This window comes from Variovorax sp. J22P240 (genome assembly GCF_030316855.1).
Classification (GTDB): Bacteria; Pseudomonadota; Gammaproteobacteria; order Burkholderiales; family Burkholderiaceae_C; genus Variovorax.
This window is the reverse complement of the sequence record NZ_JASZYR010000004.1, coordinates 1-55,816: the sequence shown is the minus strand read 5'-3', so window position 1 is coordinate 55,816 and position 55,816 is coordinate 1. Positions and strand designations below refer to the sequence as shown.

Genomic DNA, 55,816 nt, shown 5'->3' with positions numbered 1-55,816 from the left:
ATGTAGACGTGCTTGAGCACCACCTCCATCTCCCCGTTGCCGTCGCGGTCGCCGATCTCCAACTGGCTGGGCGCGAACTGCCTGATCTCCTCGATCAGCCCGGGCTCGAAGCGGTCCAGCGGAAAGCCGACGTCGCTGTATTCCAGCGTGTCGGCCATGCGGCCCACGCGGTCGTGCTGCTTCACGAGCAGGTACTTGCCCTTGATCTGCTCGCGCGTGGTGTCCTTCTGCGGCGGAAAAAAGTCCTTGATGAGCTTGAACACGTACGGAAAGGACGGCAGGTCGAACACCAGCATCACCATGCCCTTGATGCCGGGCGCGATGCGGAACTTGTCGGTCGAGTAATTCAGGTGGTAGAGAAAGTCGCGATAGAAGAGCGTCTTCCCCTGCTTGGCCAGCCCCAGCGCGTTATAGATCTCGGCGCGCGGCTTCTTGGGCATCAGCGAGCGCAGGAACTGCACATAGGCCGACGGCACCTCCATGTCGACCATGAAGTAGGCGCGCGCAAAGCTGAAGAGCATCTGCAGGTCTTCTTCGCCGAACAGCACCGCATCGATGTAGAACTTTCCGTCGCCGTCGTGCAGGATCGGCAGCGAGAACGGCAGCTCGACGAAGCCGTTGATGATCTTGCCGACCACGTAGGCCCCCTTGTTCCGGTAGAACAGGCTCGACAGCACCTGCAGCTGGAAGTTGGCGCGCAGCTTGATCTGGTGAAAGCGCCCCAGGATCGCCGCCGCCACGCGCTCGGCGTCGCGGCGCCGGTTGGTGTAACCCCCCTGCAGCGCGTAGTCCTCGAGCATGCGTTCGATGGTGTCGGCCAGCGTTTCGCTCTCGGGGTAGTAGGCGCGGTAGGTCGGCTTGTCGCGCGGCTCGATGTACTCGGTGCTGATGGCCGGCCGCACGAAGATGAAGTCGTTCTGGAAGTAAGCGCGGTGCAGTATCTTGGTGGTCACCGAGTTGAAGAAGCTCTCGGCCAGCTCGGGCTGGTGGTGGTCGACCAGCAGGCCGATGAAGTGCAGCTTGACCTGGTGCCACACATCCATCGGTTGTTCCCCGGCCTTGAATTCCTTCTCCAGCCGCGCGACTGCTTCGCTCACCCGCAGGTCATAGAACTCGATGCGCTCGCGTTGCGCGCGCTGCTGGCCATGCCAGTCGGCCGTCTCGAAACGATGCTTGGCGCGGGCCGACTCGGCACGAAACAACTGGTAATGCCGGTTGAAGCCGTCCCGCATCGCCTTGGCGATGTCGTAGGCAAGCGGCGAATCGAGGCGCTGGGGGAACATGCTTTCGGATGTTCAGTCGGTTTCCTTGACGGGCTCCGAACTGGACTGCGCCCCTTCCTCCTGCGGCTTGCTCCACTTGTAGCGGATGCGTTGCACGGCCGCGCGGTACACGGCGTCGAGGGGCTTCGAGCCATCGACGGTCATCCCCAGGTCCTGCAGCAGTCCGTCGTGCACGCCGAACGCCCAACCGTGGATCGTGACCTTCTGGTCGCGGCTCCATGCGTCGCACATGACCGTGCTCACGGCCACGTTGACGACCTGCTCCGCCACGTTCAGCTCGCACAGCGCATCGGCGCGGTCACGCTCGGGCAGGGTCTTGAGCATCACGCGGTGCCGGTCGCGCACGTCCTGGATGTGGCGGATCCAGTTGTCGGCGATGCCGATGCGCGCGCCTTCGAGCGCCGCCTGCACGCCCGAGCAGCCGTAGTGCCCGACCACCATGATGTGCTGCACCTTGAGGCGCTCGACCGCGAACTGGATCGCCGACAGCGCATTGAGGTCGGAATGCACCACGATGTTCGCCACGTTGCGGTGCACGAACACCTCGCCGGGCTCCAGGCCGGTGATCTGGTTGGCGGGGACGCGGCTGTCGGAGCAGCCGATCCACATGTAGCGCGGCGTCTGCTGCTTCACCAGACTGGTGAAGAAGCCGGGGCGGTCGCGCTCCATCCGGGCGGACCACGCCCGGTTGTGGGCAAACAGGTCGTCGAGGGTTTCGGGAGTGTTTTCCATTGTCGATGTGGGTAAGTTGATTGGGCAGGTCAGACGCTCAACGTGCCTTGGGCTTGGTGGCACGCGCGAGCGCGGCGCGTGCCTGCTTTTCCTGTTCGCGGATTTCCGCGATGTTGGCCTGGAGTTCAGCCAACTGGGCTTCGAGTTGCTCGCGGTGGGTGCCGAGCACGCCGAGGAAACGCTGCAACTGCACGGCGGTGTCCCTCGGGCTGTCGTACATGTCGAGTATCTCCTTCACCTCCATGAGCTTCAGCCCGAGACGCTTGGCACGCAACGTGAGGGTCAGGCGCGTACGATCGCGCGAGGTGTAGATGCGCTGCAGGCCCGCGCGCCGGGGCGTGAGCAGGCCCACGTCCTCATAGAAGCGGATCGCGCGGGTGGTGAGATCGAACTCCTTGGCGAGTTCGCCGATGGTGAAGGTCTGCGACGGCATGAGATTGCGGATGCGGCAGCGCGTTGGGGGCGCACTGCCTACAATGATGGCTCCTTGCCATGACGTTTACGTTAACGTCAATCGTACATGAACCTCCTCGAACGCGAACTCCACTACCCCCTCGGCGACACTTTGCCGGCTCCCGGCGAGGCGCTCGAAGTGGCGCCCGGCGTGCGCTGGATCCGCATGGCGCTCCCCTTTGCGCTCGACCACATCAATCTCTGGCTGCTGCGCGACACCCTCGACGGCGTCGAGGGCTGGACGGTGGTCGACTGCTGCATCTCGCACGACGCCTCGCGCGCGCAGTGGGAACAGATCTTCGAGACCCAGCTCCAGGGCCTGCCGATCCTGCGCGTGATCGTGACGCACATGCACCCCGACCATATCGGCCTGGCCGACTGGCTGTGCCGGCGCTGGAACGCACCGCTGTGGATAAGCGCCACCGACTACCACGTGGCCCGGGTTCTCACCTCCGCCGGCGACACGCTGGCCGGCGGCGGCGCGGCGGCGGACTTCTTCGCATCGCACGGCCTCACCGACCCTGACTCGATCGCGAAGATCCGCGCACGCACCAACTACTACGTCAACATGGTGCCCTCCGTGCCGGCCAACTTCGTGCGCATGCTCGACGGCGACCGCATCTCCATCGGCGGCCGCGATTGGCGCTGCATCAGCGGCTACGGCCACGCGCCCGAACACATCGCGCTCTACTGCGAAGATCTCAACGCCTTGCTCGGCGGCGACATGATGCTGCCGCGCATCTCGACCAACGTGAGCGTGCATGCGGGCGAGCCTGAAGCCAATTCGCTGCGGCTCTTCCTCGACAGCATCGAGCGCTTCAAGTCGCTGCCAGCCGACACGCTGGGCCTGCCTTCGCACGGCAAGCCTTTCACCGGCATTCACCGCCGCGTGGAGCAACTGCAAGAACATCACCGCGACCGCCTGGCCGAGCTGCTGGAGGCGTGCATCGCCAAGCCGCACAGCGCGGCGGAAGGCCTTCCCATCCTGTTCAAGCGCCAGCTCGATTTGCACCAGATGACCTTCGCCATGGGCGAGACCGTGGCCCACCTGCACCTGCTGTGGTTCTCGGGCCAGTTGCAGCGCCGCCTGGGCACGGACGGCATCTACCGCTTCGGCGCCTTCGCATGAACGTATTGAGTCGGCTGCGCGCGGGCCAGTTGGCCGGGTCGCAACGGCTCGATCTGTCCTGCGGCCTCACGGAGTTTCCGCGCGAGATCTTCGATCTGGCGGACACGCTGGAGGTGCTCAATCTCTCGGGCAATGCGCTGAGCGCCCTGCCCGACGACCTGCACCGGCTGCATCGGCTGCGCGTGCTGTTCTGTTCGGACAACCAGTTCACCGAGCTACCCGAGGCGGTCGGTCGATGCCGGCAGCTCGACATGGTCGGCTTCAAGGCCAACCGCGTTCGCAGCGTTCCGGCTGCTTCGCTGCCGCCGTCCTTGCGCTGGCTGATCCTCACGGACAACCAGATCGAAGCCTTGCCCTCCACGATCGGCCAATGTGCCCGGATGCAAAAGCTGATGCTGGCCGGCAACCGCCTGCGTGCGCTGCCGGAAGAGTTGGCCGCCTGTCGTGCGCTGGAGTTGCTTCGCATCTCGGCCAACGGACTCGACACGCTGCCCGAGTGGCTCCTGTCGATGCCGCGGCTTGCCTGGCTGGCTTTCGCGGGCAATCCCTTCGACGAGACACCGGAAGAGGCAGCCCTCGTTGCACGCCCCACGGTTGCCATCGACTGGAGCCACCTCTCGCTAAAGCACAAGTTGGGCGAAGGCGCCTCCGGCGTGATCTACGAGGCGGATTGGCGGCTTGCCGATGGCGGCATCCGCCCTGTCGCGGTCAAGCTGTTCAAGGGCGCGGTCACCAGCGACGGCTGGCCGCACAGCGAGATGGCGGCCTGCCTTGCGGCCGGCTCGCATTCCAACCTGATCGCCGTGCTCGGCCGGGTCGAGAACCATCCCGAAGGCACGCCGGGCCTGGTGCTGGACCTGGTGGACGCCAGCTTTCGCAATTTCGCGGGGCCGCCGAGCCTGCAGACCTGCACGCGCGATGTCTATGACTCCGGGGCGCGCTGGTCACTGGAGACCGCCTTGCGCATGGCACACGGCATCGCCTCTGCCACGGCCCAGTTGCATTCGCTGGGAATCGTGCATGGAGATCTCTATGCGCACAACATTCTGTGGAATGGGCAAGGCGACTGCCTGCTGGGCGATTTCGGCGCCGCATCGTTCCTGCCGACCGACGACAGCGCCCGTTCGCAGGCGCTGCAGCGCATCGAGGCGCGCGCCTTCGGGTGCCTGCTCGAAGAGTTGCTGATCCATTGCGATCCGGTCGAGGAAGCCGACGAAGCCACACGGAAGATGCTGGCGAAGCTTCAGTTGCGCTGTGTGGACCTGGACACTTCGGCGCGCCCCGCCTTCTCGGAAATCACTTCCCTGTTGAGCGCCTGAAGCCATGCGCACCCTGCCGCTGCCCTTGCGTGATGGCGTCGGGCCGAGTTGCGTCGCCCTGCCGACCGGCGACTGGCCGACGATCATCGAGTTCCTGGTGCAGCGCTTCGCGGCCATCCCGCGATCGACATGGGAAGCCCGCATCGAGGCCGGCGATGTGGTCGACGAGCATGGGGTGCCCGTCACGCTAATCCGACCCTTCGAGCCGAGGCTGCGCGTCTACTACTACCGCGCGCTCGAATCGGAGCCCCGCATTCCGTTCGAGGAAGTCATCCTGCACCGGGACGAGCACCTGCTGGCGGTGGACAAGCCCCATTTCCTGCCCGTCACGCCCGTGGGCAAGTACGTGCAGGAGAGCCTGCTCGTTCGCCTCAGGCGCAGGCCGGGTCTCCAGGATCTCGCGCCCGTGCACCGGATCGACCGAGAGACCGCCGGCATCGTGCTGTTCTCGGTGCAGCCTGCCACGCGAGGCGCCTACAGCGCGCTCTTCGCGGATCGCGAGATCAGCAAGCACTACGAAGCGATCGTGCGATGGCCCGGCAACCAGCCGCTGCCGGCTGTTCATCGCAGCCGGCTCGACGCCGACGATCACTTCATGCGCATGAGGGAAGTCCCCGGCGAACCGAATTCGGAGACGCGCTTCAGGCTGCTCGCGCAGCGCGACGGATGGGCCCGCCTGGACCTGTCGCCCGTCACCGGCCGCAGGCACCAGTTGCGCGTGCACTGCGCGGCGCTGGGCATGCCGATCCTGAACGACGCCATCTATCCCGAACTCCGCCCCGAAGGCAGCGATGACTTCGACCACCCGCTGCAACTGCTGGCCCGGGAGATCGCCTTCCGCGATCCGGTCGACGGCAGCGAACGGCGCTTCACGAGCCCCAGGTCGCTGACGCTGCCGGCCTGAGCCAGCCGGCCGCCCTTGCGGCCCCGCTGGCACCCATGTGACGCCGCTCGACGGCGAGGCGCACTAAGCTCGCGCCGATCACACTCAGGAGACACAGCAAATGGACACCACTCAACTCTTCTCGCTCAAGGGACGCAGCGCGCTCATCACCGGCGGCTCGCGCGGCATCGGCCGCATGATCGCCGAGGGCTTCCTCGCGCAGGGCGCCCGCGTCTACATCTCGGCGCGCAAGGCCGCCGCCTGCGACCAGACCGCCAAGGAACTCTCGGCGTTCGGCCATTGCGTTTCGTTGCCGGCCGATGTGTCGACGGTCGAGGGCGCGCAAGCCCTCGTCGCCGCCTATGCCAAGCACGAAGGCTCGCTCGACATCCTGGTCAACAACGCCGGCGCCGCCTGGGGCGCACCGTACGAGGAGTTCCCCGAAAGCGGCTGGGACAAGGTGGTCGACCTCAACCTGAAGACGCCTTTCTTCCTGACCCAGGCGCTGACGCCGATGCTCAAGAAGGCTGCGACCGACCATCTCGCGAAGGTCATCAACATCGCGTCGATCGATGGCATTTCGGTCAATCCGCAGGAAACCTATTCGTACGCGGCTAGCAAGGCCGGCCTGATCCAGCTCACGCGCCGCATGGCGCTGCGGCTCGCACAGGACCGCATCGCGGTCAGCGCGATCGCGCCGGGCGCCTTCGCGTCCGACATGAACCGGGTGGCGCGCGACCACGGGGATGAGATCAAGGGCGGCATTCCGGCCGGCCGCATCGGCGAGCCGGAGGACATGGCGGGCGCCGCGATCTATCTTGCGTCGCGCGCCGGCGACTACGTGATGGGCTCGACGTTGATCGTTGACGGCGGTGTGACGCACGCGCGCTGAAGCGTGTCGCGCCGGCTCAGTACAGGAGCTTCGGATACCAGTCAGTGCCGCGCCCGCCCGGCGTCAAGTCCAGGATGGACCAGAGTGAAGCGATGTCGGGTGCACCGCGCGGGTCCTGGCCGGGGTCGGCCATCTCGCCCGTCATCTCGCCCGCCCAGAACAGCAGGACCTTGTCACCGTCGCGCTTGAACACGATCAGAGCCGGGTACTCGCTGCCGTCGGGCCGCAGCACGCCGATGTCCTTGGCATAGTCGTCGCCGATGGTCTGCACGAAGTTCAGGTCGCGCCAGCCGCGCTCCTGCGCAAAGGCGTATTGACGCTCCACGGGTGAGCGCCCCAGCACCTTGAGCGCCACGCGCTGCTTGATGTCGGCGGCATTGCCGTTCAACGCACCGAGCAGGTTGGTGCACATCGGACACGGCCGTTCGCGCTGCGGCCCGTACATCCAGAAGTAGGTGACCAACGTGTCCTTGTCGCCGAACAAATCGAGCAGCCCCGCCTCGAAGGCCTGTTCGTCCTTGAAGCGGTAGTTCTTCTCGATCACGGGACCGGGTGGAAGGGCCTGGCGCTGCTCGACGAGCCGTGTCATGTGGCGACGAAACTCGATCTCTTCGGCCAGCAGGGCCTGTCGGGCGGCGGCGTATTCATCCGATGCGCCGGGGAATGGCCTCTTCGCCTTCTTCGCCAGCTCGGCCGCGGGGGTCAGCGTTTGTTGCATGCCTTTGCTCCTTGTTTGCGCCTAGAGTATGGAAAACAACGACGGTTTCCAAGGAGACATTGATGAGAATTCTGCGTCAGACGTTCACTACATGGCTGCTTCTGTGCTGCGCCGCGCTCACCGCATGGGCCGCCGATTCGCCGCCGGCCAAGGAAGGCGACTGGATCGCCAGGGATTTCCGATTCCACACGGGCGATGTCCTGCCTGAAGTGCGGCTGCACTACACCACGCTGGGTTCGCCGTCGAACCCTGCGGTGCTGGTCCTCCACGGCACCGGGGGTTCGGGGACCGGCATGTTGTCGCCTGCCTTCGGAGACGAATTGTTCGGCCCGGGGCAGCCGCTGGACGCCGGCAAGTACTTCATCATCCTTCCCGACGCGCTGGGCCACGGCAAGTCGTCCAAGCCATCGGACGGCATGCGAACCAAGTTCCCGCTCTACAACTACGACGACATGGTGCAGGGTCAATTCCGGCTGCTCACCGAAGGGCTGGGCGTGAAGCACCTGCGACTCGTCATCGGCAACTCGATGGGCGGCATGCAGACCTGGATCTGGGGCGTGCAGCACCCCGAGTTCATGGACGCCCTTGTGCCGATGGCTTCGCAGCCCACCGAGATGTCGAGCCGCAACTGGATGATGCGGCGGATGGTCACTGATGCGATCCGCACCGACCCGGCCTGGAACAACGGCAACTACACCACGCAGCCCCAGGCGGTTCGCGCTGCCAATGCCTACTTCGGCATCGTCTCCAACGGAGGCTCGCAGGCGTACCAGAAGATGGCGCCCACGCGGGCGGCAGCGGACAAGCTGCTGGATGCGCGACTGGCGGCGCCCTTCACGGCTGACGCCAACGACTTCCTCTACCAGTGGGATTCATCGCGCGACTACAACCCCGCGCCGCAACTGGAGCGCATCCGTGCGCCCCTGCTCGCCATCAACTCGGCGGACGACGAACGCAATCCGCCCGAGCTCGGCATCATGGAGCGCGAACTCAAGCGGCTGAAGAATGCGAAGTTCTATCTGATCCCGGCCAGTGAAGACACGCGTGGCCACGGCACCACCGGCAACGCGAAATTCTGGAAGGCACAGATGAAGCAATGGCTGGATGCGGCGCCCAGCCAATAGGAATACAAAACACTTACATTTGCACGCGCGTGGAGGGACCTCGGGACGGGCCTTCCGCGCGCAAACTCATGGCCCCTTCACTCCAAGGAGAAGCGCCATGGGAACCCCCACCGAGATCGCCAAGCAAGGCTATGCAGCGTTCGGCAAGCGCGACATTCCGGCACTGCTGGAGCTCCTCGCGGATGACGTGGAATGGAAATTCCTCGCCAACCCCGACACGGGCACGCCCTACGGCGGCACCTGCAGAGGCAAGCAGCAGGTGGCCGAGTTCTTCGGCAAGCTGGCCCAGGCCGACGAGATCCTGGAGTTCGAACCGCGCGAATTCCTCGAAGGTCCCAATCATGTGACGGTGCTCGGCCGCCTCAAGGGCCGGGCGCTGCCGGACGGCAAGGTGCACGAATCCGAATGGATCCAGGTCTTCACCTGGAAAGAAGGCACCAAGATCAGCCGCTGGGTGGGGACGGGCGACACCGCCTCCAGACTCCACGCGAAGTAGACAATGACTGGATGAACAAACGTCACTTCCTGGGCACGGCGACACTCGCCGGACTGTGGCCCGCAGTCGATGCACTGGCCGCCGACCCAGCCCGCAAGGGCCCGGGCCTTCTCACCCTCAGCGGAGCGATCGGCAAGTCGAACCGGGGTCCGGTGGATCCGGCGCTCGACCAGTTGCTGGTCAAGCACGGCGTCAAGTTCGACAAGGCCTATGTGTTCGACTCCGAAGCATTGCTCCGCCTGCCGTCGGTTCGCATCAAGGCCACGCTCGAGTACGACGCCAAGATGCACTCGCTCGCGGGCCCGCTGCTGACCAGCGTGCTGGAGGCCGCAGGCGTGCCGACGAGCAGCGAAGTGACGATCGCTCTTCGCGCCGTGGACGGCTACGTCGTGCCCTTGAGCATGGCGAACGCACGCGCCTACCGGATGATCGTGGCAACCGAGATCGACGGCACGCCGCTCGCGCTCGGAGGGCTGGGCCCGCAGTGGGCGATCTACGAGGCCGATACGCTCGCCGCGTTCAAGGACAAGCCGCTCAAGGAGCGGTTCGCGTTGTGCCCGTGGGGGCTGTACAGCATCGAAGTCACGCGCGGCTGATCGTTTCTCGCTGAAACCATGGACAAGCCAACCGGCCTCAAGAAAGGCCTCACAAGTTACGGCGACCAGGGCTTCTCCCTGTTCCTGCGCAAGGCCTTCATCAAGGGCGCGGGCTACACCGACTCGGCGCTCGACCGCCCCGTGGTCGGTATCGCCAATACCAGCAGCGCCTACAACCCGTGCCACGGCAACGCTCCCCAGCTCATCGAGGCAGTCAAGCGGGGCGTCATGCTGGCCGGCGGCTTACCGATGGAGTTTCCGACCATCTCCATCCACGAGAGCTTCGCCGCGCCGACCAGCATGTACCTGCGCAACCTCATGTCGATGGACACCGAGGAAATGGTGCGCGCTCAGCCGATGGACGCCGTGGTGCTCATCGGCGGCTGCGACAAGACCGTGCCCGCCCAGCTCATGGGCGCGGCCTCCGCGGGCATCCCCTCCATCCAGCTCATCACCGGATCGATGCTGACCGGCAGCCACCGTAGCGAGCGCGTCGGCGCCTGCACCGACTGCCGCCGCTACTGGGGCAAGTTCCGCGCGAGCGAGATCGACGAGGACGAAGTCGCCGACGTGAACAACCAGCTCGTTGCCAGCGTCGGCACCTGCTCGGTGATGGGCACGGCCAGCACCATGGCCTGCATCGCCGAGGCGCTGGGCATGACGATGCCGGGCGGCGCATCGCCACCGGCGGTCACGGCCGATCGCATCCGCATCGCCGAACAGACCGGCACCCAGGCCGTGCAGATGGCGCGCGATGGCTTGAGCATCGACAAGATCCTGACCCCCGCAGCCTTCGAGAACGCCATGCGCGTGCTGCTGGCGATCGGCGGGTCGACCAATGGCATCGTGCACCTGACCGCCATTGCGGGGCGCATGGGCCTGGAGATCGACCTGGCCGCACTCGACCGCATGGGCCGCGAGACACCGGTGCTGCTGGACCTGAAGCCGTCCGGGCAGCACTACATGGAAGACTTTCATCATGCGGGCGGCATGGCGACCCTGCTGCGCGAACTCAAGCCGCTGCTGCGGCTCGACGCGATGACGGTAACCGGCCGCACGCTGGGCGAGGAAATCGAACGCTCCGGGACGGGCTTCCAACAGGATGTCGTGAGGCCCATCACCGACCCCATCTATCCACAAGGCGGCATCGCCGTGCTGCGCGGCAACCTGGCCCCGGGCGGCGCCATCATCAAGCAGTCGGCCGCCGACCCGCAACTGATGGAGCACGAAGGCCGAGCCGTCGTGTTCGAGAACATCGAGGACCTGCTGACGCGCATCGACAGCGATGACCTGGACGTCACGGCGCTGGACGTGCTGGTGCTGAAGAACATCGGCCCCAAGGGCGCGCCCGGCATGCCCGAGGCGGGCTACATCCCCATCCCGCGCAAGCTCGCGCGTGCGGGCGTGAAGGACATCGTGCGCATTTCGGACGGGCGGATGAGTGGCACCGCTTTCGGGACCATCGTGCTGCACGTCACGCCCGAGTCGGCCATTGGCGGTCCGCTGGCGCATGTGCGCCACGGCGATCGGATTCGCTTGAGCGTGCGGGACCGCGAGATCGCGCTGCTGGTGTCCGATGAGGAGTTGGCGCGACGAGCGGAAGAAGCGCCCGTAGTCGTGCCGACGGCCGAGCGGGGATATCGAAAGCTGTTTCTCGAGACCGTGACGCAGGCGGACAAAGGCGTGGACTTCGACTTCTTGCAGGCGCCGAAGATGGTCGGGAAGGTGCCGGAATAGCTGTGGCAAAGCATCGCAAGTACACATCCTCCACCCCGTGCATCAGGGTGGCGCCCAGTGGTGTCCACGGGCTCGGCGCCTTCGCGACGCGGGACCTGCCCGCTTTCGCATTGCTGGGCCTTTACAACGGCCGACGCTACTCGCAACAGGAAATCGCGGCCAAGGCCTGGGATGACCAGCTGACTTACCTGTTTGCGTTGTCCAACCAAGAAACCATCGACGGCGCCAAGGGCGGCAATGGCACCCGCCATTTGAATCACGCCTGTGACCCGAACTGCGAAGCGGTGGAGGAATACGACGACGCGGGCCGGCTGGTGCTGAAGTTTCAAACGATCGTGCCCGTGGAGGCGGGGGACGAGTTGTTCATCGACTATTGCCTGACAGCGGATGACGGCTCGGCCGCCTCGAACTATCCCTGCCATTGCCGTTGCGCGAACTGCCGCGGGACGATGCTTGCGCCCGTCGAGGCCGACTGAACTCCGCGAGTGGTGCGCCGCCGCGCCGCTGACATCTGCGAGCCGGAGGCGGCTGCACCAATGTGCAATTGCGCGCAACCCCGACCGGCGCCACCCTTGCACCCTGCTCGCAACGGCAAAGGTGGACGCTCCTGTCCGCTGACCCCGTTTGCGCAGCCACTCCAGGAGTCCAATGATGGCAAAGAAGCCCAGCAGTCCCGTGTCGCGCAAGCAAGCCTCTGCAGAGGCGGTCCCCGCGGACAGCACCCCTGAAGTACTCCCCCGCCCCGACTTCCACTTCCCCGGCGACGTCGGGCGCACCTTCCTCGACTCCGATCCGGCACAGTTTCCCCAACCCGTGAAGGCACCGCCGGGCGCGCCCAACATCGTGCTGGTCCTGATCGACGATTGCGGATTCGGCCAGTACGGCACCTTCGGCGGCGGCATTCCCTCGCCCACCATGGACAGACTCGCAGCCGAGGGCTTGCGCTACAACCGGTTCCACACCACCGCGCTGTGCAGCCCCACCCGGGCCGCGCTGATCACCGGCCGCAACCACCATTCCGCGGCTTTCGCGGGCATCACCGAAGCGGCCACCGGGTACGACGGCTACACGTGCGTCCTGCCCCGGAGCTGCGGCACGATCGGCGAGGTGCTGCGGCAGAACGGCTATATGACGGCCTGGATCGGCAAGAACCACAACACGCCGCCCTGGGAGACCAGCGCGACGGGACCCTTCGACCGCTGGGCGAACGGACTGGGCTTCGACTACTTCTACGGCTTCAATGCCGGCGACATGAACCACTGGAACCCCATCCTGTTCCAGAACCGCGACCTGGTACCGGCATCGACGGACCCGGACTACCACCTCACGACCGATCTGGCCGACAAGTCGATCGCCTGGATTCGGAAAGCGAAGAGCATTTCACCCGACCGGCCGTACTTCCTGTACCTCGCGACCGGTGCCACGCATGCACCCCACCACACGCCGAAGGATTGGATCTCGAAGTTCAAGGGCAAGTTCGACGGCGGCTGGGACAAGTACCGCGAGGAGACCCACGCGAGACAGCTCAGGCTCGGCGTCATCCCCAAGGGCACGAAGCTGACCACCAGATCCAAGGGCCTGCCGGCGTGGAGCTCGCTCAATGCCGACCAGAAGCGCATCTACGCGCGGATGATGGAAGTCTTCGCCGGCTTCGCAGCGCACTGCGACCACGAGATGGGTCGTGTCATCGAGGCCTGCAAGCAATTGCCGGACGCCGACAACACGATCTTCATCTACATCGCCGGCGACAACGGCGCAAGCGCAGAGGGCGGCCTCGAGGGCTCGCTGTGCGAAAACCTGTTCTTCAACGGCTTTCCAGAGAAGTGGCAGGACAACCTCAAGGCGATCGACGAGCTCGGCGGGCCCAGGCACTTCAACCACTTCCCGTCGGCATGGGCTCACGCGATGAACACCCCCTTCCAGTGGACCAAGCAGGTCGCCAGCCATTTCGGCGGCACCCGCAACCCCATGATCATCTCGTGGCCCGCGCGCATCAAGGACAAGGGCGGCCTGCGCGACCAGTTCATCCACACCATCGATCTCGTGCCTACCCTCTACGAAGTGTGCGGCGTCACCGCGCCGAGCGAGCTCAACGGCATCAAGCAGAAGCCGATCGAGGGCCTGAGCTTCGCCCACACCTTCGCGAATGCAGGCGCGAAGAGCCAGCGAAAGACGCAGTACTTCGAGCTCGCGTGCAATCGAGGCCTCTATCACGATGGCTGGATGGCATCGTCCCCATCCTTCGTGCCGTGGGACCCCAACCGCCAGGACTGGGACCCCGACAAGGCGCCCTGGGAGCTCTACAACATCGACGAGGATTTTTCGCAGTCCAACGACCTGTCGAAGAAGCATCCGGACCGGCTGCGCCAGCTGCAGGATCTGTGGTGGATCGAAGCGGCGAGGTACAGCGTGCTGCCGCTCGATTGGCGCGCCACCATCCGCCTGAACGCCGAGCTGATGGGAAGACCGAGCCTCATCGCCGGGCGCACGAGCATCACCTACTACCCGGGCACCATCGGTCTGCCCGATGCAGCGTCGCCGCCGATGTGCAACAAGTCATGGAGCATCACGGCCGAACTCAACATTCCCGAAGGCAAGGCCGAGGGAATGATCGTCACGCACGGAGGCCTGGAAGGCGGCTATGGACTCTACTTGCGCGACGGCAAGCCGACCTTCGTCTACAACTACCTCAGCATCGACCGGCCGACCTTCACGGCGAAGAACACGCTGCCCAAGGGCCGGAACAAGCTGGTGGTCGCCTTCAAGTACGACGGCGGCGGCATGGGCAAGGGCGGCACCGTCACCATGAGCGCGAACGGCAGGAAAATCGCCGAGGGCCGGCTGGAGCGCACCATCCCGATCCAGTTCTCGTTGGGCGAGGGGCTGGACGTGGGCATGGACATCGGCTCGCCGATCGACTTCACCTACAAGATGCCTTTCGCGTTCACGGGCACCATCGAGAAGGTGACGGTCGAACTCGGGCAGTTGGCTGTCACGGCGGGCAAGCCGGCTCGCGCGCGATAGGTCATTTCGTCGCGACCCCGCATTGTTTTGCACCCGAGTTCAGGTCCCCATCCCCTCGATATCGAAGAGAAAGGACTGGGACCGAAGCCTTCTCCTGTCGAATCCGGCCTCCCAGGGAAAGCGATCCTTGCCATCGGGCCACACGATCTGCACATAGTCATAGTGGCCGCGCGCGAGTTGGGCAGGGACCAGCAGCTCGACGCGCGCAGCATCCGCAACGCGGGGCATCAAGGGAATCTGCGCGGCGCCGAGGATCATGACGCCTTCGTGAACCGGCTCGCCTGCCTTCACGCGTTGCGCAATGACTTCGAGGACGCTCCTGGCGTGCGCCGGTGCAATCCCGAACATGATGAGGTCCGGATGCGCAAAGCTCTTCTGCAATCCGACCGTGTAGACGTAGGTCACGGCTGCGTTCCTCGTGCCGACGCCCGCCATGGCCCAGCCTTCTTGCGCGATGCGGCGCCTGAGCGTTGCGACAGCTTCGGGTTGGATGAACATCTCTCCCACCATGTCGCTGCGGCCTTAGCGCACGGGCCAGGCATCCTTCTCGTGGATGACGTGCCAGAGGCCTTCGTCAACACCTTCGAACGCCTTGGCATAGCGTGCTGCTTCGCGAGACTCCTGGGTCACGTTGCGGATGACGATGCCGTGGATCTGCCCGGCGTGCGCTCGTGCGACCTCGCCGTAGATCTCGGGATCCGATTCGCCGGAGTCGCCCACCAGCAGGAAGCGGCGTTGCGGAAAGTCGGCCAACAGGCGTTCGATGACCGCGAGTTTGTGGATGCGCGATTCGCCTTCCGACGGAATGAGGGTGCGCCAGGTCGTGCTCTCGCGCAGATGCACGCTACCAGGGGGAAACCCGCCACCCACCAGGAAATCCGCCAGAGGTGGATAGAGCTGGATCGGGCTCGCCGAGAGGTAGTGAAAGCGTGTGTCGGGGCTGGCTGCGAGCGCTCGGTAGTGCGATGCCATGCCCTCGACCGGCGTGAATCGGCGGACGAAGGTGTTGAGCAGCATCTCGCGCTGGTCGCGCACGTTGGTGTGCTTGATGGTGTCGTCGATGTCCGAGATCACGGACAGCCCCTGCGCCGGCACGAGCCGCGCCTCCCCCTTGAAGCGGCGCGGGTCGGTGAGCGCCGTGTAGGCGTGAAAGCGCACGACTTCCTCGGGTCCGCGCGCCACACTGGCATCGACGGTCAGCCTGGCGTCGCTGCGCCCGTTCCTCGCGGTCGGCGGCAGTGCGACGCGCCCCTTGACGCCCTCGATCACGAGCTCGATCACGTTGTCTTCTTCCGACTCGGTTCGAAACAACGCAGCGCGCCGGCTGAAGCGCGCACGCTCGAGCGGCGACAGCTTCTCGAGGTCGAGATCCAGATAGCGCGCCAGCACGCGATGCGCCACGAGCAGCGGTTCTTTCTCGTGAAGCCAGGCGTGAACGTCGAACTCGATCGCGCCAGCGTCGGTGGCGCGTGCGATGCCGGGTATGAACATGACCTCTTCGTCCGCATCGAGCGGTGCGGCCTGAAGCGTCGAAGCCAGCGTGCACAAGCACAGGACGCGGAGCATGTGGCTCCACAGGTCATCGATGATCGGTCGCTTCATGACGACAACTCCGGGCAACGGCGGCGCGCCCTGCGCTACCGAGGCGGATCTCCAAGCAGGAATCCCACGGCGCTGCGCCACCACGCGTCGTTGACGTAGCGGATCCAGTCGTTGTGGTCGGCGGCGCGCACGACTTCGAGCCGCTTGGGACCGGGCAGCGCCTCATACAGCGCCGTTCCGAAGCGCGCAGGAACGATGCGGTCGCGCTCGGCAACCGCCACCAGCACGGGGCGCCCGATCGACGCGAGATGCGCTGCGCTGTCGTAGCGATCCCTCAGCAACCAACTCACCGGCAGCCACGGATAGTGGTAGGCCGCGACGTGTTCGAGCGTGTCCCAAGGCGTGATGAGCATCAGGGCCGCGACATGCTCGGGTTGCCTCGCGCCCGCCGCGGCGGCCACTCCGGCGCCCAGCGATTCGCCGATGAGCAGCAAGGGCGGCCCGTGCAGGCGATGGGCCAGCGCGATGGTCTGCCCGGCGTCCTCGACCAGGCTGCGCTCGCCCAGCGCGCCCTCACGCGGACCGTACGCCGGGTATTCGGCCAGGATCACGCGCAAGCCGAGGCGGGTGAGCACAGCGGCGTAGTAGTCGCGATGTCCCGCATGGCCTGCATTGCCGTGGAACACGAGAGCCGTGCCGCGCGCCGGCCCGGCCGGCTCCGCCACCAGGCCACGAAAGTCGCCCTCTGCCGGCCAGGCGACGAGCCCGGCGGACACCATGTCGGCGGCTTGCGCCCGGGCGGGGTGGTAAAGAAGACTGTCCTGGAACATGGCGGGCGCAGCCAGCGCGATGGCGCAGGCGGTGACGAGCCAAAGCATGATGGCAGCAGGTTTCATCCCCGGCCGGTATGGGAGTTCAATGGCAGGCCATCCTTTGGCGAAGTCGATGCGCTGTCAACCCCGAAACGCGTCAGGGACGCGCCACGGCGGCCACTCCGTACAGAACCAGCGCGGCCACGACCACGGCCGTGAAGCCGATGTGAATCGCGAGCAAGGTGGCCAGCACCGCCGCAGTGACCGAGGCGCAGCCGTTGATGCCCCAGGCCCAGGGAATGAGGCGGGCATCGGCAGCCTCCACCCTGGTCAGGCCCAGCGGAAAGGGCATGCCCATGAAGAACGCCAGCGGTGCGATGAGCGCTGCCGCAATCAGAATCCGCGCCGCATCGGGCAGGCCCATCGCGTGCTGGAAGAGCCAGGGCAGCAGGAGCAGGCAAAGCGCCGCCGACACGGCAATGGCGCCCACCACCGCAGCCACCGGGTACCCCTTCAGCCGGCCCGACACGCGGCTGCCGATGCCAGCGAACAGCAGGAACGCGAACAGCACGACGGCAATCGCATACAGCGGATGACTCAGGAACAGGACGAACTTCTGGATGAACGCGATCTCGACGAACATGAAGCCGAAGCCGATCGCCAGGAAATAGGTCAGCACACGCCCGCGCGATGCGGCGCCCGATGCGCTCGCGCCCTGCCGCGCACCGGATCGCGCGACCCATGCGAGCGGCAGCCCGATCATCAGAAGGCTTGCGAGCGCCGCCTGCACCAGCGTGGCCACCAGCACCGGATAGCCCCATTCGAGCAGCGGCAGACCGCCCTGCTCTTTCAGCGACAGTAGTTCCGCCAGCGAGCGCCACTTGAAGAAGTGAAAGAAGTGCGGCTTGTCGTCGGTGGCCGGTTCGATGTGGAACTTGTAGCGCTCCATGAATTCGCCGCGCCCCGGACCGAGCAGTGCCTGCGCGCCGTCGAACAGGTCGGGGCCCTCGACCACGTTGAAGCGATTCGCCTCATCCCGCCGCATGCCGGGGTAGAAGGCCACGTCGAAGGAGCGGGCGATGCAGAAGCTCTTGATCGCAGCGATGTCCTCGCTGGTGAACGCGCCGTTCTTGACCAGCAGCGTGCTGGTCTTCCAGCTGCGGATCAACGCCAGCCGCGATGCGGGGTCGCCGACGCCCGATCGTTCCAGCGCAACCACCGCGGCGGCAAAGAGCTTGAGCGCATCGCGCGGCGGCAGCGTGACCCAGCGCGTGACCGCCAGCAGGCCGCCGGGCTGCAGGTGGCGCAGGTCGTCCTGCATGGCTTCGACCGTGTAGAGATAGTTCTCCGCGAGCGCGTAGAGGCCGGCCGAGGACGCACTGAAGGAATCCAGCAGCGCCACCTGGACAAGGTCGTAGCGGTCCCGGCTCGCCGCGATGAAGCCCCGCGCCTCTGCCACGTGCACGTGCGCCATCGACCCATAGACACCGCCCGCCGCGGCCGCGAACTGGCCTCGCACCAGTTCGACGACCTGGGGATTCAGCTCCACCGCATCGATGCGGCGCGCGCCGTGATAGTGCGCCTGCAGCACGTCCGCCCCTGCGCCGGAGCCCAGCACCAGGACGTGCGGCCGATTCAGCAGGTGATAGGGCAGCGCAGAACTGATCTGGTCCAGATGGGCCAGGCTGGCGCGCCGCCCGTCGAAGCGGGTCAGCGCGTTGAGTCCTTCGCCGTCGGTGAAGACGCCCCACTGCGGCGGCGGCTCGGTCGACGCGGTGAGGCTCAGGCCGGGCGCATGGCGCAGCGGGATGCGCGGGCTCTCGACCACGCTGACGAGGCCCAGCGGGCTCGAACGCTGTGCCACCACCCGCGTGCCGGGAATGCGCAAGGTCTGCGACAACTCCTTGTAGGGCGACATCACCGGCGTCATCCAGGCCGAGGGCAGCAGCAAGGGCACGCCGGCCAGGGCCGCGAGCGCGAACGCCGGCCAGCGCCGATGCCCACCACATTCGAGCCACCCGATCGCCGCCGCGACGCACCCCAGCGCACCGATCAGTTGCAATGCATCGGAAGGCGACAGCACGAACAGCAGCGCCACGATGCCCAGGCTTCCCGCGCCGGCGCCGAGGATGTCGACGCTGTAGATGCGCGACACCTGTCCGCGAAATCGCGACAGGGCCATGCAGACGCAAGCCCCGGCGCACAGGAAGGGAACCAGGAGCAGCAGGTAGACGGCGAACAGGTAGGCCGGCTGGCGCGGGTCCCAGAGGATTTCCAGCGGATTGAACGGCACGCGCTGCGCCAGCAGGAAGCAGCCGATCGCGCTGAGCCCGAACACCGCGGCGGACGCACAGAACAGCGGCGCGAAATGCTGCTGAACCGCGCGCTGCGCCAGCGTCAGCAGCGCACCGCTGGCGCCCCAGCCGAGCAGTGCGAGGCTGATGATCATGTAAGCGAAGTGGTGCCACAGGATCACCGAGAACAGCCGCATCAGCAAAATCTCGTAGGCCAGCGCCGCGGCCGAGACCAGGGCCACGGCGATCAGCGGCGCGGCGGCCATCGACGCTCCGGGCTCAGCGCCGTCCGGTCAGCGGAACGAAGGCCACCGGCAGGATCTGCCGCGTCGACACCGTTCCGTCCGCGTTCTTCTCGATGAGCATCAACTGCTGGACCATGAACGCCGCACCCACCGGAATCACCATCCGGCCACCGGGCTTGAGCTGGCGGATGAGCGGCGGCGGGACGTGGCTGGCCGCCGCGGTCACGAGAATCGCGTCGTAGGGCGCATGCTCCTCCCAGCCGTGATAGCCGTCGCCCGTGCGCACCTGGACATTGCCGTAGCCCAGCTTCTGGAGGCGTTGCGTGGCCTGCAGCCCCAGCGGCTCGATGATCTCGATGGTGTAGACCGCGCGGGCCAGCCGTGCCATCACCGCCGCCTGGTAGCCCGAGCCGGTACCCACCTCGAGCACCTTGTGGCCCGGCTCCGCCTTCGCCAGATCGGTCATGAGCGCGACGATGTAGGGCTGCGAGATGGTCTGCCCATGGCCGATCGGTACGGGCCGGTTGGCGTAAGCGACATCGACCTGATCCGACGGCACGAACTCATGCCGCGGCACGGTGCTCATGACGGTCATCACCCGCGCGTCGAAGGCGGGCCTGCCGGTCTCGACGCTGGTCTGGCGCGCCAGCAGCTCGATCTGCTCCATCATCCGCCGGCGCTCGGAAGCGAAGTCCGAGGCGGCCGCGGAGTGGGTTCCCGCCGTGGCCAGGAGGAGCAACGCCGCCAGTGCACGAACCATGGATGTGGCCATCGTCCGGCGATCATGGACGAGGCCGAAACCGCGGTCCAGTGCGCGGTGCAAGGCCATGGTCGGGAAGAGGACGAACCGGCCCTGAAAGGGCCGGTTCCGCATGCCGTCAGTTCGCGGCGAAGCAATAGAGCAGGCCGTCGCCGCCCGTTCCACGCAGTGCCTGCTGGCTGCATCCGCCACGGGATTGGTGCGACGAGTTCCACGATGTGGCCCACGGGTCCGCCGTCGGCCCCGAGCGATCGTGATGGCCGACGATCGCCACGCCCTCGGTGCCGCTTCGCGTCCAGTTGCCGCAGGTCATGTCGGTGTCGTTCGGCGAGAAGGCCGTTCCGTCGGCGCGCGAGCCGGTCAGGATGTCATGGCGGTTGGGCGTGTCGCCGCGGCCCTCGACGGGCAGGCCTTTCTCGTTCAGGGCCGTCTGCTTCGTGACGTTGTTCGCGCCGTGCAGCTGGTCGACGTCACGCGCGATCACCTCGCCCTTGGCATTGCTCCAGGGCCCCTTGCCGATTCGGTCCCGCGCGTTCGCCGTGGGGACGCCGTCCTTGCCCTGGGTGCTCAGGTAGGCCCGCCATGTCTTCCCGCCTGCGCCTGCGGCAGTGGCCAGGTTCTGGCAGTGCTTGTCGGCGCCCGCAAGGCCGCCCAGGTCGGCGCCCTTGCCGGCGCCGACGCTGGTCACGAAGAAACTCATCGGCCCACCGCCGGCGCCGCCGGATTGCTGCATCGCACAGGCCGTGATCACGATCGGAAGCCCGATCAGGGCTGCCCGCAGGGGCCAGGAAAAGCGTCTGGACATGGTTCCTCCGTTGGAAGTTGAAGGTTGCGTCGCAGCCCGGCCGCCTGGCCAGGCTGCGCGGATTATGGGAGCCGCGCGCGCGATCGGCCACCACGGTTCCACCAGTGCGCCTCTACATTCACGGCCACAGCATGATCGCGCAGAGTGTCGCGACGATGAGACCGGTCACGACCGGGAACAGCAAGGCCCGCACGGCGGACAGCACCGGTACCCGAGCAAAGCCGGCGACCGCGATCAGCGACGACCAGGCGACCAGGGTGCCGCCGCCAGTCCACACAGCGCCCATCTGACCGACTGCGGCGAGCGTTGCCGGATCCATACCGGCAGCCGGCGCGAGCGCACCCGACAAGGTGCCGGTGAGCGGCAAGCCGGCAAAGCCGGAGCCGTCGATGCCGGTGATCATCCCCACGATCAAGACGCCGAAGGCAACGAAGGCGTGGCTCTGGGGGATCAGATGCTGTGCGCTCTGGATCAACTCGAACAGCAAGTGAGGCGGTTTCGCGTCGCCAACGATGCCCAGGATCGGGCCAGCCGTTTCGCCGGCACCGATGAAGAAGAAGCCGGCGATCGGCAGCACGGATCCCATGGCCTTGAAGGCAAACACGAAGCCGTCGGTGATGTGGTCGGCGCTGACATCGAGCATCCTGCGGGGGCCCTCGGCGGCCAGCGTGGCCAGGATCATCAGCGCTGCCGCCATTCCGCCGACCAGCGTGGCCGCAGCGCCGCCCTTGAGTTCGGGCAGCAGCGGCATGACCTTCGGCAGCACCATCGTGGCGATGACGGCGAGGAAGGCCAGCGGAGTGAGGATGGCGAAGACCTTGGACCAGACGATGCGGCGTGCCGCTACGGAGGACAGTGTGTCCTCGATCTGTGCCTCGCTCAGGAAAGGTGCGTCGCGGCTGGTGCCTCGCGCGATCTCCGCCTTGTCGAAGGTCCCCGCGGATTCGAGTTCGGCGGTCTGGCCGTTGCTCGACTGTGCCTGCCACTTCACAAGAAGCGCGTTGCTTGCCGGCACGATCCGGCGTCGCAGGGAGATGTAGGCGATGAACAGCGCGATGACGCCGGTGATGAGGGACAGCGTCAGCGCGCGATCGGCCACGATCGCGGCGGAGGCGCCCGCCGCTCGGGCACTGATGCCTGGCGCGACGCCAATCACGTAGTCCGACGACAGCGCCATGCCCTGCCCGGCGATGGCGATGGCCACCGCGCCGGCCAGCGGCGGCAGGCCGGCGGCGATCGCGGCAGGCAGCAGCACCGCCGATACCAACGGAACGGCAGGCGTCGGCCAGAAGAAAAGCGAGATCATGTAAGTGATGCCTGCGAGCACGAAGTACGCGATGTGTCCGTTCTTCATGATGGCCCGGAACGGCTCCACCATGCGGATGTCCGACTGCAGCGCCTTCAGGGCGTTGAGCAGCGACGTCATCAGGGCGATGACCAGAAAGATGTTGAACAGCTCCTTTGCGGCCACGAAGCTTGCATTGAAGATGCTGCCCAGCGCCGCGATGGGGCTGTGCGTCCAGGCGAGCGTCACGCAGAAGGTGGCAACGATCGAAGGCACGACGACATTGGCGCGGAAGATCATCGTCAGAACGATGGCGCCGACACCCAGCAGATAGGCCCAGTGGGCGGCGGTGATGGTGATGGAATCCATCGTTGGAACCTCGTGGAGTGGGGGTTTGGGGGGAGAAACAAAACTCTCTTTACGGTATACAGTATTCCGTGATGGCAAGAACTGAGCCATGGGGTAAACGCTTGAACTCAGCATCTCCGCGCGCCGGAATGGTGCGGCGATGCTTCCAAAGCGCGCATCTCATTGGAGAAATTGCACGAAATCTGCTTTATCTCCGCTGCCCGGTGCAGGCTGTCGAGGGGTCGCGATGCTGCATTGCAGGATTGCTTTCTGGCCCACGTTTTGCATACTGTATTAATTCATTCACACCGGAGGTTTCTCATGTCTCTGTTCTCGCGCCGTATACCGGCACTCGCCCGACTGGTGCCGGCGCTCGCCATGGCGGCCGGTCTGGTGTCCCTTGCCGGCCACGCCACCGCGCAGACCGCCAAGCCCCTGACCAAGGTGCGCTATGAGGAAGTCATCCGCTCGGTACTTTACGTGCCGATGTACGTCGCCCTGAACCAGGGCTACTTCAAGGATGCCGGCCTCGACGTGGGCATGAAGACCTCCCAGGGCACCGACAAGGGCATGGCTGCGCTGTTGTCCGGCAGTGCGGACATCGTGCTGATCGGCCCCGAGGCCTCCATCTATGTCGCCAACAGCGAATCGCCTTCGAAGCCGAAGATCTTCGCCGGACTCACCGCGACCGACGGCTTCCTGTTGATGGCGCGCAAGCCGGTCAGCGGCACCTTCGACTGGAACCAACTCAAGGGCAAGTCGGTGATGGCCTTCCGTCCGGGGTCGAACCCTGACGTGTTCCTGGAAGCAGCGCTTCGCAAGCACGGACTCGATCCGAAGAAGGACCTGAAGCTGGTCAACAACATCGGCCCGGCCGCGCGCACCGGCGCCTGGATGGCCGGGCAGAACGACTACGCGATCTTCCTGGAGCCGGAGGCGGGCAACCTGGAGAAGGACGGCAACGGCTACGTCATGGCGTCCATCGGCAGCGAGGTCGGCCCCGTCGACTACACGGTGTTCACCACCACCGACACCTTCATGCAGAAGAACCCCGAGGTGCTGCAAGCCTGGACGAACGCCGTGGCGCGGGCCCAGAAGTACGTCCAGGCCGCACCGGCCACGGACCTCGCGAAGCAGATCGCGGAGTTCTTCCCCGGCATGTCGCAGCCCGAACTGGTCAAGGCCATCGAACGCTATCGCGGCTACAAGCTCTGGAAGACTTCGCCTCTCGTCGAGAAGGCGGCCATCGAGCAACTGCAGGACATGCTGACGACGAGCGGCGTGCTCGAAAGCGGCAAGCGCGTGAAGTACGAGCAGGTCGTCGTGACCGACTTCGCCGCCAAGGCCAAGTGATGGTGGCAGCCGGCATCTCCGCGGCCGGACGGCCGCGCATCGACGTGCGCAACGTCTCGCTGCGGTACTTCACGTTGCAGGGCGAGACCCAGGCGCTGGACAACATCTCCCTGGCCGTCGCGCCCGGGGAGTTCGTCAGCATCATCGGCCAGTCCGGCTGCGGCAAGAGCACGCTGCTGTCGATCATTGCCGGGATTCTCGAACCCTCGTCCGGCAGCGTGACGGTGGATGGCAAGCCGGTCAACGGCCCCTCGCCCAGCATCGGCTACATGCTGCAGCAGGACTACCTCTACGAGTGGCGCAGCATCCTGGACAACGCGCTGCTCGGCGCGCAGATCCAGAAGCGCAACATGCGCGAGGCGCGCGAGCGCGCGATCCACCTGCTGCACAAGTGCGGCATGGGGGACTTCCTGCACCACTACCCGCGCCAGCTCTCGGGCGGCATGCGCCAGCGCGTGGCGCTGGCGCGCACGCTGGTGACCAACCCCGACGTGGTCCTCCTCGACGAACCCTTCTCGGCGCTCGATTCGCAGACGCGGCTGGCGATCGCCGACGAAGTGGTCGAGGTGCTGCGCAGCGAGGGCAAGTCGGTGGTGCTGGTGACGCATGACATCGGCGAGGCGATCGCGATGACCGACCGCGTGGTGGTGCTGTCGCGCCGCCCGGGCCGCATCAAGTCCGAGCATTTGATGAGCTTTCCCAGCCACGGCAAGCGGCCGACGCCCTTCGAGGCTCGCGCCCTGCCCGAATTCAACACCTACTTCGGCACGCTCTGGGACGAGCTCGACGTGCATGTCGAAGGATGAACGTGAGCGCAGACATGAATGCAACCCCCTCGATGACGATGCCTCCACCGGCCCTGCCATCACAACCCGCGGTCGCGGCCGACAAGGCCCCCAGCGCGGCCTACGCGACATGGCTGGCGCGCCAGCGGCGCGAGAAGACGCTGGTGCTCGCAAGCCGGCTGCTGCTGCTCGTGGTTTTCTTCGGCCTCTGGGAACTGCTGGCCAAGACCCGCGTGGTCAACCCGATGCTCACCAGCTACCCAAGCGCGCTGTGGCCGACTTTCGTGGACCTGCTGCAGAACGGCAACCTGCTGACGCACACCTGGGCCACCTTCAAGGCGACCCTGGTCGGCTTCGTGCTCAGCATGGTGTTCGGCATCGCGATCGCGGCGGGCCTGTGGTGGTCGCGCTTCGCCAACAAGGTGCTCGATCCTTTCCTGGTCGTCGCCAACGCGATGCCGAAGATCGCCTTCGTGCCGATCTTCTACATCTGGCTCGGCTCGGAGTACTCGGTGTACGGCATGGCCGTCGCGATTGCGATCTTCGTGACGATCATGGTCGCCTACGACGGCTTCCAGTCGACCGACCCGAACAAGATCAAGCTGGCGACGACGCTGGGCGCGAACCGCGCCCAGGTGCTGCGCATGGTCGTGCTGCCGGGCAGCGTGCCGACGCTGATCGCGGCGCTCAAGATGAACATCGGGCTGTCGCTGGTCGGCGTAATCGTCGGCGAGTTCCAGTCCGCCAGCGAGGGGCTGGGCTTCCTGATCGTCAACGGCAGCCAGATCTTCAAGCTCAACATCGTGATGACCGCGATCGTGGTGCTGGCGCTGATGTCGGCGCTGATGTACCTCGTCATCGCCCGCGTCGAAAGCGCACTCGCACGCCGCTACGGCTGAACCCGAAAGACCTGGACACACGATGGAATTCCCCGCCTGGATCGTCGACCGCGTGATCGCGCGGCAAGGCACGCTGCACCCCTACTCCCGCTTCGACGCGCGCCGCACCGCCTTCGTGGTGGTCGACCTGCAGAACTACTACACGCAGCCCGGCTACCTGGGCGAGTGCGCGCCGGCGCGCGCCACGTTCGGCAAGGTCAATGCACTCGCCTCGGTGCTGCGCGAGGCCGGCGGCACCGTGGTGTGGGTGCAGACCTGCTCCGACGGCGCCGACAGCTTCTGGTCGCACCACCACGCCTACATGCTGACGCCGGAGCGCAGCGCTCGCCGCCTGCTGGAACTCGGCCGCTCGCACCCCGGCTTCCAGCTGGCGCCGGACCTCGACGCGCGGCCGGAAGACCCGCGCGTCGTCAAGCGCTGCTACAGCGCGCTGGTACCGGGCTCGTCAACGCTCGACGAAGTGCTGAAGGAGCGCGGCATCGAGACCGTGCTGATCGGCGGCACCGTCACCAACGTCTGTTGCGAGTCGACCGCACGCGACGCCATGATGATGAACTACGCCACCGTGATGGTCGAGGACGCGCTCTCGGCCGTCACGACGGAAGAGCACGTGCACTCGCTGAACAACTGGATGCTGTTCTTCGGCGACGTGCTGACCGTGGACGAAGTGGGCAAGCGCCTGCGGGCCTAGAAAGTGCCCGGGTAGGCCCCGCCGTCGATCAGCAGGCTCTGGCCCGTGATGTAGCCGGCTTGCGCGGAGCACACGTACGCGCAGAGCGCGCCGACCTCCTCGGCCCGGCCGAAGCGGCCTGCGGGGTTGTTGCGGCCGCGCTCTTCCCACAGGACATCGAAGGACGGGCCTCCGGCCTTCACGAGCCCCTCGACGTGATGGCGCTGCGCATCGGTCGCAAAGACGCCGGGCAGGATGTTGTTGATCGTCACGTTGTGCCGCACGGTCTGCCGCGCCAGGCCGGCGACGAAGCCGACCAGCCCCGAGCGCGCGCCGTTCGACAGGCCCAGTTCGGCCTGGGGCGTCTTCACGCTGCGCGAGACGATGTTGACGATGCGTCCGAAGCCACGCTCGATCATCGGGTCGACGGTGCGCCGGATCATCTCGATCGGGCCCAGCATCATGGCGTCCAGCGCGGCATGCCAATCGGCAGTCGTCCAGTCGCGGAAGTCGCCCGGCGGCCGGCCGTCGGCGTTGTTGACCAGGATGTCGGGTGAAGGGCAGGCCGCCAGCGCCGCGTCGCGTCCCGCCTCGGTGGTGATGTCGGCCACCACGAAGCGCAACGCGGCGCCGGTCTCGGCGGACAACTCGGCGGCCGACTGGCGCAACGTGGCCTCGGTGCGCGCGGCAATCACCACCTGCACGCCTTCCAGCGCGAGTTGCCGTGCGCAGGCGCGCCCCATGCCCCGGCTGCCGCCGAAGACCAGCGCCGTGCGCTGCGAGATGCCAAGGTCCATCGGGATTCCTCGCGTGCCCCGGCTCAGGCCGTGGCGGTGGATTGAAAGGTGAAGCTGTCGCAGTACAGATGGTCCACGCTGGCGTTGCGCGTGAGGAAGACCCGCTTCGCGTCGCCGATCATCGCCGGCGCGCCGCAAAGGTAGATGGCGTGTTCCGACAGGTCCTCGAAGTCCTCCGCCACCGCCTGCTGCACGTGCCCGCGCCGGCCGGTCCAGCCGGCATCCGCACGCGACAACACGGGCACGTAGCGGAAGTCACACAGGCGATCGGCCCAGCCCTGGATCTCGTCGTGCAGGTACAGGTCCGCCTCGGTGCGCATGCCCCAGTAGAGGCTCACCGGCGGGCAGTCCTCGTCGTCCATGAGCGACTCCAGGATGCTCTTGATGGGCGCCAGCCCCGTGCCGGTCGCCACCATCAGCAGAGGTCGATAGTCTTCCGCATGGAAGCAGAAGCTGCCGTGCGGCAGCTCGACCGGCAGGCGATCGCCGGGCTTCAGTCGCGCGGCATGGCCGCTGGTGAAGCGCCCTTCTGGAATGCGCCGGATGTGAAAGTCGAGCGCTTGCGGATGCGGCCGCGACGCCATCGAGAAGCTGCGATGACCGCCGTCGGGCAGCAGGATGTTGATGTACTGGCCGGGGCGATACAGCAGTTCGGCCTCGGGTGGCACTTCGAGCGACAGGTGCAGCACGTCATCGCCCAGCGGCCGGAGTGCGGTCACCGTGGCCAGGTGACGCGCCGGCTCGGAACATGGCGGCAGGCGACGCGCGCTGCTGATCACCAGGTCGCTCGCGGGCCTGGCCTGGCAGGCTAGCGCATAACCCTCGGCTGCCTCCTCGGGCGTCAGGCCAGGCGGGAAGTCGTCGTAGCGCACCGAGCCTTCGACCAGCTTGATGCGGCAGGTCGCGCAGCTGCCGAAGCAGCATTCGTGGGGCAGCCGCAGTTCATGGCGAAGCGCGGCGTCGAGCACCGATTCGCCGGGCGCAGCCTCGAAGCACTGCGCGGTGTCGAGCAACTGGATGCGAAAAGCCATCGCCTACTTCTTGATGTCGGCCTCGACCAGCACCGCATGGCCCTTGGCTTCGAGGAACTCGTGTAGGGCCTGCAGCGCGGCCACGCCGCATTTCGTGTCCTGCTCGCCATTGCCGCCCGAAAGGCCGACGCCGCCGATGACGCTGCCGTCGACCACGATCGGGAAGCCGCCGACGAACACGGCGAATTTCCCCTCGAAGCTCCACTGGATGCCGAAGGCCTCGTTGCCCGGCAGCGCAGGACCATTGGGCAAGGTGTTGAACAGGTGCGTCGACCGCTTGTGGCCGGCGGCCGTGAAGGCCTTGTTCCATGCGATCTGGGGGCCGGTGATGCGGGCGCCGTTCATGCGGTCCATGGCGATCGGATAGCCGCCGTCGTCGACGATGCAGATGGTTTCGAGCACGCCTATTTCCTCCGCCTTGCGGATGGCAGCGGCGATCATCAGGCAGGCTTCTTCGAGTTCGAGCTTCAGTGCGGTTTTCATGAGGTTTCTCTGCGGGACGGAAAGAAAAGATCAGCAGCCGCGATAGACGGTCTTGATCTGCGTATAGAACTCGAGCCCGGTGCGGCCCGACTCGCGGAAGGTCGAGGTGCTCGATCGCTTCAGGCCGCCGAAAGGCGCGTTGATCAGGTTGCCGGTGGTGGTGCGGTTGATCTTGACGGTGCCTGACTGGATGTCCTGCGCGAATCGGTGCGCATGCACCGGGCTGGTGGTGGCGATGGCGGCCGAGAGGCCGTACTCGGTGTCGTTGGCCTTGGCGATCGCGTCCTCGTAGCTGTCGACCTCGATGATCGCGATGACGGGCCCGAAGATCTCCTCGCGCGCAATGCGCATCTGCTGCGTCACGTCGGTGAAGATGGCTGGCGTCACGTAGAAGCCATGGGCGAAATCGCCGGCGACCAACTGCTCGCCGCCGCACAGCAACCTTGCCTCCGACTTGCCGATCTCGATGTAGCCGAGCACCGTCTCCAGTTGCTTGCGGGTTGCAAGGGGGCCGATGTCCATGCCGGGTGTCATGCCGCTGCCGACCTTCAGGCTGCGCACCCTGGCGACCAGCTTGTCGGTGAAGTCGGCCTTCACCTTCTTCATCACCAGGACCCGGCTCGTCCCGGTGCAGGCCTGGCCGCTGAGCGACAGGCCGCCCTTGATGACCAGATCGACCGCCTTGTCGAGATCGGCGTCGTCCATCACGATCAGCGGGTTCTTGCCGCCCAGCTCCATCTGCGTGCGCGTGGTCATGGCGGCGGCACGGTGGATCTGCTCGCCCGCCGCCGTCGATCCGGTGAAGGAAATGGCGCGCACGGCGGGCGACTCGGTGATGACGGGTCCGACTTCCGAGGCGCGTCCTGTGATGAAGTTGAGAACCCCCTTGGGCAGCCCGCCCTGGATCAGCGCCTCGGCCAGCCTCAGGCCCGACAGTGGTGCGTCCGACGAGGGCTTGAAAACCACCGTATTGCCGGTGATCAGCGCCGGCGCGATCTTGCGCGCAGGGATCGACACCGGAAAGTTCCAGGGGCTGATGACCGCCACCACGCCGAGCGCTTCGCGCTGGCTGTAGACGACCATGTCCGGGTCGTCCTGCGGGAAGGTCTCGCCCGAAAAGGACTGGCCTTCCACTGCATAGAAGCGCAGCGTCTGCGCCGACCGGAGGATTTCATCCCGGGCCTGCGCCAGCGGCTTGCCCTCTTCGCGCGTCAGTTCTTCGGCGAACGGTGCAGCGTGCGCCTCCAGGTATTGCGCAGCGGCGTTGAGGATCGCGGCGCGCCTGGACACGGGCGTCTTCCGCCAGCCGTCGAAGGCCGCCGCCGCCGCCGCCACGGCCGCCTTGGCATCTTCGGCGGACGAAGCCTGGAAGCGCCCCACCACCTCGCGCGCGTCGGCGGGATTGATGTTGTCGAAGGTGCGATCGGTGCTGCTGGAAACCCAGCTTCCGTCGATGTAGTTCCGAAAGGGGGCGGGTGAAGCGTGGGTCATTTGCGAGTGGTGAGGCGGTGATGTTCTTTTAAGAATACTGTATACCGACAAATCACACAACATCTTCCACTCTTCCGAATGAGCCATTGCGTTGACTTGGATATTTGGTATACAGTATTCATCAACAACTGATTTCATCCACCCACCCATCCCGACCAGGAGCCCGCATGCCCGCCCTCATGAATCGCGACGAATTCCGGACCGCCCTCGAAAACGCCATCAAGGGCAAGAGCGCCAATACATCCCCGTTCAGCCTGGCTTGGGCCGGCGGCACGCTGAGCCGCGCGCACCTGGCTCGCTGGGCGGAGAACCATTACCACTACGTCGGCCCTTTCGCCGACTACCTGGGCTATCTCTATGCGCGCATGCCTGACCGCTACACCGAAGCCAAGGATTTCCTGCTGGCCAACATGTACGAGGAAGAGATCGGCGGCGATCGCCACACCGACCTGCTGATCCGCTTCGCCGAAGCCTGCGGCACGACGCGCGAGCGGGTGACCGACCCCGACAACATGTCGCCGACCACGCGCGGCTTGCAAAGCTGGTGCTACGCCGTCGCGATGCGCGAAGACCCGATCGTGGCCGTCGCCGGCCTCGTGGTGGGGCTCGAGTCTCAGGTGCCGTCGATCTACCGCAAGCAGACGCCCACTCTCCGCGAGAAGTACGGCTTCACCGACGAGGAGGTGGAGTTCTTCGACCTGCACATCGTCTCGGACGAGATCCACGGCGAACGCGGCTACCAGATCGTGCTGGAGCACGCGACCACCGTCGAGTTGCAGCAGCGCTGCCTGAAGATCTGCGAAGTCGGCGCGCAGATGCGCCTGCTCTATACAACGGCGCTGTACCACGACTACGTGGCCGTCGAAGAGGCTAGGCAACCGGCGCTCGAAGCCGCCTGAGCGCCATCGATCCGATTGCAAGCCGCCGCGCATGCCCATCATCACTTTCCACAAAGGCGGCCAGGTCTACAGCGACGAGGTCAAGGAAAACACCAACCTGGTGGTGCGCGCAGGCATCAGGCAGTTCCCCTATCCGCATCTGCGCTACGAATGCGGCATGGGCAAGTGCTCCAAGTGCGCCTGCCGCGTGCTGGCCGGCGCCGAGCACCTTCCTGCACCGAACTGGAAGGAGAAGAAGCAACTTGGCGAGCGGCTTGACGCGGGCTGGCGCCTGGCCTGCCAGCTCTGGGTGCAGCAGGACATCGAGCTCGCCCAGGACGACGCACTGTCCGCCTGAAGCATCGTCCTCCCCCACCATGTACGTGATATTGACCAGCAAGCCCGGGCAGTTCCACACCGAGCTCGTCGAGGGCCTGCGGCGCGTCGAGTCCGCCGACTACCTGTTCTTCGGCCGCTGCAAGGCGCGCTTCGTGATCGCGGAAGTCGTGTCGGACTGCCGCATCACGGTGATCGACGAAGTGCCGCCGGAGACCGTCAATCACGTGCCGATCAAATTCTTCGAAAAGTTCGCCACCGTCGAACTGGCGCGCAAGGCCCTGCGCGAACTGGTGCACGAAGGCGATGCCGACGTGGTGCTGGTGCCCACCTGAATCCCTTGCCGCCCGCGGCGCCCGGTCCCTCGACTCTTCATGATCCAGATCACCTTCATCAGCAACAACGCCAAGGTCGTCTCCGCGCCCGAAGGCGGCAATCTCCTGCGCATCTCGCTGCGCGAGCAGGGCGGCATCCCCTTCAAGTGCGGCGGCGGCCTTTGCGGCACCTGCAAGTGCCTCGTCGAGAAAGGCGTCGAGCACACCGACGCCATCAAGGCGAAGGAGAAGAAGCACCTCTCCGAAGACGAGTTGAAGCAGGGCTGGCGCATGGCCTGCCAGACCTTCGTGAACGGGGACATCGCCGTGTCCTGGCAGCCGCGGATCCTCGCCAGGTGATCGCTTCGCTGCTGCCCGACGGCATGAGCCTGGCCCACTACGCCGGCATGGCAGCGATGGTGCTCGTGGGCGCCTGCCTGCAGGGCATCGGCGGTGTCGGCTTCGCGATGTTCTCGGCACCCATCGCCGCCTTGTTTTATCCCGAGCTCGCACCGGGGCCGCTGCTCGCACTCGGCGGTCCGCTGGCATTGATGTCCGCGCTGCGCGAGTTGGACCAGGTCGATTGGGGCGCGGCGGGCGTCGCGCTCATCGGCCGCGTGGTGGGCACGCTGGGTGCCGCGGTGTGCCTGATGCTCCTGCCGGCGGATCTGCTTGCGGTGATGTTCGCCCTCTTCATTCTCGCGGGCGTCGCGCTAAGCCTGAGCGGGCGCCGCTTCGACGCATCGCGCGGCAACATGGTCGGTGCCGGCATCGCTTCGGGGTTGATGGGCACCATCACTTCCGCGGGCGCACCGCCTTTCGCGCTGGTCATGCAGTACCTGCCGCCGCCCCGGCTGCGCGCCACGCTGGGTTGCGTGTTCTTCGTCGGCGCCGTCTTCTCGGTGGCCATGCTGGCGAGCGTCGGCCGCTTCGGCCGGCACGAGCTGTTGCTCAGTGCCTGGCTGTTACCGTTGATGGTGGCGGGCTTCGCGCTCTCGGGCCCCCTCAACAGCCGCGTGCCGCGCGGCGCGATGCGCGGACTGCTGCTGGGCTTGTCCGCCTTCGGCGCCATCGCGTTGCTGGTGCGCGAAGCCTTCGGCTACTGACCTTCCCCGGAGCCCGTCATGCAACACATCACCGATTCAATGGTCGAGGCGCTGGTCTCGCCGGCGGACGCGCAACAGGTACTGCGCGACGCCTTCGCACGCTTCGGCGAGCGCGAGGCCGCGATGCAGGAGCGCATCCGCACCGAGGCCGGCGGCGTCAAGCTGTCGACGCTCGGCGCCGTCATTCCCGGGCAGGGTGTGGCAGGCGCCAAGGTCTATACGACGATCAAGGGACAGTTCTCCTTCGTCATCCTGCTGTTCTCGACCGACGACGGACGGCCGCTGGCCTCGTTCGATGCCGGCGCCATCACGAGGCTGCGCACTGCCGCCTGTTCGGTGATCGCGGCGCAGCATCTGGCGCGCCCGGAGTCGCGTCGCCTCGCGCTGTTCGGTGCGGGCACGCAAGGCCAGGCGCATGCGGTGCAGATGGCGGCGGTCTTCGGGCTCGAGAGCATCCGCGTCTGCACGCGGAACCCCGCTCCAGGCGCGACGGAAATCCTCGCCGCGCAGTGCGGTGCGCCGGTACGCCTGTGCACTGCCGATGAGGCGCTGGAGGGCGCCGACATCGTCGTCACCGCATCGCGCGCCACCACGCCGCTCTTTGCGGGCGATCGGCTGCCGCCGGGCTGCTTCGTCGCCGCCATCGGCTCCAGCCTGCCGCACACGCGCGAACTCGACGACGTGGCGCTGTCGCGCGCCGCGCTCGTGGCGGTCGAGTGGCGGCCACAGTCATTGCGCGAGGCCGGCGAGCTGGTGCAGGCGGCGGAGGGCGCGTTGCCCGCGGAAAAGATCGTGGAACTCGCCGAGCTCGTCACCGGCCAGGTGCGTGGCCGCTGCGGCCAGGACGACATCACCATCTACAAGTCGGTCGGCGTGGGCTTGGAAGACGTGGCGCTGGCCGGCCTCGCCTGGCGCCGCCTCGGCGAGCGCTGACTCCGCGGCTTCAGGCGGCCGCTGTCGGCGGCGACGGAGGCAGCTCGGCCGCGCTGTAGACATGGCGTGCAGCGAGCAGCGATGCCAGTTCCGCGTCACCGGCCACCACGGCGCGCAGGATGGCGGCGTGCTCCTGCCAGTTGGCATGCATGCGTTCGCGGTTGTTCACCGTGAAGAAGAGCGCCGTTCGCTCGCGCAGCGAACGCATGATTTCCTGCAGCACCGAATTGGCGGCGACGTTGCCCAGCGCTTCATGAAAGTCGAGATTGAGCGCCGAAATGCGCGCCAGATCGTCGTCGCTGGTGAGTTGCGAGCCTTCGGCCAGGATGCGCTCCAGCTTGGCGATCTGCACCGGATCATGACGACGTGCCGCCAGCTTGGCGTTCAGTGCCTCCAACGTTGCGCGCACCTCGACCATTTCCTGGATCTGTTCCTTCGTGAAGGTCGTGACCGTCGCGCCGCGCCGCGGCTCGATGGCCACGATGCCTTCGGCAGCCAGGGCGCGCAACGCCTCGCGCACCGGCATCCGCGAGACTCCCAGTTCCTCGGAAAGGCGGCCTTCCACCAACCGTTCGCCCGGCGCAAGCGCCCCGCTCAGAATGCGTTCCCGCAGCGCCGCCAGGACAAGCTTTGTGAGCGGCGCGTGGCGCTCGCCCAATTTGCCATCGATGTTTTGTGCTTCCATTGCTCCAGCGGCGACGCGTGATCTTCACCAGCCAGAGTAGCCGGTATACGAAATCCATATTGTGCCCGGTGCAGCCGTCTTTCAGGCTGCGCAGAGCGGGCCTATGTCGCATGGAGTGGTCCCTCGGCTTGTGGATGCGGCATTCGCGCAATTCCGTAGCATGCGTTCACTCTCGGCTGCGACCCCCGCCTTCGCGAAGTGGACGGCAACCGATACTCTTCCAAGGAGCACGCCCCATGGCCAATCAAGTCAAAGGCGAAACCTCGCCGCACCTCGGCCTCAATCATCCGACAGCGGGCCGCTGCAGCGTCGACCTGTCCATCCTCGCGATCCGCTGGCATGACGCTGCCACCCCGGCCAGGAAAGAGAAGCTGCTCGACGAGTTCGAATTGCCCCTGGTCCAGACCGGCACGACGCAAGACGCGCCGCTTATACGGACCAACCAGACCGAAGGGTTGTCATGGGTCAAGCGCACCGACGGCGCGCCGCTTGCGGAGGACGTGCTGAAGCGTCTCGAAGACAGTGAGCTGATCGAATGGATCGCGCCGGCACTGCGTCCCGAGTTCAGTCGGCACGACGACGAGAAGAACTCGTCACCCGGCAACACCCAACGTGCCGAGCCCCCGGCCCCGGCACTGGCGTTGTTTACCGTCAACCCCACCCGCTTCTACGTGCGCACGTCGGCGTTCGAACGGGCCGGCGGCGCCGCCGCTCTCGGTGCGGGCTTGTCGGTCGACCTCAACCGGCCCGGACGCCTGCGCGGCTTCGTCACGGTGCAGGTCGACAAGCCGGAGTTCACGGCCGGACGGACCACATTGCACGTGGCCGCGGCTGTCGCCAAGGTCCTGGGGGCCAATGAGGCTGCTGCCGCCAGCGCGGATGTGCGCTTCGAGACGATTCCGCTGCTCTCGCCCCAGGCACATGGCGAGCACCCGCCAGCCGCTCCGGACCGCCCGATCGCGATGCCGACGCGGCTGCCGTCATGCCGCCCCCCGTCGTCGGAGTTCAACCCGAACGATCCGATGTTCGCACTCCAGTGGGGGCTGCAGCGCGTCGGCGCGCCGCGCGGCTGGGAAATCATGCGGGGCGTGCCCAGCGTGACAGTGGCGGTGATCGACGAAGGCGTGGAACTCGGGCATCCTGACCTGGAGGTGCATCCACTGTCCTGGAACGCCTCCACCGATACGCCTGACGGCAGCCCGACGGGCAATCACGGCACCGCCTGCGCCGGCATCATCGGTGCGCGACTGGACAACGGCCAGGGTGTGTCCGGCATTGCCGGCGGCGTTCGCATCATGGCGATCGCGACCGCGACGTGGGCCGATGTCGACATTGCCGAGGGCCTGTACTTCGCCGCCGACAATGGTGCACGCGTGGTCAGCATGAGCTTCGGCGTCTATGCCTCGTGGAACTTCTGGGACTTCGATCTGATTCGCGACGCGCTGCAGCACGCGCACGACCAGGGCCTGGTGCTGGTGGCCGCGTCGGGCAACGAGAATGCCAACGTGGCTCGCTTCCCGGGCAGCGACGGCCGCACCTTGTGCGTTGGCGGCAGCAATCGCAGCGACGAGCGCAAGCGGATCGGCGACGCCTCGTCCGAAGCCTGGTGGGGCGCGAGCTACGGCCCCGACGTGGACGTCGTCGCGCCGTGCCTGGAGATGCCAACGACCGATCGGCTTGGCGGCTTCGGCTACTCGATCGGTGACTACTATGACCGCTTCAACGGCACCTCCTCGGCCACACCTGTCGTGGCTGGACTTGCCGGTCTGCTGCTGTCGCTGCGACCGTCGCTCAGCAACGTCGAGGCGCGTCACATCATCGAATCCACTTGCGACAAGATCTCGCCGGCGCTGTATGGCTACGCCAACGTGCCGTCCAAGCCGAGCGGCACATGGAACGAGGAAGTCGGCTATGGGCGAATCAGCGTCGAGCGTGCGCTGCTGCAGGCGTGCGCTGGCGAAGAGACTTGCAAGGACGACGAATGCACCGGCTGCGGTGGCACTTGCGCCGAACCCACGCCCGAGCATTGCCGCGGCCCCAAGCCAGTCCCATGGCTGCCGTTCGACCGTTGCATGTACTTCTACGAAACTCGCGTCTTCGATGGAGTTGCACGCGATGCGCAGCAGCGGATGCGCCTGCGCGTCACCTATCAGCATTGCCTGAAACTGATCGGCCGCCAGCAGGGCCCGTTGCTGTACACGACCACACTGCTGCCCGGCGAAGAAGTGCGCTTGTTCGAATTCGACCGCTACCGGCGCACCCGATCCGAGACACAGCGCATGTCGGTGCACACCTCGTTCCGCCAAACCCTCAGCGCGCTGTCGCAGAGCCGCCGATCTGCGGCAACCTCGGCTTACGTCGACACGCTCAACGATATCCGCACGCACAGCGACACTTCGGTATCTGCAGGCGGAGGGTTGGCGGGCTTCCTGGGTGCACCCACTGTCAAAGGCGAGTTCGGCGTCGACACGGAGAGCTCTGTGGCCAGCGGTGGCTCCGTGCGCACAGCGTCCGAGCAGTTCTCGCAACTCGCTCTGACGGCATCGCAGGCGATGGAAGCCGAACGCTCCACGGTGGTCAGCACCTTCGAGGAGCAGGAGCACGTCAGCACCACCGCGCGCACCCTGAAGAACCACAACCACTGTTATGCGGTGACCTACTATGTGCGCCGCGTCAACGAGGTGTACGAGGTGCATTCGCGCATCGAGTCCATCGAGTGGCGGCTTGGCGACGGCGGCGCATGGCGGTCGGCCAATGACCTCAACGGAGTCTCGGACGTGTTGCGCAAGCTGATCGCCGAGATGCTGCGCGAACTCGTCAAGGACGGGCAGGTCACTCGCGACGCTCGTTCCATCACCCTGCCCACCGACGGCACGCTCTATGAAGCCGAGCTGGCCCATTGCGCTTCATGCGAGCCGGTCTTGTTGGCCGAAGCCAATGTGCGCCTCGAGCAACTGAGGCTGATGGCTCGCCGGGCCTGCCTTGAAACCGAGTTGCTCGAGATGGAGGTGGAACGGCGGCGCGCGCTGGCGCGCAGCACCCAGCCTGCAGCGCTGGATTTCGGCCAGTGGCACCTGGGAACGGCGGAAACGGTGGTGGTCGATGGAGGGTCGCACTGAGCCGATGTTCAGTTCGGCATCGAGATCGAAGGTGCCGCCAGTCTCGATGGTTCGGTGACCCAATCCCAGACCCGCCCGGGCGCCTCGACCATCACGTTGTGACCATTCGGTCCGAGATCCCTGGCATCGGGATCGAGGGCACGCATGTGCTCCATCGTCACCAGCGCGTCATCTCGCCCGCGACCGAGATGGACAGGGCAGCGGGCCAGCGCCATCAGTTCGGACAGAGGCGGTTTGCCCACGGCATGGGCTCCGGGGTCCATCGCGAGACGCCACCCATCGCCATCACGCGCGATGCCCCTCGCGGCGACGGGTGATGTTGCATTCGCGATCCCGGCAAGGCCGGCGACCTTCAGGTATCGCTCCCACGCTTCTCCTTCCGTGGAGAACCACTTGGCAGGCTGGGAGGCAAGCGTCTGCATGCGGCGGAGTTCATCGTCGCTCCATGCGATCTTGATGCCGACACCGAAGACCTGATGGGGTCTGATCCCGAACCAGCCCGTCGCCAGGGCCAGAGCGATCACGCCGCCCAGCGAGTGTCCGAGAACCACGAGGCGTCCTTCGGGATGAATGTGCGGCAGCGCGGCGCGCCCGACGCTCGCGGCGTACTGGCCGATGGCATAAGAGTTCAGTCGGGCGGACTTGCCGTGGCCGGGCAAGTCCAGGGACAGCCAGCGGCCGCTCCAGCGATGGCCGGCCTCCGCGCACATGGGCGACCACACAGCGCCCGTCGCGCCCATTCCATGCAGCATGAGGAGAAGGTCCGCACCTTCGCCGCCTGTTTCCACGTACATGTTCACTGTCTCCTTCGCACCTTGGATGGCACGAGGCTACTCGACCGTCGCGTCACCTCACCAGCGCGGCACTGGCTCATCCTTGAGTTGCCTGCGCAACAGCTCATAGTCCGGCACCACGCTCTCCACCGTCTCCCAGAACCGCGCACTGTGGTCCATCACGCGCAGATGGCTCAGCTCATGCGCCACCACATAGTCGATCACCGACATGCGGAAATGCACGAGCCGCCAATGCAGCCGGATGGCGCCATCCACACTCGCGCTGCCCCAGCGCGTCGATGCGTTCGACAGCGACAGCTTGTTCCACTTCACCCCGAGTCGCGGCGCGAAGTGATCGAGTCGTTCGATGAAGATGCGACGCGCCTGCCGCATGAGCCAGGCTTGGGCGGCGTCACGGATCTGCGCCGACGTGGCGTTGTTGGCCACCGCGAGACGCAGGGTGCGCGGGCCGTCTTCCGTGCACGCGTCGAGCACCGCGCCGATGCCGTCGAAGGCGTGGTGCGGGTCGAGTCGCACGGTCACGTCCTGGCCCAGGAAGGGAAAGGTCACGCCATCCTTCCACTCGATGCGCGCGGCTTCGAGCCGTGCGTGGCGCTGCTGCGTCTCGGCCAGCTTGCGCAGGATCCAGTCGGACTTCTCGAGCACAGCCGCATCGACGTCGCGCAGCGCCACCCAGCGCGGCGCGCGCACCGACAGGCCATCGGCCCCGACAACGAAGCCGATGGTGCGGCGCTTGCCGCGCGTGAACTCGTAGGCCACGCGGGCAGGGCCCAGCATGAGTTCGCGCGAGGCGCGCGGGTGGACGAAGCTCGCGGGGCTCAGGGCGTCGGCGAGCGAGATCGACGGCAGGTTGCTGCCGGGCGCCGGCGGTGTCCGGGGCTCGGCCGGGCGAACGGCCGGCGGCGACTCGACGGCTGCAGGAGCGTCGAAGAGATCGAGCGTGAACTGCAGCAGACTGCGCATGTCGGGAAGGTGGTTCAGGCGGTCGTCGATGCCGCCGAGGCCGCGGGCGCGTAGGCCTCGGGGTCGAGCCGGCGCATCTCGCTTTCGATCCAGGCCTCGACTTCGCGCATCAGTTCGTCAGGCCGTCGGCCGACACTGGGGATGGCCGGGCCGATCGACACGTCGACCACGCCCGGACGCTTGATGAAGGCCTTGCGCGGCCAGACCTTCGCCGAGGTGACGGCGACGGGGATGACGGGCACACCGGTCTCGCAGGCGAGCCGCGTGCCGCCGGTCTTGTAGGTGCCTTGCTGGCCGCGCGGAATTCGTGTGCCCTCGGGGAACATGATGATCCAGATGCCCTGCTCCAACAGCTTGCGGCCTTGCGCGACGACCTTGTTGAACGCCTGGGTGCGCTGGCTGCGGTCGATGTGGATCATGTCGAGCCGGGCCATGGCCCAGCCGAAGAAGGGCACGTAGATCAGCTCCCTCTTGAACACGAAGGCCAGCGGATGCGGCATCAGCGTGGGCATGAGGAAGGTCTCGAAGGTCGACTGGTGCTTGACCAGGAGCACGGCACCGGCGAGCTTGTCGGTCGGCAGGTTCTCCATGCCGGTGACGCGGGTGCGGATGCCCAGCAACACCCGCGCGCCACCGATGGCCCAGCTGAGCCATTGCACGGCCATCCAGTACAGCGGAATGCCACGCTTCCAGATGGAGCAGACGCACATGATGATCCCCCAGGGGATCACGGTGACGAGCATCCACAGTGCGTGGACGATGGAACGGATCAAGGACATCAGACGGCAACCTTCAGGGCGGCTTGCTCTTCTCGCTGGAGCAGGAAATCGACGAAGGCGGGAAGGTCCTCGTGCACGATGGTGTTGGGCGGATAGTCGGGCGGCAGCGGCACGCCACGGCAGGCCGCGCCCATGCCGGTGAGCAGCAGGTGCGGCTCGCAGCCGGCGTCGGCGCCGGCCTGGAGGTCGCGCAGGCTGTCGCCGGCGGTGGGCACGTGGGCCAGATCGACGCCGAAGCGTTCACCGATCTGGCGGAACAGGCCCGGCTTCGGCTTGCGGCAATCGCAGCCTTCGTCGGGACTGTGCGGGCAATAGAACACGGCTTCGACGCGGCCTCCGACGGCCGCTAGCATCTTGTGCATCTTCGCGTGCATGGCGTTGAGCGACGCGACGTCGAACAGGCCGCGGCCGAGGCCGGACTGGTTCGATGCGATGACGACGTGCCAGCCCGCATGGTTGAGCCGGGCGACGGCTTCGAGCGCGCCGGGCAGCGGCGTCCACTCGATGTCGCTCTTCACGAAGTCCTCGCGGTGCACGTTGAGGCTGCCGTTGCGGTCGAGGATGACGAGTTTCATGGCGTGTCGATCGTGGGGTCAGGCGGCGAGAAGTTCGAGCTGCGCGACGCGGTTCATCGCGTTGTGCAGCAACATCAGCAGGCCGAGGCGGTTGAGGCGCAGATCGGACTGCTCGGCGTTCACCATCACGCCATCGAAGAAGGCGTCGACGGGTGCGCGCAGCGCGGCCAGGGTCTGCAGCGATGCGGTGTAGTCGCCTTCGTCGAACTGGGCATTGGCCTGCGGCACGATCTGCTGCATGGCGGCGTGGAGCGCCTTCTCGGCGGGCTCGTGCAGAAGCAGTTCGCTCACGTGGGCGTCGGCTTCGGGCGACTTCTTGAGGATGTTGCCGATGCGCTTGTTGGCCGCGGCGAGTGCCGGTGCTTCGGGCAACGACGCAAAGGCGCGGACGGCATCGAGGCGCTTGGGAATAGTCGCCCACACCCCGAGCTTGCGCACGTACACCGCTGCATCGATCTCGACGGCGGAATAGCCTTCGTCCTTGAAATAGCTCTTGAGACGTTCGATGAGGAACTCGTCGAGTTCGACGCTTCGATCCTCCAGGAGGCCCGGCGGGAACACCCCGAATGCCTGGCGCGTCAGTTCATAGAACTGCAACGGCAGCGAACGCTCGATGAGCATGCGCACCACGCCCAGGGCATGACGACGCAGCGCAAATGGATCGCGATCCCCGGTGGGCAAATTGCCGATGCCGAACATGCCGACCAGCGTTTCGAGCTTGTCGGCCAACGCGACGGCAACGCCCACCATGCTGCGCGGCAACGTGTCGCCGGCGAAGCGAGGCTTGTAGTGATCTTCGATCGCGTCGGCCACCAACGGATCGAGCCCGTCGTGCAATGCGTAGTAGCGACCCATCGTCCCCTGAAGCTCGGGGAATTCGCCGACCATGTCCGTCACGAGGTCGGCCTTGGCAAGTTGCGCTGCCTGCACTGCATGCGCGGCCAGCCTCGAATCGTCGCTCGCGGCGCCCAACTGTTCGCCGACGAGGCGCGCGATCTGCATCACACGCCGCACCCGCTCGCCCTGCGTGCCGAGCTTGTTGTGATAGACGACCTTGGCCAGCGAATCGACGCGCGAGGCCAGCGACTTCTTGCGGTCCTGGTCGAAGAAGAACTTGGCATCGGCGAGGCGCGGGCGCACGACGCGCTCGTTGCCGCCGATCACGGCACTGGCATCGTCGGGCCGGATGTTGCTGACGACCAGGAACTTGTTGGTCAGGCGGCCGGCTGCGTCGAGCAGAGGGAAGTACTTCTGGTTGGCCTTCATCGTGAGGATGAGGCACTCCTGTGGCACGTCGAGAAACTCGCGTTCGAATTCGCAGACCAGCACGTTCGGGCGCTCGACCAGCGCGGTGACCTCGTCGAGCAGCGCATCATCGAGAACCGGCTGCGTGCCGCCGCCCACCTTCACGGCGGCATCGGCGAGCTGGCGTGCGATTTCGGAGCGGCGAGCCTCGAAGCCAGGGATGACGGCGCCGTCGTCGGTCAGTTGCTCCGCGTAGTGGTTGGCGTCGCGCAGCACGATGGGATCGACAGTCGCTTCGAAGCGGTGACCGTGCGTCTCGCGTCCTGCCTTCAGGCCCAGCGCCTCGACCGGAACAACCGTGTCGCCGTGCAGCGCGACCAGACCATGCGCCGGGCGCACGAAACTGACGCTGCTCCAGCCCGGCAGCTCGCAGCCGGTTTCGAGCTGGTAGCTCATGACCTTCGGGATCGGCAGCTTGGCGATCGACTCGGCCAGCGCCTTCTGCAGGCCTTCGGCCAGCGTCGCGCCCTTGGCGGTGCTCTCGAAGAACAGCGCCTCGGCCTTGCCGTCCATGGCGCGGCGCAGTCCCGGCACGGCCGATGCATCGGCGCCCAGCGCACCCAGGCGCTTGAGCAGCGCTGGCGTTGCGTTGCCCGATGCATCGAGACCCACCGTCACCGGCATGAGCTTCTGCGAGACGGCCTTGTCGGCGGCCTGCGCGAGCACATCGGTCAGATGCGCGGCGAGCCGGCGCGGCGAAGCGTAGGCGGTCATCACCGAGCCGGCATCGGCCAGTCCCTGCGCGACGAGTTGGTCGCGCAGCACGGAGGCAAAGGCATCGCCGAGTTTCTTCAGCGCCTTGGGGGGCAGTTCCTCGACGAAGAGTTCGACAAGCAGGTTGTTCTTGGGGGTGGTCATCGATCAGGCCGCCTTCTTCGTGATCTGTGCGACCCACTCGCGCGGCGCCATCGGGAATCCGAGCCGTTCGCGGCTCTCGTAGTAGCTCTGCGCGACGTTGCGCGCGAGGTTGCGGATGCGGCCGATGTAGGCCGCGCGCTCGGTCACGCTGATCGCACCACGCGCGTCCAGCAGGTTGAAGCAGTGAGCAGCCTTGAGCACCTGCTCGTAGGCCGGCAGCGCGAGCTGTTGTTCCATGAGGTTCTTGGCCTGCTTCTCGTGCGCGGCAAAGGCCGTGAAGAGGAAGTCGGCGTCGCTGTGCTCGAAGTTGTAGGTCGACTGCTCGACCTCGTTCTGCTTGTAGACGTCGCCGTAGCTGAGGCCGTCGGTCCACGTCAGGTTGTAGACGTTGTCCACGCCCTGCAGGTACATCGCGAGCCGTTCGAGCCCGTAGGTGATCTCACCCGTGAGCGGCCGGCAGTCGATGCCGCCGACCTGCTGAAAGTAAGTGAACTGCGTGACTTCCATGCCATTGAGCCAGACCTCCCAGCCGAGCCCCCACGCGCCGAGCGTCGGGTTCTCCCAATCGTCCTCGACGAAGCGGATGTCGTTCTTCTTCAGGTCGAAGCCCAGCGCTTCGAGCGAGCCCAGGTAGAGCTCGAGGATGTTGCTCGGCGCTGGTTTGAGCACCACCTGGTACTGGTAGTAGTGCTGCAGCCGGTTCGGGTTCTCGCCATAGCGCCCGTCCTTGGGCCGGCGGCTCGGCTGCACGTAGGCAGCCTTCCAGGGTTCCGGCCCGAGTGCCCGCAGGAAGGTGGCCGTATGCGAAGTGCCCGCGCCGACCTCCATGTCGTACGGTTGCAGCAGCGCGCAGCCCTGGTCGGCCCAGTAGGCCTGAAGCTTGAGAATGATTTGTTGGAAGGTCAGCATGTCAGCCCTGGGTGGCCACGGCAGGGAAGAGCCCCACGCGGCGAACCAATCATTTTAAGAGCCAGCCAGCCGGCCCCTCCTCTTGCAGAAATACCGCGGATCCGGCTCCGCCGGTCCGCCGGTATTGCCCCCTGCAAGGGGGAAGGCGTAGCGACACGAAGTGCGCGAAGCCTGGGGGTAAGCTAGTACTCCCAGAAAATGCGCTGAAGTTCCTTGGTGTCGCTGGTCTTGGTCAGCGCCACCATCGCCAGGATGCGCGCCTTCTGCGGGCGCAGATCGTGCGCCACCACCCAGTCGTACTTGTCGTCGGGCTGCTCCGCGTTGCGGATCACGAAGCCGTCCGGCACACGCGAACTGCGAATAACGAGGATGCCGTCGCCGCGCACCTTCTGCAGCACGGGCACGATGCGGTCTGCCACCGAACCGTTGCCGGTGCCAGCGTGAATCAGCGCCTTGGTGCCGCTCTTGGCCAAGGCATCGATGGCCGTCGACGGCACACCTTGGTAGCCGAAAACGATCTCGACCGGCGGCAATGCGTTGATGGTGTCGATGTTGAACTCCGACTGCATCGTGTGCCGCTTGAGCGGCGCGCGGAACCAGTAGTTGCGGCCCTCGACGATCATGCCGAGCGGACCCCACTGGCTCTTGAAGGCCTCCGTCTTGATGTTGACCGTCTTGCTGACGTCGCGGCCGGTCTGGATCTCGTCGTTCATGGTCACGAGCACGCCCTTGCCGACGGCATCCTTGCTGGCCGCCACATTCACCGCGTCGAACAGGTTGAGGGCTCCGTCGGCCGACATCGCGGTGCCCGGCCGCATGGAGCCCACCACGATGATCGGCTTGGGGGTATGCACCGTGAGGGTCAGGAAGTAAGCAGTTTCCTCGAGCGTGTCGGTGCCGTGCGTGATCACGATGCCGTCGACGTCGGCCTGCTTCGAGAGCACAGAGACGCGCTTGGCAAGGGTCAGAAGGTTGTCGTTGGTCAAGCTTTCGGAGGCGATCTGGAACACCTGCTCGCCGCGCACGTTGGCCACCTTCGACAACTCGGGCAAGCCCGCGAGCAGCTTTTCGACCGGCACCTTGGCCGCCGAGTAGGTGGCGCTGTTGACGGCCGAAGCCCCCGCGCCGGCGATGGTGCCACCGGTCGCGAGAATCACGACGTTGGGCAAGGCAGTCTGCGCATGGGCCATGGCGCTGGCCGCGAGCAACGCAGCCGCGCCGGCGAAGGCACGAAATCGGGAAGCTAAGTACATGGGAGCTCCTGTGGTGACGAGGGCGAGACGATACGGGAAGCATTCCGTTGCGGCGCACCCCTTCGATGCCCGGTGCGCATGCGGTCATGCAGCCCACTCGCGAGCATGCTGCGGCGCAGCGTTCCGGGCAAGCGCTACCATCGCCGGGCGAGTACATCGGCACTGGATAGTGGACGCAACCTAGAGCGCTATTGGCTCAATGCGCGGGCCTGGACGCAGAAGAGTCGACATCATCAACGGATGGATCGACGACCGACGACCGGCCGTCGACGCGGCTCAGTCTGCGCGCCGGCGGCGAAAGATCAGCGTCGCCGCGACGACCAGCAGCGCCGCGCCCCACAACGGCCACAGGCGAAAGCGGGACACCCACATGGCATAGGGCGTGAGCCCCGCTCGGCCCTCGACCTCGGCCTCCAGCACGCCGCGCGTGAGGCGCGGCAACTCGTGCGTGACGCGGCCGCGATGGTCGATGACGACAGTGGCACCCGTGTTGGTCGAGCGAACCATCGGGCGCTGGAATTCCAGCGCCCGCATGCGCGAGATGGCAAGGTGCTGGTCGATCGCGATCGAGTCGCCGAACCACGCGATGTTGCTCACGTTGAGCAGCACGGTGGGCGCGTCGGCCTCGTTGCGGAAGTTCGCGCCGATCTCGTCGCCGAACAAGTCCTCGTAGCAGATGTTTGGCGCGATACGCTGGCCCTGCCAGGCAAAGGGCGCTTGCGCGAGGCCACCGCTGCGGAAGTCGCCCAGGGGAATGTTCATCATGTCCGTGAACCACCGGAACATGCGCGGGATGAACTCGCCGAAGGGAACGAGGTGGTGCTTTTCGTAGCGGTAGGGCGCGGCTTCGCCGGGCTTGAAGCCCAGCACCGCGTTGCTGTAGGACTGGCCGTTGCCCGTCGGAAGGCCCACGATGGCCGCCTGGCTGCCGCTGGCGTAGCGCGCCGCGATGGCCTCCAGATAGCCTGGCGGCAATTGCGAGGGCAGCAGGGGCAAGGCGGTCTCGGGCGTGATGACGAGCGGTGCAGTCGCCTTCTGCAACTGCTCGCCGTACCAGCGCAGCGCCGTCACGATGCCGCCGCTGGGGATGAATTTTTCATCCTGCGGGATGTTGCCTTGGAGCAGCGCGATGCCGATGCGGCCGCGTGAACGGGCCGCATCGTCGGAGGGCGTCCCGCGCAAGGTGCTGAGGAGCACCGGCACGCAAAGCAGGACGAGCGCAAGGGCGACCGGTGCGGCAAATGCGCGGCCGCGGGCGTTGCGGAAGGCGAGCGCCGCCAGTGTCGCGATGCCTGTGGCCACGGCGCCGATGCCGTAGACACCGAGCCAGGGCGCGTAGACGGCCAGCGGTCCATCGACATGCGCATAACCGCCCGCGCCCCACGGAAAGCCGGTGAACCAGCTGCCGCGCAGCAACTCGGCCAGCGTCCACAGCGCAGCGAAGAACGCGGCGGCCCGCAAGGGACTCGATGGCGCGTAGGCCACGAACAGGGCGCACGCCAGCGCGTAGTACAAGGCCAGCGCTGCCGAGAGCGCGAGCACGGCGATCGCGGCAAGCGGCGCCGCAAGCCCCCCGTAGGTGTGCATCGAGATGAAGAGCCACCAGAAGGTGCCGCAGAGCCAGGCCGTCGCGAACAGCCAGCCGTGGAGCGCTCCGCTGCGCAACGGCCGGCGACCGCCGGCAGCACCCGAACGCAATGCATCGAGTTGCCAGACCAGCGCGGCCAGCGAGAGCAGTTGCAGCCACCACAGCGGCTGGCCGTTCCACGGTGCGGCAATGGAGGCGGCCTGCGCAAGACCGGCCAGGCCGAAGCCCAGCGCGCGAATCAGCGTTTTCAATCGGCCGCGTCGTCGCCGCGGGCCGGCGAGACCTTGAACCAGCGCACCGCACCGCCCTTCGTGTGCAGCACGACGAAGTCGAAGGCGCCGATGGCGAAGTGTTCGCCGCGCTTGGGCACGTGGCCCATCTTGTGCGCGATCAGTCCCCCGATGGTGTCGAAGTCTTCGCTGAGCACCTCGTCGTCGAAGGTGATGCCGAAGGCTTCGGCCACGCGCTCGATGGGCGTGTCGCCCGACACGCGGTACGTGTGATCCGCGAGGCCGAAGATGTCGCCTTCGTCCTCGGCGATGTCGAACTCGTCCTCGATCTCCCCGACGATCTGTTCGAGCACATCCTCGATGGTGATGAGGCCGGCCACGCGGCCGAACTCGTCGATGACGATCGCGAGGTGGTTGCGATTGCCGCGGAACTCGCGCAGGAGGTCGTTCAGCCCCTTGCTTTCCGGCACGAAGGTCGCGGGGCGCAGCAGGGCTCGGATGTTCAGGCCCGGTGCTCGCTGCAGCTTGAGCAGGTCCTTCGCGAGAAGGATGCCGATGATGTTTTCCTTTTCGCCCTCGTAGACGGGAAAGCGCGAGTGGGCGGTGTCGATCACCAGGTGCAGCAACGCGTCGAAGGGTGCGTCGATGTTGACCAGGTCCATGCGTGGCGCAGCCACCATCACGTCGCCGGCTGTCATGTCGGCCATGCGAAGCACGCCTTCGAGCATCACGCGCGATTCGGCCCCGATCACGTCGTTGTCCTCGGCGTCGGCGAGGGTTTCGATCAGCTCGTCGCGCGAGTCGGGCCCGGGATGAATGAATTCGGCGAGCTTTTGAAGAAAGCTACGCTTGTCTTCGCGTTCGACGGGCGCGCGTTCAGGGTGAGGGTCTGCCACTGCGGGAGGGCGAAGTTGGGGGACTACAAGCATACATGAGGCACCCCCGTTGCTTGCTCACTTCGTGTGGCGGCCTCCCCCCTCAAGGGGGCGTGGCCTGCGGACCGGCCAAGCCGGATCCGCGGCCACTCACCACCGCGGCGCGCTGCGCGCGGCCGTTGAGGAGCGTGACTGAGAGTGAGCCGTGAGATCAGGGGGACGAACGATCCCGCGCTGCGCGGACGCCGCTGCGGATTTCCTGCAGCTCCGCCAGGAAGGCCCAGAACTGCTTGGCGCGGGTCTTGAGCTGGAAGTCGACCTGGGCGTAGTGCTGCAGGGCAATTTCGCTCATGCGGCTGTCGAAGGTGGCCGCGGGGAGTTCGAGATGGGCTTCGGATTCGGAGCCGCTGCGCACGACGGTCGCACCGGCATTGCGGGCAATCTTGAGCATGGCGGCGTTTTCGCTTAGCGCATGGATGAACAGCATGCCGACGCCTTCGTTGCGGGCGACGACGACCGCGCGCTCGAACAGGCGGGCCCCGTAGCCGCGTCCCCGGGCGTGTTCGGAGACTGAGACACCGAATTCGGCGCAGTCCTGCTGCTGTTCAGCGGGCGCGAAGGCCAGGTGGGCCATCGCGATGAGGTCGAGTCGGCGGTTGTAGATGCCGAAGAGCTCGTCGCGCTCGAAATCGAGGCCGTCGACGTAGCGGCGAATCTGCTCGTCGGACGCCGCGTAGCCGAAGCGCAGATAGCGGTCGTGCGGCGCGAGCGCGAGCAGGTGTTGCGCGATGCGGTCACGCTCGCGCGGGCCGATCGAACGGATCGGCACCATCACAGGGGTTGGCGCGGCGGCGCGCGGATGCGCCTCAACCATCGGCGCCTTCAGGAACGAGCCGACGCCGAGTGAGGCAAGAAAGAGGGCCTTGGCGGTAAGCATGCATCGAATATAAGGGTTTTCCCTAAACTCTCAAGGCCGTAAGGGCACCCTGGCGTTTCATTGGTGAACAACTGCCCAATATCAGTCATTGGCCTACAGGCTCGTGTTGTTACACAGGCACGGCGGTGGTGACCTTCACGCGATCGAGCACAAAACTGGTCTTGCAGTCTTGCACGCTGGGGTGCTTGAGCAGGGTGTCCATGATGAAGCGGCTGTAGTGGCCCATGTCGGCCACGACCACGCGCAAAAGGTAGTCCATCTCCCCGGTCAGCGCTGCGCATTCGACGACCTCCGGCCAAGTTTGAACGCTGGCGCGGAACAAGTCCATCGGATTGCGCTTGTGGCTTTCGGTGTGCTTTTCGAGCCGTACGTTGAGATAGGCGGTGAGGCCCCAGCCGACCGATTCTGGCTTGACGAGGGCAACATAGCGGTCGATCACACGCGATTCCTCGAGGCGCTTGACCCGGCGCAGCACCGCGCTGGGGGAAAGGCTGACCTGCTCGGCCAACTGGTCGTAGGTGGCGCGCCCATCGATCTGCAGGGTGCGAAGAATGTGTCTATCGATCTTGTCCAATGCGTCCATTCTTGAATTTTCGCAGGATTCCTGCGTGTCCGCTGCAATGTAGGCGCAACAACGCTGAAATCATGATGCCTCGCGCTTTTACAGTTCAACACGGACGCCGCAGAACCGCGGCGCGACACTGAATCACCCCCCGCCCTATCGGAGACACGCCATGAGCACCAACGACGAATCTGCTTTCACGCCCTGGGAGAACCCGATGGGGACCGACGGCTTCGAGTTCATCGAATACGCCGCACCCGATCCGGCCGCGATGGGCAAGGTCTTCGAGCAGATGGGCTTCAGGCCGATCGCCAAGCACCGTCACAAGAATGTGCTGCTGTATCGCCAGGGCACGATCAACTTCATCATCAATTCGGAGCCGGATTCCTTTGCGCAGCGCTTCGCACGCCAGCATGGCCCGAGCATCTGCGCGATCGCGTTCCGCGTGCAGGACGCCAAGGCGGCCTACGAACGCGCGATCTCGCTCGGTGCGTGGGGCTTCGCCCCCGGCGCCGGCCCAGGCGAGTTGAACATCCCGGCCATCAAGGGCATCGGCGACAGCCTGATCTATTTCGTCGATCGCTGGCGCGGCAAGAACGGTGCGGCCCCTGGCGACATCGGCAACATCGGCTTCTATGACGTGGACTTCGAGGCGTTGCCCGGGTTGACGGCGATCGAAGCGCTCGCGCCGGAGGGCCACGGCCTCACCTACATCGACCACCTGACGCACAACGTGCACCGCGGTCGCCTGAAGGAATGGGCCGACTTCTACGAACGCCTCTTCAACTTCCGCGAAATCCGCTACTTCGACATCGAAGGCCAGGTCACGGGAGTGAAAAGCAAGGCCATGACCAGCCCCTGCGGCAAGATCCGTATCCCGATCAACGAAGAGGGCAACGAGAAGGCCGGCCAGATCCAGGAGTACCTGGACAGCTATCGTGGCGAAGGCATCCAGCACATCGCTATGGGTTCGCGCGACCTCCCGCATTCAGTCGATGCGTTGCGCGCCTCCGGCGTGAAGCTGCTGGACACCATCGACACGTACTACGAGCTGATCGACAAGCGCATCCCCGGCCATGGCGAGAACGTGGCTGCACTGAAGAAGCGCAAGATCCTGGTCGACGGCAAGAAGGGCGCGCTGCTGCTGCAGATCTTCAGCGAAAACCAGCTTGGACCGATCTTCTTCGAGTTCATCCAGCGCAAGGGCGACGACGGCTTCGGCGAAGGCAACTTCAAGGCGCTGTTCGAGAGCATCGAGCTCGACCAGATCCGTCGCGGGGTGCTGGCCGCCGCACAATAAAGCTCCCTTTACACATAGGAGCTTCGCATGCGCCCGACGTCTTCGTTTCGTTCTTCCCTCTGTATGGTGGCTGCGGCCCTGACGCTGGGAGGCTGCGCGATGACGCCGCGGCAAGGCGACCCCACTTCGCGGCTCGACGCGGTGCAGAAGGCGGGCGTGGTGCGCATCTGCACGCCCGGCGACTACCGGCCATTCAGCTTCCAGAAACCGGACGCGAGCTACGAAGGCATCGACGTCGATCTCATGACCAGCTTCAGCGCGAGCCTCAACGCGAAGCCGGAGTGGGTCAAGACGACCTGGGCCAATCTGCTGCCCGACCTCGCGGCGGGCAAATGCGACATGGCGGTCGGCGGCGTGTCGGTGACCACCGATCGCCAGAAGCGCGCCTTCTTCAGCTCGCCCTACATGGTCAACGGCAAGACGCCGATCGCTCGCTGCGCGGACGTCGCCAAATATCAAACCGTGGAGTTGATCGACAAGCCGGAAGTGCGGGTGATCTTCAACCCGGGCGGCAGCAACGAGCGTTTTGCGCGCGCCAATTTCAAGCGCGCCAAGCTCACGCTACATGGCGAGAACGTGACGATCTTCGACGAGATCCTGGCGAACCGCGCCGACGTTTTCGTGACCGAATCGGCCGAAGCCATCACGCAGCAGAAGCTCAAGCCGGGCCTGTGCGCCATCAACCCCGACAAGCCGCTGCAGTACGGCGAGATGGCCTGGATGCTGCCGCGCGACGACGTGGCCTTCAAGGCGTACGTCGACCAGTGGCTGCACCTGTCGCTCGCCGGCGGCGAATTCCAGCGAACGATGGATCGCTGGCTCAAGTAACCCAACATCGGAGCTTTCATGGACACCCCAAAAGGCGCGGTCATGCCGGCCGTCTACGGCCAATCGGAGCGCCCTCCTCGCGGCGACTATTCCCGCGGGGGCGCCGTCCATGACGACTACACCTGCCCGCAGGACTGGGCCAGCTATACGCCGGCCGACCACGACACCTATCGGCGGCTCTATGAACGCCAGGCCGCGCAGTTGCCCGGGCTTGCTTGCGATGCCTTCATCGCTTCCTTGCCTTCGCTCGGCGTCAAGGATCGCATTCCGCGCTTCGACGAGATCAACGAACGCCTGTACAAGGCCACCCGCTGGGAGGTGGTCGCGGTACCCGGGCTGATTCCCGAACTGCCCTTCTTCACGCTACTCGCTAATCGCAAGTTTCCAGTGACCGATTGGATCCGTAAGCCTGAAGAATTCAACTACATCGTCGAACCCGATGTCTTCCATGACTTGTTCGGGCACGTGCCGATGCTGTTCGATCCGACCTTCGCCGACTACGTCCAGCGCTACGGCCAGGGCGGCATGAAGGCGCATGGGCTCGGCGCGGGAGAGAAGCTTGCGCGCCTCTATTGGTACACCGTGGAGTTCGGGCTCATTCGCCAGCAGGACGGCGTGCGTGCTTACGGCGCGGGCATCCTGAGTTCGGTCGGCGAACTGCAGCACGCGGTCCGCAGCAACGAGCCGCATCGCTTGCCGCTCGATCTGCTGCGCACGATGCGGACTCGCTACAAGATCGACAGCTACCAGAGCACCTATTTCGTGATCGACAGCTTCGCGCATTTGTTCGATCTCACGGCGCCGGACTTTACGGCGTTGTATGAGCAGCTTGCGACACAGCCAGACATCGAGGCAGACGTGCTGCTGCCGGGTGAATCCGGATCCATCGCCTGATTGCACGGTCGGGCTCAGGGCTCCAGGAGCGCCAGGGTCTCGCGCATGACGCGAGGGTCGAAAGCCAACTCTACGTGGGCACGGCCTGACACTATGCGGTTGTCCGCACCCGGCAAGGTCGCCACCGAGGTGGGAAAGACAATGTTGTCGCAGTTGGAGTACCAGCAGGTGAACGGCACTTGCCGCGTGCTCGCCCGCTCGCCTTCGATTTTCTGCAGCCACTCGCCGCCGACGCGCATCTCGCGACCGTTGACTGTGCGACCGAAGCGCGCAAGCCACGTGCCGCGGTGCGGCGTGGCGATCGTGACGATGCGGTGCGCGCGCGAACCATCCGAATCGCGCAACCAGGCCCTCGCGGCCAAGCCTCCCATGCTGTGGCAGATGAGGAGCGGCGGCTGGCCTGTCGCAGCCGTCACGCGCGCCATGGCGTCCTCGACGATTTCAACGTAGTGATCGATGGAGCCGAAGGCCGGCTCGAGCGTGACTGCGACGAACGCACGACCTGACGCCTGCAACTCACGCAGCCATGGATTCCAGAAGCCGCGGTTGCCGACGAAACCATGAACGAGCACGGCGCCACGGCGCGCATCCGGCTGGAGCCGGTCCGGGATCGAGTGCGAACGGAAGGGCTGACGCCAGCCGAAGACAGTCGGCGCCGCCACACACTCGGCCAACCATGCGCCGATGTACTGCGCGGCGCTGCCGCGAGGAATGGGATCTGGCGCATTCACGCGATAGCTGGCGAAGAACTCGAATGCCAGCACGCCTGCATGCACACACGCTAGGACCAGAAGGCCTGCGATGGCGATCCCCGTCGAACGCCCCCACCAGAAGCTGGTCCACGCGATCGCGATCACGAGCCACCCCACCACCAACCATCGCTGTAGACGCGCAACCATGAGTCAGACTATCGCATGCGCGGCTGGTGCGGTGCCGCATTAGGACAAGCCCGCTGGCGGCGGACACGAGCTCGCTTCGACAATCCGCGCCAAAGGAGACCGCATGCAGACATCAGTGCTACAGAACTATCCGGCCGGCGTGCCGCACGAAGTCCACCCCGAACAATATCGCTCGCTAGGGCAAATGTTCGACGAGTCATTCAAGCGTTTTGCCGAGCGCCCGTTTTCGGTATGCATGGAGCGGTGGATGTCCTATGGCGAACTCGATGCCCTGTCGACCGCCGTCGGGGCATGGCTGCAGTCGCGCGGGCTGGAAGCGGGGGCCAGGGTGGCGATCATGCTGCCCAACGTGCCGCAGTTCCCGGTCACGATGTGCGGCGTGCTGCGTGCGGGCTACACCTGCGTCAACGTCAACCCGCTCTACACGGCGCGCGAGCTCGAGCACCAACTGACGGATTCGGGCGCGACCGCCATCGTCATTCTCGAAAACTTCGCGGCCACGCTCGAACAGGTGATCGACCGCACCGCCGTGAAGCATGTCGTGGTGGCGTCGATGGGCGATCTTCTCGGCGGGCTGTACGGCAAGTGGATCACCATCGCCGTCCGACACCTCGCGAAAATGGTGCCGGCCTACAAGCTGCCGCTCGACAACGGCCGGACCGTCACGCCGTTTTCAGAAGTGATCGCGGAGGGGCGCGGCCGCACGCTGGCGGCCGACCCGAGCACGCTCGATTCGATCGCCTTCCTGCAATACACCGGTGGGACGACGGGCTTGTCGAAGGGTGCAGTGCTCACGCATCGCAACATCGTTGCCGCGACGCTTCAGGCCGAGGCATGGTTCACACCGGCGCTGGCCCGTGCGGGCGATCTGTCCAAGGTCAACAGCATCGCGGCGCTGCCGCTTTATCACATCTTCGCCTTGACGCTGTGCCTGCTCGCGATCCGCCAAGGTTCGCACCTGACGCTGATTCCCAACCCGCGCGACTTCGACAAGTTCATCGCGGTGCTGAAGAAGCGGCCATTCCACATGCTGCCGGCGGTGAACACGCTGTTCAACGCATTGCTGATCCATCCCGAGTTCAAAACCGTCGACTTCTCGACCTTGTTCGTCTCGCAGGCCGGCGGCATGGCGGCGTCGGAAGGCACCGCGCGCAAGTGGTTCGAGGTCACCGGCTGCCCGATGATCGAAGGCTGGGGCATGAGCGAAACCTGCGCGATCGGTACGAACAATCCGGTTTCCAATACCGCCTTCACCGGCACCATCGGCCTGCCCTTGCCCGGCATCGAGCTCGCGATCAAGGACGACGAAGGTCGCTCGCTCCCCATCGGCGAAGCGGGCGAACTCTGCATCAAAGGTCCCAACGTGATGACCGGCTACTACAAGCAGCCCGCAGAGACCACTGCTGCCTTCACGCCAGACGGCTTCATGCGGACGGGCGACATCGCGGTGATGCAAGAAGACGGCTACAGCCGGATTGTCGATCGCAAGAAGGACATGATTCTGGTGAGCGGCTTCAATGTCTTTCCAAACGAACTCGAGAACGTGATCTCCTTGTGCCCCGGCGTGATCGAGTGCGCGGCAGTCGGTGTGCCCGATGAAAAGCAAGGCGAGGCCATCAAGGTGTTCGTGGTGAGGAAGGACTCTTCATTGACCGAGGATGCGGTCATGCGCTACTGCCACGACCAGTTGACCGGGTACAAGCGGCCGAAGCTCATCGAGTTTCGAGATGCCCTGCCGAAGACGAACGTCGGAAAGATTCTTCGCCGGCAATTGCGCGTGGGCGCGCAGGCTTGACAACCGTCGACGGTCTGCCAGCGCAGGTGCTGGTTCTCGAACGTGGATGGCTATCGGCCAACAACATCGTCTTCGTCGGGCGGGACGAGACTGCCGTAGTCGACACTGGCTACGCGACTCATTCGGTGCAGACGCTAGCGTTGATCGAGTCGGCCCTGGCCGGGCGGCCGCTCGATCTGATCCTCAACACACATCTGCACAGCGACCATTGCGGCGGGAACGCCGCGCTGCAGACGCGTTATTCAGGCGTCGAGACGCGAATTCCGCCCGGAGAAGCGTCTTCGGTAGAAAACTGGGACGAAGACGGCCTGAGCTTCAGAGCGACAGGGCAGACTTGCCCTCGCTTCCGCTTCGAAGCCCTGCTCCAGCCTGGCCACGAAGTCGTCTTGAGCGACATTCCATGGGAAGTCCATGCGGCTCCGGGGCACGATCCGCATTCAGTGATCCTTTTCGAGCCGCGTTCGCGAACCTTGATCTCCGCAGATGCGCTTTGGGAGAACGGATTCGGGGTCGTATTTCCTGAACTTGCGGGAGAGCCGTCTTTCGGCGAAGTCGCAGCGACCCTCGAACTGATCGAAACGCTCAAGCCACATCGAGTGATTCCCGGCCATGGCGCAGTCTTCAACGAGACTGCCGGAGCCTTGCGCTTGGCGCGAACCCGGCTGGACACATTCGCACGGAACCCGCCCAAACATGCCTGGCACGCAGTCAAAGTGCTTGTGAAGTTCAAGCTGCTTGAAATGCAGACGATGAGCGTTGACGAATGGAAGTCCTGGGTGCGGCAAACGCCTTATATGGAGACTATTCGCGCCCGCTTTTTCCCCACGTCTTCATTGGACGATCTGGGCGACCAGGCACTGGAGGCACTCGTCAAAATTGGAGCAGCATCCGCCAGCACAGAACAGATTCAGAATCGCTGAAGACCACGCAGAATTCCTGTCTGCAAGCGAGAGCATTGCAAGCGGTGCCAGGAGCATCAAACGCAAAAAAGCCCAGCCTTTGGAGGGCTGGGCTTTTCTGGGCTGTAAGAGCCTGACGATGACCTACTTTCACACGGGAACCCGCACTATCATCGGCGCTGAGGCGTTTCACTGTCCTGTTCGGGATGGGAAGGA

General features: G+C 65.8%; 54 protein-coding genes and 1 rRNA gene (1 of these 55 cut by a window edge). 26 read left to right on the top strand and 29 right to left on the bottom strand.

Annotated features, from left to right (window positions below):
- The 3 genes in view from aceK to QTI24_RS12820 are tightly spaced (at most 37 nt apart) and all read right to left on the bottom strand, a layout consistent with a single transcriptional unit that may run on beyond the window.
- Positions 1-1,283, bottom strand: partial view of a bifunctional isocitrate dehydrogenase kinase/phosphatase gene (gene aceK / locus QTI24_RS12830; RefSeq protein WP_286600875.1) — the 5' portion only. Its footprint begins 529 nt before the window's first position; only the first 1,283 of its 1,812 coding nucleotides appear in the window; it begins with the start codon at positions 1,281-1,283; its stop codon lies off the left edge, out of view.
- Between the two features lie 12 nt (positions 1,284-1,295).
- Complete coding sequence (can, locus tag QTI24_RS12825; RefSeq protein WP_286600874.1) at positions 1,296-2,015, bottom strand: carbonate dehydratase; 720 nt, start codon at positions 2,013-2,015, stop codon at positions 1,296-1,298.
- A 37-nt stretch (positions 2,016-2,052) separates the two neighbouring features.
- Complete coding sequence (locus tag QTI24_RS12820; RefSeq protein WP_286600873.1) at positions 2,053-2,448, bottom strand: MerR family transcriptional regulator; 396 nt, start codon at positions 2,446-2,448, stop codon at positions 2,053-2,055.
- Between the two features lie 87 nt (positions 2,449-2,535).
- Here QTI24_RS12820 and QTI24_RS12815 point away from each other — a divergent pair, with 87 nt between their 5' ends.
- From QTI24_RS12815 to QTI24_RS12800, 4 genes are all read left to right on the top strand, one after another.
- Entirely contained in the window at positions 2,536-3,597 is a 1,062-nt protein-coding gene (locus QTI24_RS12815; RefSeq protein ID WP_286600872.1) for an MBL fold metallo-hydrolase, read from the top strand.
- Positions 3,594-4,916: a leucine-rich repeat-containing protein kinase family protein gene (locus QTI24_RS12810; protein WP_286600870.1), complete on the top strand. Its 1,323-nt coding sequence runs from the start codon at positions 3,594-3,596 to the stop codon at positions 4,914-4,916. Before QTI24_RS12815 ends, QTI24_RS12810 begins: the two co-directional genes overlap by 4 nt.
- 4 nt (positions 4,917-4,920) lie before the next feature.
- Complete coding sequence (locus QTI24_RS12805) at positions 4,921-5,820, top strand: pseudouridine synthase (protein ID WP_286600868.1); 900 nt, start codon at positions 4,921-4,923, stop codon at positions 5,818-5,820.
- A 100-nt stretch (positions 5,821-5,920) separates the two neighbouring features.
- Positions 5,921-6,691 carry an SDR family oxidoreductase gene (locus tag QTI24_RS12800; RefSeq protein ID WP_286600867.1) on the top strand — a complete coding sequence of 257 codons (771 nt, stop codon included), beginning with the start codon at positions 5,921-5,923 and terminating at the stop codon, positions 6,689-6,691.
- A 16-nt stretch (positions 6,692-6,707) separates the two neighbouring features.
- Here the strand turns inward: QTI24_RS12800 and QTI24_RS12795 are convergent, their stop codons facing one another.
- Positions 6,708-7,409: a DUF899 family protein gene (locus QTI24_RS12795; protein ID WP_286600865.1), complete on the bottom strand. Its 702-nt coding sequence runs from the start codon at positions 7,407-7,409 to the stop codon at positions 6,708-6,710.
- Positions 7,410-7,471: 62 nt separating this feature from the next.
- Between QTI24_RS12795 and QTI24_RS12790 the strand changes: the two genes are divergently transcribed.
- The 6 genes from QTI24_RS12790 to QTI24_RS12765 all read left to right on the top strand — a co-directional run bounded on the left by QTI24_RS12790 (position 7,472) and on the right by QTI24_RS12765 (position 14,386).
- Complete coding sequence (locus QTI24_RS12790; RefSeq protein WP_286600864.1) at positions 7,472-8,533, top strand: alpha/beta fold hydrolase; 1,062 nt, start codon at positions 7,472-7,474, stop codon at positions 8,531-8,533.
- Positions 8,534-8,630: 97 nt separating this feature from the next.
- Entirely contained in the window at positions 8,631-9,029 is a 399-nt protein-coding gene (locus QTI24_RS12785; protein ID WP_286600863.1) for a nuclear transport factor 2 family protein, read from the top strand.
- Between the two features lie 11 nt (positions 9,030-9,040).
- Positions 9,041-9,625: a putative pterin-binding protein gene (locus tag QTI24_RS12780; protein WP_286600862.1), complete on the top strand. Its 585-nt coding sequence runs from the start codon at positions 9,041-9,043 to the stop codon at positions 9,623-9,625.
- An 18-nt stretch (positions 9,626-9,643) separates the two neighbouring features.
- Positions 9,644-11,362 carry an IlvD/Edd family dehydratase gene (locus tag QTI24_RS12775; protein WP_286600861.1) on the top strand — a complete coding sequence of 573 codons (1,719 nt, stop codon included), beginning with the start codon at positions 9,644-9,646 and terminating at the stop codon, positions 11,360-11,362.
- A gap of 2 nt (positions 11,363-11,364) precedes the next feature.
- Positions 11,365-11,838, top strand: coding sequence for an SET domain-containing protein (locus QTI24_RS12770; protein WP_286600860.1), 474 nt, complete (start codon positions 11,365-11,367; stop codon positions 11,836-11,838).
- 175 nt (positions 11,839-12,013) lie between these two features.
- Positions 12,014-14,386 carry an arylsulfatase gene (locus tag QTI24_RS12765; protein WP_286600859.1) on the top strand — a complete coding sequence of 791 codons (2,373 nt, stop codon included), beginning with the start codon at positions 12,014-12,016 and terminating at the stop codon, positions 14,384-14,386.
- Positions 14,387-14,425: 39 nt separating this feature from the next.
- On the opposite strand, the gene QTI24_RS12760 is transcribed toward QTI24_RS12765, so the two are convergent.
- The 7 genes from QTI24_RS12760 to QTI24_RS12730 form a co-directional block, all read right to left on the bottom strand.
- A complete protein-coding gene (locus QTI24_RS12760; protein WP_286600858.1) occupies positions 14,426-14,884 on the bottom strand; it encodes a DUF4262 domain-containing protein in 459 nt (152 codons plus the stop codon).
- 24 nt (positions 14,885-14,908) lie between these two features.
- Positions 14,909-15,988 (bottom strand): phosphatidate phosphatase App1 family protein, encoded by a 1,080-nt coding sequence (locus QTI24_RS12755; protein WP_286600857.1) that lies wholly within the window; start codon positions 15,986-15,988, stop codon positions 14,909-14,911.
- A 35-nt stretch (positions 15,989-16,023) separates the two neighbouring features.
- A complete protein-coding gene (locus QTI24_RS12750; protein WP_503011251.1) occupies positions 16,024-16,824 on the bottom strand; it encodes an alpha/beta hydrolase in 801 nt (266 codons plus the stop codon).
- Between the two features lie 73 nt (positions 16,825-16,897).
- Entirely contained in the window at positions 16,898-19,300 is a 2,403-nt protein-coding gene (locus QTI24_RS12745; protein WP_286600854.1) for a spermine/spermidine synthase domain-containing protein, read from the bottom strand.
- Positions 19,301-19,313: 13 nt separating this feature from the next.
- A complete protein-coding gene (locus QTI24_RS12740) occupies positions 19,314-20,051 on the bottom strand; it encodes a protein-L-isoaspartate(D-aspartate) O-methyltransferase (protein ID WP_286600852.1) in 738 nt (245 codons plus the stop codon).
- Between the two features lie 106 nt (positions 20,052-20,157).
- On the bottom strand, positions 20,158-20,844 hold the full coding sequence (locus QTI24_RS12735; protein ID WP_503011250.1) for a hypothetical protein: 687 nt from the start codon (positions 20,842-20,844) through the stop codon (positions 20,158-20,160).
- Between the two features lie 118 nt (positions 20,845-20,962).
- Positions 20,963-22,498 carry a hypothetical protein gene (locus QTI24_RS12730; protein ID WP_286600851.1) on the bottom strand — a complete coding sequence of 512 codons (1,536 nt, stop codon included), beginning with the start codon at positions 22,496-22,498 and terminating at the stop codon, positions 20,963-20,965.
- A 300-nt stretch (positions 22,499-22,798) separates the two neighbouring features.
- Here QTI24_RS12730 and QTI24_RS12725 point away from each other — a divergent pair, with 300 nt between their 5' ends.
- From QTI24_RS12725 to QTI24_RS12710, 4 genes are read left to right on the top strand one after another with little or no spacing between them, the layout of a single operon-like run.
- Positions 22,799-23,830, top strand: a complete 1,032-nt coding sequence (locus QTI24_RS12725) for an ABC transporter substrate-binding protein (protein ID WP_286600850.1) — start codon at positions 22,799-22,801, stop codon at positions 23,828-23,830.
- A complete protein-coding gene (locus tag QTI24_RS12720; RefSeq protein ID WP_286600848.1) occupies positions 23,830-24,636 on the top strand; it encodes an ABC transporter ATP-binding protein in 807 nt (268 codons plus the stop codon). The genes QTI24_RS12725 and QTI24_RS12720 overlap by 1 nt, the downstream gene beginning before the upstream one ends.
- Before the next feature lie 14 nt (positions 24,637-24,650).
- Positions 24,651-25,514: an ABC transporter permease gene (locus QTI24_RS12715; protein ID WP_286600847.1), complete on the top strand. Its 864-nt coding sequence runs from the start codon at positions 24,651-24,653 to the stop codon at positions 25,512-25,514.
- A gap of 22 nt (positions 25,515-25,536) precedes the next feature.
- Positions 25,537-26,205 (top strand): cysteine hydrolase family protein, encoded by a 669-nt coding sequence (locus tag QTI24_RS12710; protein ID WP_286600846.1) that lies wholly within the window; start codon positions 25,537-25,539, stop codon positions 26,203-26,205.
- On the opposite strand, the gene QTI24_RS12705 is transcribed toward QTI24_RS12710, so the two are convergent.
- Genes QTI24_RS12705 through QTI24_RS12690 form a run of 4 tightly spaced genes read right to left on the bottom strand, consistent with a single transcriptional unit; the run spans position 26,202 to position 29,986 of the window.
- Entirely contained in the window at positions 26,202-26,981 is a 780-nt protein-coding gene (locus tag QTI24_RS12705) for an SDR family oxidoreductase (protein ID WP_286600845.1), read from the bottom strand. The genes QTI24_RS12710 and QTI24_RS12705 overlap by 4 nt on opposite strands.
- Positions 26,982-27,004: 23 nt before the next feature.
- Positions 27,005-28,012 (bottom strand): 2Fe-2S iron-sulfur cluster-binding protein, encoded by a 1,008-nt coding sequence (locus QTI24_RS12700; RefSeq protein WP_286600844.1) that lies wholly within the window; start codon positions 28,010-28,012, stop codon positions 27,005-27,007.
- Between the two features lie 3 nt (positions 28,013-28,015).
- Entirely contained in the window at positions 28,016-28,495 is a 480-nt protein-coding gene (locus QTI24_RS12695; protein ID WP_286600843.1) for a GlcG/HbpS family heme-binding protein, read from the bottom strand.
- Between the two features lie 30 nt (positions 28,496-28,525).
- Positions 28,526-29,986 carry an aldehyde dehydrogenase family protein gene (locus QTI24_RS12690; protein WP_286600842.1) on the bottom strand — a complete coding sequence of 487 codons (1,461 nt, stop codon included), beginning with the start codon at positions 29,984-29,986 and terminating at the stop codon, positions 28,526-28,528.
- Positions 29,987-30,153: 167 nt separating this feature from the next.
- Between QTI24_RS12690 and QTI24_RS12685 the strand changes: the two genes are divergently transcribed.
- The 6 genes from QTI24_RS12685 to QTI24_RS12660 are packed head-to-tail and all read left to right on the top strand — an operon-like array spanning position 30,154 to position 33,553.
- Positions 30,154-30,885: an iron-containing redox enzyme family protein gene (locus QTI24_RS12685; protein ID WP_286600840.1), complete on the top strand. Its 732-nt coding sequence runs from the start codon at positions 30,154-30,156 to the stop codon at positions 30,883-30,885.
- A gap of 31 nt (positions 30,886-30,916) precedes the next feature.
- Entirely contained in the window at positions 30,917-31,222 is a 306-nt protein-coding gene (locus QTI24_RS12680; RefSeq protein ID WP_286600838.1) for a 2Fe-2S iron-sulfur cluster-binding protein, read from the top strand.
- Positions 31,223-31,241: 19 nt separating this feature from the next.
- Positions 31,242-31,535 (top strand): ferredoxin, encoded by a 294-nt coding sequence (locus tag QTI24_RS12675; RefSeq protein ID WP_286600837.1) that lies wholly within the window; start codon positions 31,242-31,244, stop codon positions 31,533-31,535.
- 39 nt (positions 31,536-31,574) lie between these two features.
- Positions 31,575-31,874, top strand: a complete 300-nt coding sequence (locus tag QTI24_RS12670; RefSeq protein ID WP_286600836.1) for a 2Fe-2S iron-sulfur cluster binding domain-containing protein — start codon at positions 31,575-31,577, stop codon at positions 31,872-31,874.
- 23 nt (positions 31,875-31,897) lie between these two features.
- Positions 31,898-32,620 carry a sulfite exporter TauE/SafE family protein gene (locus QTI24_RS12665; protein ID WP_286601387.1) on the top strand — a complete coding sequence of 241 codons (723 nt, stop codon included), beginning with the start codon at positions 31,898-31,900 and terminating at the stop codon, positions 32,618-32,620.
- An 18-nt stretch (positions 32,621-32,638) separates the two neighbouring features.
- Complete coding sequence (locus QTI24_RS12660) at positions 32,639-33,553, top strand: ornithine cyclodeaminase family protein (protein WP_286600835.1); 915 nt, start codon at positions 32,639-32,641, stop codon at positions 33,551-33,553.
- Positions 33,554-33,563: 10 nt separating this feature from the next.
- Here QTI24_RS12660 and QTI24_RS12655 read toward each other — a convergent pair whose 3' ends face one another.
- Positions 33,564-34,238: a GntR family transcriptional regulator gene (locus QTI24_RS12655; protein ID WP_286600833.1), complete on the bottom strand. Its 675-nt coding sequence runs from the start codon at positions 34,236-34,238 to the stop codon at positions 33,564-33,566.
- A gap of 236 nt (positions 34,239-34,474) precedes the next feature.
- On the opposite strand from QTI24_RS12655, the gene QTI24_RS12650 reads away from it, so the two are divergent.
- On the top strand, positions 34,475-37,357 hold the full coding sequence (locus QTI24_RS12650) for a S8 family serine peptidase (RefSeq protein ID WP_286600832.1): 2,883 nt from the start codon (positions 34,475-34,477) through the stop codon (positions 37,355-37,357).
- An 8-nt stretch (positions 37,358-37,365) separates the two neighbouring features.
- Here the strand turns inward: QTI24_RS12650 and QTI24_RS12645 are convergent, their stop codons facing one another.
- The 11 genes from QTI24_RS12645 to QTI24_RS12595 all read right to left on the bottom strand — a co-directional run bounded on the left by QTI24_RS12645 (position 37,366) and on the right by QTI24_RS12595 (position 49,006).
- Entirely contained in the window at positions 37,366-38,151 is a 786-nt protein-coding gene (locus tag QTI24_RS12645; protein WP_286600830.1) for an alpha/beta fold hydrolase, read from the bottom strand.
- A 57-nt stretch (positions 38,152-38,208) separates the two neighbouring features.
- On the bottom strand, positions 38,209-39,114 hold the full coding sequence (locus QTI24_RS12640) for a M48 family metallopeptidase (protein ID WP_286600828.1): 906 nt from the start codon (positions 39,112-39,114) through the stop codon (positions 38,209-38,211).
- 14 nt (positions 39,115-39,128) lie between these two features.
- Positions 39,129-39,893 carry a lysophospholipid acyltransferase family protein gene (locus QTI24_RS12635; RefSeq protein ID WP_286600827.1) on the bottom strand — a complete coding sequence of 255 codons (765 nt, stop codon included), beginning with the start codon at positions 39,891-39,893 and terminating at the stop codon, positions 39,129-39,131.
- Positions 39,893-40,468 carry a D-glycero-beta-D-manno-heptose 1,7-bisphosphate 7-phosphatase gene (gene gmhB / locus QTI24_RS12630; protein ID WP_286600825.1) on the bottom strand — a complete coding sequence of 192 codons (576 nt, stop codon included), beginning with the start codon at positions 40,466-40,468 and terminating at the stop codon, positions 39,893-39,895. Before gmhB ends, QTI24_RS12635 begins: the two co-directional genes overlap by 1 nt.
- 18 nt (positions 40,469-40,486) lie before the next feature.
- Positions 40,487-42,631, bottom strand: coding sequence for a glycine--tRNA ligase subunit beta (gene glyS / locus QTI24_RS12625; RefSeq protein WP_286600824.1), 2,145 nt, complete (start codon positions 42,629-42,631; stop codon positions 40,487-40,489).
- 3 nt (positions 42,632-42,634) lie between these two features.
- Positions 42,635-43,540, bottom strand: a complete 906-nt coding sequence (gene glyQ / locus QTI24_RS12620; protein WP_286600822.1) for a glycine--tRNA ligase subunit alpha — start codon at positions 43,538-43,540, stop codon at positions 42,635-42,637.
- 182 nt (positions 43,541-43,722) lie between these two features.
- The gene (locus tag QTI24_RS12615) at positions 43,723-44,793 is read right to left on the bottom strand and encodes an asparaginase (RefSeq protein ID WP_286600821.1); all 1,071 of its coding nucleotides are present in this window, start codon (positions 44,791-44,793) and stop codon (positions 43,723-43,725) included.
- 276 nt (positions 44,794-45,069) lie between these two features.
- Positions 45,070-46,632, bottom strand: a complete 1,563-nt coding sequence (gene lnt, locus QTI24_RS12610; protein ID WP_286600819.1) for an apolipoprotein N-acyltransferase — start codon at positions 46,630-46,632, stop codon at positions 45,070-45,072.
- Positions 46,629-47,507 (bottom strand): CorC family transporter, encoded by an 879-nt coding sequence (locus QTI24_RS12605; protein WP_286600818.1) that lies wholly within the window; start codon positions 47,505-47,507, stop codon positions 46,629-46,631. The genes lnt and QTI24_RS12605 overlap by 4 nt, the downstream gene beginning before the upstream one ends.
- A 190-nt stretch (positions 47,508-47,697) precedes the next feature.
- Positions 47,698-48,423 carry a GNAT family N-acetyltransferase gene (locus QTI24_RS12600; RefSeq protein ID WP_286600816.1) on the bottom strand — a complete coding sequence of 242 codons (726 nt, stop codon included), beginning with the start codon at positions 48,421-48,423 and terminating at the stop codon, positions 47,698-47,700.
- A gap of 109 nt (positions 48,424-48,532) precedes the next feature.
- Positions 48,533-49,006 (bottom strand): Lrp/AsnC family transcriptional regulator, encoded by a 474-nt coding sequence (locus tag QTI24_RS12595; protein WP_286600815.1) that lies wholly within the window; start codon positions 49,004-49,006, stop codon positions 48,533-48,535.
- 151 nt (positions 49,007-49,157) lie between these two features.
- On the opposite strand from QTI24_RS12595, the gene hppD reads away from it, so the two are divergent.
- From hppD to phhA, 3 genes are all read left to right on the top strand, one after another.
- Positions 49,158-50,285, top strand: a complete 1,128-nt coding sequence (hppD, locus tag QTI24_RS12590) for a 4-hydroxyphenylpyruvate dioxygenase (RefSeq protein WP_286600814.1) — start codon at positions 49,158-49,160, stop codon at positions 50,283-50,285.
- 99 nt (positions 50,286-50,384) lie between these two features.
- Positions 50,385-51,113: a transporter substrate-binding domain-containing protein gene (locus QTI24_RS12585; RefSeq protein WP_503011249.1), complete on the top strand. Its 729-nt coding sequence runs from the start codon at positions 50,385-50,387 to the stop codon at positions 51,111-51,113.
- Between the two features lie 18 nt (positions 51,114-51,131).
- Positions 51,132-52,007, top strand: a complete 876-nt coding sequence (gene phhA / locus QTI24_RS12580; protein WP_286600811.1) for a phenylalanine 4-monooxygenase — start codon at positions 51,132-51,134, stop codon at positions 52,005-52,007.
- 14 nt (positions 52,008-52,021) lie between these two features.
- On the opposite strand, the gene QTI24_RS12575 is transcribed toward phhA, so the two are convergent.
- Positions 52,022-52,906 (bottom strand): esterase/lipase family protein, encoded by an 885-nt coding sequence (locus QTI24_RS12575; RefSeq protein ID WP_286600809.1) that lies wholly within the window; start codon positions 52,904-52,906, stop codon positions 52,022-52,024.
- Positions 52,907-53,009: 103 nt separating this feature from the next.
- On the opposite strand from QTI24_RS12575, the gene QTI24_RS12570 reads away from it, so the two are divergent.
- Together QTI24_RS12570 and QTI24_RS12565 are read left to right on the top strand one after the other, a co-directional pair.
- Positions 53,010-54,701 carry an AMP-binding protein gene (locus tag QTI24_RS12570; RefSeq protein ID WP_286600807.1) on the top strand — a complete coding sequence of 564 codons (1,692 nt, stop codon included), beginning with the start codon at positions 53,010-53,012 and terminating at the stop codon, positions 54,699-54,701.
- On the top strand, positions 54,698-55,621 hold the full coding sequence (locus QTI24_RS12565; protein WP_286600806.1) for an MBL fold metallo-hydrolase: 924 nt from the start codon (positions 54,698-54,700) through the stop codon (positions 55,619-55,621). The genes QTI24_RS12570 and QTI24_RS12565 overlap by 4 nt, the downstream gene beginning before the upstream one ends.
- 110 nt (positions 55,622-55,731) lie before the next feature.
- Here the strand turns inward: QTI24_RS12565 and rrf are convergent.
- Positions 55,732-55,816 (bottom strand): 5S ribosomal RNA (gene rrf / locus QTI24_RS31635); the annotation flags it as partial.

Excerpts from the sequence above, each read along its gene's own strand:
- QTI24_RS12635 (WP_286600827.1), bottom strand. The coding sequence starts at position 39,893 with ATGTCCTTGATCCGTTCCATCGTCCACGCACTGTGGATGCTCGTCACC.
- QTI24_RS12780 (WP_286600862.1), top strand. The coding sequence starts at position 9,041 with ATGAACAAACGTCACTTCCTGGGCACGGCGACACTCGCCGGACTGTGG.
- QTI24_RS12690 (WP_286600842.1), bottom strand. The coding sequence starts at position 29,986 with ATGACCCACGCTTCACCCGCCCCCTTTCGGAACTACATCGACGGAAGC.
- QTI24_RS12785 (WP_286600863.1), top strand. The coding sequence starts at position 8,631 with ATGGGAACCCCCACCGAGATCGCCAAGCAAGGCTATGCAGCGTTCGGC.
- QTI24_RS12760 (WP_286600858.1), bottom strand. The coding sequence starts at position 14,884 with ATGTTCATCCAACCCGAAGCTGTCGCAACGCTCAGGCGCCGCATCGCG.
- can (WP_286600874.1), bottom strand. The coding sequence starts at position 2,015 with ATGGAAAACACTCCCGAAACCCTCGACGACCTGTTTGCCCACAACCGG.
- QTI24_RS12745 (WP_286600854.1), bottom strand. The coding sequence starts at position 19,300 with ATGGCCGCCGCGCCGCTGATCGCCGTGGCCCTGGTCTCGGCCGCGGCG.
- QTI24_RS12790 (WP_286600864.1), top strand. The coding sequence starts at position 7,472 with ATGAGAATTCTGCGTCAGACGTTCACTACATGGCTGCTTCTGTGCTGC.
- QTI24_RS12820 (WP_286600873.1), bottom strand. The coding sequence starts at position 2,448 with ATGCCGTCGCAGACCTTCACCATCGGCGAACTCGCCAAGGAGTTCGAT.
- QTI24_RS12705 (WP_286600845.1), bottom strand. The coding sequence starts at position 26,981 with ATGGACCTTGGCATCTCGCAGCGCACGGCGCTGGTCTTCGGCGGCAGC.
- QTI24_RS12710 (WP_286600846.1), top strand. The coding sequence starts at position 25,537 with ATGGAATTCCCCGCCTGGATCGTCGACCGCGTGATCGCGCGGCAAGGC.
- QTI24_RS12765 (WP_286600859.1), top strand. The coding sequence starts at position 12,014 with ATGGCAAAGAAGCCCAGCAGTCCCGTGTCGCGCAAGCAAGCCTCTGCA.
- QTI24_RS12735 (WP_503011250.1), bottom strand. The coding sequence starts at position 20,844 with ATGTCCAGACGCTTTTCCTGGCCCCTGCGGGCAGCCCTGATCGGGCTT.
- QTI24_RS12650 (WP_286600832.1), top strand. The coding sequence starts at position 34,475 with ATGGCCAATCAAGTCAAAGGCGAAACCTCGCCGCACCTCGGCCTCAAT.
- glyQ (WP_286600822.1), bottom strand. The coding sequence starts at position 43,540 with ATGCTGACCTTCCAACAAATCATTCTCAAGCTTCAGGCCTACTGGGCC.
- QTI24_RS12810 (WP_286600870.1), top strand. The coding sequence starts at position 3,594 with ATGAACGTATTGAGTCGGCTGCGCGCGGGCCAGTTGGCCGGGTCGCAA.
- QTI24_RS12695 (WP_286600843.1), bottom strand. The coding sequence starts at position 28,495 with ATGAAAACCGCACTGAAGCTCGAACTCGAAGAAGCCTGCCTGATGATC.
- phhA (WP_286600811.1), top strand. The coding sequence starts at position 51,132 with ATGGACACCCCAAAAGGCGCGGTCATGCCGGCCGTCTACGGCCAATCG.
- QTI24_RS12665 (WP_286601387.1), top strand. The coding sequence starts at position 31,898 with ATGAGCCTGGCCCACTACGCCGGCATGGCAGCGATGGTGCTCGTGGGC.
- glyS (WP_286600824.1), bottom strand. The coding sequence starts at position 42,631 with ATGACCACCCCCAAGAACAACCTGCTTGTCGAACTCTTCGTCGAGGAA.
- QTI24_RS12700 (WP_286600844.1), bottom strand. The coding sequence starts at position 28,012 with ATGGCTTTTCGCATCCAGTTGCTCGACACCGCGCAGTGCTTCGAGGCT.
- QTI24_RS12755 (WP_286600857.1), bottom strand. The coding sequence starts at position 15,988 with ATGAAGCGACCGATCATCGATGACCTGTGGAGCCACATGCTCCGCGTC.
- QTI24_RS12675 (WP_286600837.1), top strand. The coding sequence starts at position 31,242 with ATGTACGTGATATTGACCAGCAAGCCCGGGCAGTTCCACACCGAGCTC.
- QTI24_RS12570 (WP_286600807.1), top strand. The coding sequence starts at position 53,010 with ATGCAGACATCAGTGCTACAGAACTATCCGGCCGGCGTGCCGCACGAA.
- QTI24_RS12740 (WP_286600852.1), bottom strand. The coding sequence starts at position 20,051 with ATGGCCACATCCATGGTTCGTGCACTGGCGGCGTTGCTCCTCCTGGCC.
- QTI24_RS12670 (WP_286600836.1), top strand. The coding sequence starts at position 31,575 with ATGATCCAGATCACCTTCATCAGCAACAACGCCAAGGTCGTCTCCGCG.
- QTI24_RS12575 (WP_286600809.1), bottom strand. The coding sequence starts at position 52,906 with ATGGTTGCGCGTCTACAGCGATGGTTGGTGGTGGGGTGGCTCGTGATC.
- QTI24_RS12680 (WP_286600838.1), top strand. The coding sequence starts at position 30,917 with ATGCCCATCATCACTTTCCACAAAGGCGGCCAGGTCTACAGCGACGAG.
- QTI24_RS12685 (WP_286600840.1), top strand. The coding sequence starts at position 30,154 with ATGCCCGCCCTCATGAATCGCGACGAATTCCGGACCGCCCTCGAAAAC.
- QTI24_RS12805 (WP_286600868.1), top strand. The coding sequence starts at position 4,921 with ATGCGCACCCTGCCGCTGCCCTTGCGTGATGGCGTCGGGCCGAGTTGC.
- QTI24_RS12815 (WP_286600872.1), top strand. The coding sequence starts at position 2,536 with ATGAACCTCCTCGAACGCGAACTCCACTACCCCCTCGGCGACACTTTG.
- QTI24_RS12795 (WP_286600865.1), bottom strand. The coding sequence starts at position 7,409 with ATGCAACAAACGCTGACCCCCGCGGCCGAGCTGGCGAAGAAGGCGAAG.
- QTI24_RS12720 (WP_286600848.1), top strand. The coding sequence starts at position 23,830 with ATGGTGGCAGCCGGCATCTCCGCGGCCGGACGGCCGCGCATCGACGTG.
- QTI24_RS12800 (WP_286600867.1), top strand. The coding sequence starts at position 5,921 with ATGGACACCACTCAACTCTTCTCGCTCAAGGGACGCAGCGCGCTCATC.
- QTI24_RS12750 (WP_503011251.1), bottom strand. The coding sequence starts at position 16,824 with ATGAAACCTGCTGCCATCATGCTTTGGCTCGTCACCGCCTGCGCCATC.
- QTI24_RS12645 (WP_286600830.1), bottom strand. The coding sequence starts at position 38,151 with ATGTACGTGGAAACAGGCGGCGAAGGTGCGGACCTTCTCCTCATGCTG.
- QTI24_RS12730 (WP_286600851.1), bottom strand. The coding sequence starts at position 22,498 with ATGGATTCCATCACCATCACCGCCGCCCACTGGGCCTATCTGCTGGGT.
- hppD (WP_286600814.1), top strand. The coding sequence starts at position 49,158 with ATGAGCACCAACGACGAATCTGCTTTCACGCCCTGGGAGAACCCGATG.
- QTI24_RS12775 (WP_286600861.1), top strand. The coding sequence starts at position 9,644 with ATGGACAAGCCAACCGGCCTCAAGAAAGGCCTCACAAGTTACGGCGAC.
- QTI24_RS12585 (WP_503011249.1), top strand. The coding sequence starts at position 50,385 with ATGACGCCGCGGCAAGGCGACCCCACTTCGCGGCTCGACGCGGTGCAG.
- QTI24_RS12715 (WP_286600847.1), top strand. The coding sequence starts at position 24,651 with ATGAATGCAACCCCCTCGATGACGATGCCTCCACCGGCCCTGCCATCA.
- gmhB (WP_286600825.1), bottom strand. The coding sequence starts at position 40,468 with ATGAAACTCGTCATCCTCGACCGCAACGGCAGCCTCAACGTGCACCGC.
- QTI24_RS12600 (WP_286600816.1), bottom strand. The coding sequence starts at position 48,423 with ATGCTTACCGCCAAGGCCCTCTTTCTTGCCTCACTCGGCGTCGGCTCG.
- QTI24_RS12595 (WP_286600815.1), bottom strand. The coding sequence starts at position 49,006 with ATGGACGCATTGGACAAGATCGATAGACACATTCTTCGCACCCTGCAG.
- QTI24_RS12615 (WP_286600821.1), bottom strand. The coding sequence starts at position 44,793 with ATGTACTTAGCTTCCCGATTTCGTGCCTTCGCCGGCGCGGCTGCGTTG.
- QTI24_RS12660 (WP_286600835.1), top strand. The coding sequence starts at position 32,639 with ATGCAACACATCACCGATTCAATGGTCGAGGCGCTGGTCTCGCCGGCG.
- QTI24_RS12725 (WP_286600850.1), top strand. The coding sequence starts at position 22,799 with ATGTCTCTGTTCTCGCGCCGTATACCGGCACTCGCCCGACTGGTGCCG.
- QTI24_RS12655 (WP_286600833.1), bottom strand. The coding sequence starts at position 34,238 with ATGGAAGCACAAAACATCGATGGCAAATTGGGCGAGCGCCACGCGCCG.
- QTI24_RS12640 (WP_286600828.1), bottom strand. The coding sequence starts at position 39,114 with ATGCGCAGTCTGCTGCAGTTCACGCTCGATCTCTTCGACGCTCCTGCA.